The sequence below is a fragment of the Pseudomonas sp. IT-P218 genome (assembly GCF_949767605.1).
GTDB classification, from domain to species: Bacteria; Pseudomonadota; Gammaproteobacteria; order Pseudomonadales; family Pseudomonadaceae; genus Aquipseudomonas; species Aquipseudomonas putida_AE.
This window is the reverse complement of sequence record NZ_CATKQQ010000006.1, coordinates 56,197-113,003: the sequence shown is the minus strand read 5'-3', so window position 1 is coordinate 113,003 and position 56,807 is coordinate 56,197. Positions and strand designations below refer to the sequence as shown.

The following is a 56,807-nucleotide window of genomic DNA, read 5'->3' as shown; positions in this document are numbered from 1 at the left end:
ACCTCGAGAAAGAAACGCATATCGTCCCAATTCACGTGAGTTTGCGTTGTGCGATTTTGCATATTCATCAGGCTTTTCTGCCAATTCTTATTGGAAATTAGCCAACATATACTCGCATTCAGCCTGGTTTGACCAGCATCGTTTCTCCACCGGAAAGGCCCCGATTTCAATCAGGGCTAACGGCCTGAATGCAGGGTAAAAAACCTGTTTTCAAGGCGAAAAATGGCTGTTGCGCGGCAGCGCAATCACTGTCGCATTCGCCCCCGCCGAGGACACATCCGGCGGGCACCCTGTCGGCACCAAACCGGTGCCATGCGTTCCCCTCGCCTCCGGAAGATCGCCAGGGCAGCAACGACTCCAGCAGCATTCAGGTGATGTCCCGCCCAGGGATGTCGCCCGGGTACCCGTACGCCCCTCAAAAGGCCGACATACAACAACAATTAAAAGCGGAGCCTCACTATGACGACTGACCATCCGAACCACGTCCAGACCTGCGCCCGGGTCAGGGCCAATCCTGAATTCCAGCGCCTCAGCCGCCAGCGCTCAGTGCTGGCCTGGTCACTGAGCGGTGCGGTCCTGGCCGTCTACTACAGCTTCATCATGGTAGTGGCCTTCGCACCTGCCTGGCTGCACCTGCCGCTGTACGACGGTAGTCACCTGACCCTCGGCATGCCGGTTGGCGTGGCAATCATCTTGCTGTCCTGGTTGCTCACCGCCTGGTACGTGCACACCGCCAACACCCGTTTCGACGCGCTCAGCGCGCAGATCCTGCAGGAGACCCGCGCATGAAACGCCTACTCCCCCTTCTCGCCCTCAGCCCTTTGCTGGCCAACGCCGACACCATCACCGCGCAGAAGCAGCCGCTCAATGTGCATGCCATCGGCATGTTCTTCGTCTTCGTCCTTGCCACTTTGCTGATCACCTGGTGGGCGTCCCGGCGTACGCGCTCCGCTGCCGATTTCTACAGCGCGGGTGGCGGTATCACGGGTTTCCAGAATGGCCTGGCGATCGCCGGTGACTACATGTCGGCGGCCACTTTGCTGGGCCTCTCGAGCATGGTGTTCGCCCGGGGTTATGACGGCTTCATCTACATCATTGGCTTCTTCGTCGGCTGGCCCATCGTCACCTTCCTGATGGCCGAACGCCTGCGAAACCTGGGCCGCTACACCTTCGCCGACATCGTCTCCTTTCGCCTGGATCAGACGCGCGTACGCAGCTTCGCCGCCCTCGGCTCGCTGACAGTGGTGTGCTGCTACCTCGTGGTTCAGATGGTCGGCGCCGGCCAGTTGATCAAGCTGCTGTTCGGCCTCGACTATCGCACGGCGGTGGTTGTGGTCGGCGTGCTGATGCTGGTCTACGTGATCTTCGGCGGCATGCTCGCCACCACATGGGTGCAAATCACCAAGGCGGTCCTGCTGCTGGCGGGCGGAACGACCCTGATGCTGATGGCCCTGAGCCGCTTCGGCTTCAGCTTCGAGACGCTGTCGGCCCAAGCCGTAGCGGTGCACGCCAGCGGCGTGCAAATCATGGGGCCGGGCACCTTGCTGGCCGACCCGATCAACGCGGTGTCACTGTCCCTTGGCCTGGTCTTCGGCATTGCCGGCCTGCCGCACATCCTGATGCGTTTCTTCACCGTGCCCAATGCCAAGGAGGCGCGAAAATCGGTGCTGTTCGCCACGGTGTTCATCGGCTTTTTCTTCCTCGTGGTGTGCATCCTGGGCTACACCGCCATCGTCATCGTCGGCACAGACCCGCAGTACTACGTCGATGGCAAGCTGGGCGGCGCCATGATCGGTGGCGGCAACATGGTGGCCATGCACCTGGCCAAAGCGGTGGGCGGCAATCTGTTTCTCGGATTCCTCTCCGCCGTCGCCTTCGCCACCATCCTTGCGGTCGTGGCCGGCCTGGCCCTGGCTGGCGCCTCGGCGATTTCCCACGACCTGTATGCCTCGGTACTGAAAAAGGGCAAGGCCGACGAGAAGCAGGAGATGCGCGTGTCGCGTATCGCCACTGTCGGCCTGGGCATTGTCGCGATCTCCCTCGGCATTCTGTTCGAGGGCCAGAACATCGCCTTCCTGGTCGGCCTGACGTTCGGCATCGCCGCCTCTGCAAATTTCCCGGTACTGATCATGGCCATGTACTGGGGTGGCCTGACCACCCGTGGCGCCCTCTACGGCGGCCTGACCGGCCTGGTCAGCGCCCTGGCGCTGGTCATCGGGTCGCCGTCGGTGTGGGTCGGTGTATTGGGTCATGCCCAGGCGATCTTCCCCTACGACCAGCCGGCGCTGTTCTCCATGCCTTTGGCCTTCCTGGTCATCGTGGTGGCGTCCAAACTGGACCGCAGCGAGCGCGCCGACCGTGAGCGCGCGGCCTATGCCGATCAGTTCGTCCGCGCCCAGACCGGCCTGGGGGCTGCCATGGCCAGCAGTCACTAACGCTGCAGCATTGCGGGGCACCGGCCCCGAGCGCGAGTCCGCTCCTTTGCTTCGCGCTTTTTTACTCCCGCCCTGCGCCACCCGGCGCAGGGCACCTTCAACCAGCCTTCCCGCCACCGGCCCCGGCCAGTGCGGGAACGGCTGGCTCATGACAACACTGCTCATAACAACACTGCCCATAACAACAAGAGACAAGCAATGAAACCTACCCTCTTCACCCTGTTCCTGGCAGGCAGCAGCCTTGCCACCCACGTCCATGCGGATTTCCTGGCAGACAGCAAGGCCAGCCTGGAACTGCGCAACTTTTACTTCAACCGGGATTATCGCCAGACCAACGCCGCCCAATCCAAACAGGAGGAATGGGCCCAGGGGTTTCTGCTGCGCTATGAATCGGGATTCACTGACGGTTTGATCGGCGTGGGGTTCGATGCGATTGGCCTGCTCGGCGTCAAACTCGATTCGAGCCCCGATCGCGCCGGTTCCGGCCTGCTCAAACGCCACAGCGACACCAGCAAAGGTGCCCAGGACGAATACGGCGAACTGGGTCTGACCGCCAAACTGCGCGCCTCGAAAAGCACACTGAAACTCGGCACGCTGCTGCCGAAACTGCCGACGGTACTGGCCAACGATTCACGGCTGTTGCCACAAACCTTCAAGGGCGGTCAGTTGACCTCGCTCGAACTCGAAGGCCTGACCGTGGATGCCGGTCGCCTGACGCAGGTCAACCAGCGCGACTCCTCGGACTACGAGGACATGGGCATCACCCGCACCGGCGCCAAGGGCATCACGTCCCGCCATGTCACCAGCGACAGCTTCGATTTCGCCAGCCTGAACTACAAGTGGACCGGCAACCTCGCCACCGGCTACGCCTACGGCCATCTCGACAATTTCTACGACCAGCACATGGTCAACCTGACCTACGTGTTGCCAGTGACCACCGGCCAGTCATTGAAGACCGACCTGCGTTACGCCCGTTCTACCGACGATGGCGGCAGCAATGTCGACAACAACGCGATTGGTGCCATGTTCACCTACAGCCTCGGCGGGCATGCCTTCGGCCTGGGCTATCAAGGCATGAGCGGCGACACCGGTTTCGCCTACATCAACGGTGCCGACGCGTTCCTGGTGAACTTCGTGCAGATCGGCGACTTCGCCAGCAAGGACGAACAGTCCTGGCAGGCGCGCTACGACTACAACTTTGCGGCCATGGGCGTTCCGGGCCTGACCTTCATGACGCGCTACCTCACCGGCGACAACATCGATCTGGGCAGCAACCGCCCGCAAGGCAAGGAATGGGAACGCGATACCGACATTGGGTATGTCGTGCAGAGCGGGCCGCTGAAAAATGTCGGGGTGAAGTGGCGCAACGCGACGGTGCGCTCCAGCCACTTCGGCAGTGACCTGGATGAAAACCGCCTGATCCTCAGCTATACCCTGGCGCTCTGGTAACCCCCCGCCAGACGGGGCCGCTCGCATTCTCTGACAGTGCGAACGGCCTCCCATCCAACGCGCCACAGCTATGATTTTTTTGCACAACGTACCGGTGATTATGAGCATTTTTAATTGATTTTTGCATGCATATACTGAACCCAAGCGCCTGGTCTTGAACCGGGCCAGACCCAACAAAAACAAACAAGGGCATCCACCGTGAAGACATCCATGCTTGCCATCGTCTCCCCGCTCTCAGGTACCTGCACGCGTCCCGTACGCATTGCTGCCCGCAGCGAAGCCCCCCTCGCCGCTTGACCATCCCGTACCCGTTACCGCGCCGATCGCCCCCGCGATCGATGGAGACTTAAATGAACAGCAACTGCCAACCCTTCCTCGCCGCTCGCGATTTCCTGCTGGCCCACCGTACCGACTACGCCACTGCCGTGCGTGACTTCCGCTGGCCGCAACTGAACGAGTTCAACTGGGCCCTGGATTACTTCGATGCCATGGCCGAGGGCAACCAGGCCAACGCCCTGTGGATCGTCGAAGAAGACGGCAGCGAGCAGCGCTACAGCTTCCAGCAACTGGCCTCACGCTCCAATCAGGTGGCCAACCACTTGCGTGCCCTCGGTGTGCGCCGCGGCGAGCGCATCCTGCTGATGCTCGGCAACGACGTCGCCCTGTGGGAAACCATGCTGGCCGCCTTCAAGCTTGGCGCCGTGGTTATCCCCGCCACCGCCCTGCTGACCCCCGACGACCTGGGCGACCGCATCGAGCGCGGCCAGGTTCGTCATCTGGTGGTCGGCAGCGCCCATGTCGACAAGTTCGTCGGCCTGGGTGACGGCTGCAGTCGCATCTGCGTCGGCCCGGCCCCCGCTGGCTGGACCCCGCACAGCGCCGCCAGCGAGTATTCCGAGCAGTTCGACGTCGAAGGCCGCACCCTGGCCACCGACCCGATGCTGCTGTACTTCACCTCCGGTACCACCTCCAAGCCGAAGATGGTGCTGCACAGCCACCAGAGTTACCCGGTCGGCCACCTGTCGACCATGTACTGGATCGGCCTGCAACCGGGTGACCTGCACTTGAACATCTCGTCACCGGGCTGGGCCAAGCACGCCTGGAGCTGCCTCTTCGCCCCCTGGAACGCCGGCGCCTGCATCTTCATCCACAATGTCGCGCGCTTCAGTGCCCCGGCCCTGCTCGGCACCCTGGAGCGCTACGGCGTCACCAGCCTGTGCGCCCCGCCGACCGTGTGGCGCATGCTGATCCAGGAGGACCTGGCCAGTTACAAGGCGCGCCTGTGCCTGCGCGAACTGGTGGGCGCCGGTGAGCCACTCAACCCGGAGATCATCGAGCAGATCCTGCATGCCTGGGACTTGCCGCTGCGAGACGGCTTCGGCCAGTCGGAAACCACCGCCCTGGTCGGCAACACCCCCGGCCAGGTGCTCAAACCCGGCTCCATGGGCCGTCCGCTGCCGGGCTACCGGGTGACCATGCTCGACCCCGACGGGGTACCCGGCAATGAGGGCGAAGTCGCCCTGCCGTTGGACGTGCGTCCACTTGGCCTGATGCTGTGCTATGAGGACAGCCCGGAAAAAACCGCCGAAGTGATGCGCGACGGCTACTACCGCACCGGCGACACCGCGCAGATCGACGCCGAGGGCTACATCACCTTTGTCGGCCGCGCCGACGACGTGTTCAAGGCCTCCGACTACCGCATCAGCCCCTTTGAGCTGGAAAGCGCGCTGATCGAGCACCCGGCGGTGATGGAAGTGGCCGTAGTCCCAAGCCCCGACCCGCTACGCCTGGCCGTGCCCAAGGCTTTCCTCATCCTGGCCCATGACGAACCCGGCAGCGCCGAGCTCGCCGGCAGTATCCTCGCCTTCGCCCGCGAGCATCTGGCGCCGTACAAGCGGGTGCGGCGCATCGAATTCGTCAGCGAACTGCCCAAGACCATCTCCGGGAAAATCCGCCGGGTGGAACTGCGCCAGATGGAAGTACAGCGCCGCCAGAGTGATGCACGCGGCGCTCAAGAGTACTTCGAAGAAGACTTCCCACAGCTCAAGGGCTGAACCCGGGCCGGTACGCCGGCCCTCCTGAATTCAATTCCGACCGCTCGGCCATCCAGGCCGAGTGGCTTAACTCGACCCAAAGAAAGTAGGCAGAACTGAAAATGACCTCTTCCAGCATTCCAAGCGTCAAGCTTCTCATCAACGGCGAGTTCGTCGAATCACGCAGCACTCAGTGGCGCGACGTGGTCAACCCGGCGACTCAGGAAGTCCTGGCTCGCGTGCCCTTCGCCACCGCCGAGGAAATGGACGCTGCCGTGGCCAGCGCCAAGGAAGCGTTCAAGACCTGGCGCAAGACGCCGATCGGCGCCCGCTCCCGGATCTTCTTCAAATACCAGCAGCTGATCCGCGAGAACATCAAGGAACTGGCCGCCCTGCTCACCGCCGAACAGGGCAAGACCCTGCCGGATGCCGAAGGTGATGTGTTCCGCGGTCTGGAGGTGGTCGAGCACGCCACCGCCATCGGTAACCTGCAGATGGGTGAGTTGGCCAATAACGTTGCCAACGGTGTCGACACCTATACCTTGATGCAGCCGCTGGGCGTGTGCGCCGGCATCACCCCGTTCAACTTCCCGGCGATGATCCCGTTGTGGATGTTCCCGATGGCCATCGCTACCGGCAACACCTTTATCCTCAAGCCGTCCGAGCAAGACCCACTGGTGACCATGCGCCTGGTTGAACTGGCGCTGGAGGCCGGTGTACCCAAGGGAGTGCTCAACGTCATCCATGGTGGCGTCGATGCGGTGAACCTGATCTGTGACCACCCGGACATCAAGGCCGTGTCCTTCGTGGGTTCGACCAAGGTCGGCACCCATGTCTACAACCGCGCCACCCAGAACGGCAAGCGCGCACAGTGCATGATGGGCGCGAAGAACCATGCCATCGTCCTGCCCGATGCCAACAAGCAGCAGACGTTGAACAACCTGCTGGGCGCCTCCTTCGGCGCCGCCGGCCAGCGCTGCATGGCCCTGCCAGTGGTGATCCTGGTGGGTGAAGCGCAGAGCTGGTTGCCGGACCTGATCGAGCGGACCAAAACCCTCAAGATCAATGCCGGCACCGAACCTGGCACCGACATCGGCCCGGTGATCTCCTGCGCGGCACTGGATCGCGTCAACAGCCTGATCGCCAGCGGCATCGAAGAAGGCGCCAGGCTCGAACTCGATGGACGCAACCCGAGCGTGCCCGGCTACCAGGACGGCAATTTCGTCGGCCCGACCATCTTCTCCAGCGTCACTGCGCAAATGTCCGTGTACCGCGAGGAAATCTTCGGCCCGGTGCTGTGCGTCATGCAGGCCGCCAGCCTGAGCGAGGCGATCGAGATCATCAACGCCAACCCGAATGGCAACGGTACCGCCCTGTTCACCCGCTCCGGCGCCGCTGCCCGTCACTTCCAGGAAGAAATCGACGTCGGCCAGGTGGGCATCAACGTGCCGATTCCAGTACCGGTCCCGCTGTTTTCCTTCTCCGGTTCGCGCGCGTCCAAGCTCGGCGACCTGGGCCCTTACGGCAAGCAAGTGGTGACCTTCTACACCCAGACCAAGACGGTCACCCAGCGCTGGTTCGACGAAGATGACACCGGCGGTACGGTGAACACCACCATCACCCTGAAATGATCCCAGCCGGCCGGCGCACAACGTCGGCCGGCCAGGAGCTGAACGGTGCAATGCCAGACATTACTGGTCGATGCGCAACAGCGCGTCGCCACACGCAAAAGGTAGTCATCATGCATATCGGATTTCTCGGCCTCGGCAACATGGGTGGCCCAATGGCCCGCAACCTGCTCAAGGCTGGCCACAGCCTGACCGTCTTCGATCCCTTTGCGCAGGCAGTCGCCGCCCTGGTCGAGGCTGGCGCCAGCGCCGCGGACTCACCCGCCGGCGTGGCCAAGGCCGGGGTTGAAGTGATCATCACCATGCTGCCAACCGCAGACCATGTGAAGCAGGTCTATCGCGGCAAGGACGGCCTGTTGGCCAATATTGGCCAAGGCGTGCTGTTGATCGACAGTTCCACCATCGACCCGCTAAGTGCCCGAGAGGTGGCCAGATTCGCCCTTGCCCAAGGCAACCCGATGCTCGACGCGCCGGTCTCCGGCGGCACCGGCGGCGCGACGGCTGGCACCCTGACTTTCATGGTGGGCGGCCCGGTCAGCGTGTACGACCAGGCCCTGCCGATCCTCTCGGCCATGGGCAGGAACATCGTGCATTGCGGCGCAGCAGGTAACGGCCAGGTGGCCAAGATTGCCAACAACATGCTGCTCGGCATTTCCATGGTCGGCGTCGCCGAGGCCATGGCCCTGGGTGTGGCCCTGGGCATGGACGCCAAGGTGCTGGCCGGTGTAATCGGTACCTCCACCGGTCGCTGCTGGAGCTCTGAGATCAACAATCCGTTCCCGGGCGTGCTTGAAAATGCTCCGGCCTCGCGTGGTTACAGTGGTGGCTTTGGTACCGACCTGATGCTCAAGGACCTGGGCCTCGCCACCGAAGCCGCCAAACAGGCGCGTCAGCCGGTGGTGCTCGGTGCTGCAGCCCAGCAGCTGTACCAGACCTTCAGCCTGCAAGGAAACGGCGGTCTGGACTTCTCCGCCATCATCAAACTGTTCCGTGGGGAAGCCCAGGCATGAACGAGCAGCAAGCACCAGTGCTGGCCAGTGTGCGCAATCGAATCGGTCACCTGACGCTGAATCGACCAGGCGCGTTGAACACCCTGGACCTGCCCATGGTGACACTGCTATGCCGGCACCTGTGGGTCTGGGAACAGGACCCGGAGATTGTCGCCGTGACCATCCGTGGCGCCGGGGAAAAAGCCTTCTGCGCCGGCGGCGACATCCGCATGCTGTATGACAGTCACAAGGCCGGGGACAACCTGCACGAGCTGTTCCTCGAGGAAGAGTACGCCCTCGACGAGTACCTGCATGGCTACTCCAAACCGGTGCTGGCGCTGCTGGATGGTTTTGTCCTGGGCGGCGGCATGGGCCTGGCACAGGCTGCCTCGCTGAGGGTGATCACGGAGCGCACGCGGATGGGCATGCCGGAAGTCGGCATCGGCTTTTTCCCCGATGTCGGCGGCAGCTATTTCCTGCCGCGCCTTCCGGGTGAGCTGGGTATCTATCTGGGGGTTACAGGCTGCCAGGTACGTGCCGCCGATGCGCTCTATGCCAACCTGGCCGACTACTGTCTGCCCAGCGAGCGGCTGGTCGAACTGGATGCCGCCCTGGATCATCTGAACTGGACCCGTGCGCCCGACGAAGACCTGCAAGACCTGCTCGCCAGCCTGGCCACCGAGCGCATTGCGGGATCGGAACTCAAGGCCTATCGCCAGGTGATCGATGAATACTTCGCCCTGCCTGATGTGTCGGCGATTCGCAACGCCCTGCAGCGCGAGCAGCGCCCCGAGCTACGCGACTGGGCCGAACAGACGGTCGAGCTGCTCGACAGCCGCTCGCCGCTGGCAATGGCGACGACGCTGGAGCTGTTGCGTCGCGGTCGGTACCTGAGCCTGGCCGACTGTTTTTCCCTGGAACTGCACCTGGACTATCAGTGGTTCGACAAGGGCGACCTGATGGAGGGGGTGCGCGCCCTGATCATCGACAAGGACAAGACCCCACGCTGGAACCCGCCAACCCTGGCGGAGCTGGTACCTGCGCGGGTGCAGGCCTTCTTCAGCGGCTTTCGCCCGGCCGCTGGCAAACCCCTTCGTACCGCCTGATCGGCAGGAGACTCGCAATGCACGATATCGAATTGACCGAAGAACAACGCATGATCCGCGACATGGCACGCGACTTCGCCCGCAGCGAAGTCGGCCCGTTTGCCCAAGGCTGGGAAAAGGCCGGCTGGATCGATGACGCCGTGGTAGCGCAGATGGGTGAACTGGGCCTGCTGGGCATGGTGGTGCCGGACACCTGGGGTGGCAGCTACACCGACTATGTGGCCTACGCCCTGGCCGTAGAGGAAATTTCGGCCGGCGACGGTGCCCTCGGGGCATTGATGAGCATCCACAATTCGGTCGGCTGTGGTCCTCTGCTGAAATATGGCAGCCCATCCCAGCAAGACGACTGGCTGCCGCTTTTGGCCAGCGGCCAGGCCATTGGCTGCTTCTGCCTGACCGAGCCACAGGCCGGCACCGAAGCCCACAACCTGCGCACTCGCGCCGAATTGCGCGACGGCCACTGGGTCATCAACGGCGCCAAGCAGTTCGTCAGCAACGGCAAGCGCGCCAGGCTGGCCATTGTCTTTGCCGTCACTGATCCGGAACTGGGCAAGAAGGGCCTGTCGGCTTTCCTGGTGCCGACTGACAATCCCGGATTCGTGGTTGACCGCAGCGAACACAAGATGGGTATCAAGGCCTCCGATACCTGCGCGGTGACCCTGAACAACTGCTCTATCCCCGAGGCCAATCTGCTGGGCGAACGCGGCAAGGGCCTGGCCATCGCCCTGTCGAACCTGGAAGGCGGTCGCATCGGTATCGCCGCCCAGGCCTTGGGCATTGCCCGCGCCGCCTTCGAGGCCGCATTGGGGTACGCCCGCGAACGCATCCAGTTCGGCAAGCCGATCATCGAACACCAGAGCGTGTCCAACCTGCTCGCCGATATGCACACCCGGCTCAATGCTACCCGCCTGCTGGTGCTGCATGCCGCTCGCCTGAAAAGTGCCGGGCAACCGTGCTTGTCAGAAGCTTCACAGGCCAAGCTGTTCGCCTCGGAAATGGCGGAGCGCGTGTGCTCCAGCGCCCTGCAGATCCATGGCGGTTATGGCTACCTGGAGGATTACCCGGTGGAGCGCTACTACCGCGATGCACGCATTACCCAGATCTACGAAGGCACCAGCGAGGTCCAGCGCCTGCTGATCGCTCGCGAACTGGCCCACTACGCGCTCTGAGCCGTTGGCCGGACGCTCCCCGCGTGCGGCCGCCCCCTTTTCTGCCCGCCTTCCGGAGTTGCCCATGCTCGGCCTGCGTAATATTCCCATCAGCCGCCGCCTGTGGTTGATCCTGCTGACGTCCATCCTGATGCTGCTGATTCTCGCAGGCCTGATGCTCAAGCAGAACCATGACGACCTCCATGCGGCCAAGGCGCTGAAAACCCGTAATGTGGTCGAGACCGCCAGCGGCATCCTGCGCCATTTCCAGAACCTGGAAGGCCACGGCCTCACTCGTGAGCAGGCGCAACAACAGGCCAGCGCGGTCATACGCGACCTGCGCTACGACCGCGAGGACTACTTCTGGATCGAAGACCTCGACACACGCCTGGTCATGCATCCCAATGGCAAGCTTGAGGGCAAGCGCATGGCTGGCACTCGCGACCCTGATGGCAAGGCACTGTTCGACGAGATGGTTGCCGTGGCCGTACGCGACGGCTCCGGCCTGGTGCGCTACCGTTGGCCAAAACCGGGCTCCGACGCGCCGGTGGAGAAGGTTTCCTACGTCGAACTGTTCAAGCCTTGGGGCTGGATCGTGGGCTCGGGCATCTACATCGACGACGTGCAAGTCGAGTTCCGCCGCCAGTTGATACAGGCCTTCATCATTCTGCTGACGATCACCCTGGTGCTCAGCGCGCTGATCCTGCTGATTGCCCGCAGCATTGCCTCGCCATTGGCACAGGTGGTCAACGCAATGGAGAACATCGCCAGCAGCGAAGCCGACCTGACCCACAACCTGGACAGTCGCTGGCGCGATGAAGTGACCGCGCTGAGCGGCCACTTCAACGCGTTCACCAGCAAGCTGCGCACTGTGATCGGTCAGTCCATGCAGACCGCTGGCGGCCTGGACCAGGCCTCGCAATCGCTCGCAGAGATTGCCGGCAATAACCAGCGCCAATGCCAACAGCAATCACAGCAAATGGAACTGGTGGCCACCGCCATTCACGAGGTTTCCCATGCTGTGCAGGAAGTGGCGAGGAACGCCGAGCACGCCGCCAACGAAGTACGCCGGGCCGATGAGCAGGCCTGCAAGGGCCAGCACAATATCGACAGCAGCCTGCGCCAGATCGACCAGTTGTCCGAGACCATCGGCCAGGCTGTGGAAGTGATTCAGAGCCTGGCCCAGGAAAGCACCCAGATCGGCAGCGTGCTGGAAGTGATCCGCGCCATCGCCGAGCAGACCAACCTGCTGGCGCTGAATGCCGCCATTGAGGCGGCGCGCGCCGGCGAACAGGGTCGTGGCTTCGCCGTGGTAGCAGACGAAGTGCGCCTGCTGGCCCAGCGCACCCAGCAGTCCACCGCACAGATTCAGGTCATGATCGAACGCCTGCAGGGCAACTCGGAAGCGGCGGTGAACGTCATCAATGCCAGCAGCCAGGCCGCTCAGCAAACCGTGGAACAGGCCCGCGAGACCGGCGAAAGCCTGCACCAGGTCATTAGCGCACTGCGCAATCTCACTGAACTGAATGCCTCAATTGCCAGTGCCACCCTGGAGCAGTCCCACGTGGTCGAGGACATCAACCAGAATGTCACCCACGCCACCTCGCTGGCCCTCGAGAATGCCCAGGCAGCAGACCAGTCCAACGAGGCCAGCCAGAAATTGGGCCAAATGGCGGACCAGCTCAATCGATTATTGGGTCAGTTTCGCATATGAAATCGATGAGCCACGATGGAGGTATCGATTCCATGACTGCGTCCCGGCTGTTTACGGCCCGCCGTGCCGGCCCGTCGACTCTTTTGGCAGGGCCCATCGAACAAACTCATCCCTCGCGCTACCTGCAAACCCGGGAAAAAGCCCTCGAGCTATTTGCCAGATGTGGCTTCAGTCGAGTCAGCATGCGCGACCTGGCCGCTTGCCTGGGAATAAAGGTCGGCTCCGTTTACAACCACATCGATAGCAAGGAGGCCCTGCTGTTCGAATTGATCGAGGAACTCTACGAACAGTTGCTGCATGGCGCAGGCCTGGTGAACCGTCGCAAATCCGCACCTGCTGTACGACTGCACGCTCTGCTTGAGTCGCACCTGCTGTTGCATGATCGTATGGGGGCGCATTTCCGCTTGGCGGAGTATGACCTCCATTGTCTGAGCAACGAACAGCGTGCCTCGATCCTGGCCTTGCGTCGGCGCTACGAGGAACACCTGGTGGGTACGATAGAGCAGCTCACCGGTGTACCGGTGAGCGTCAGCCGGCGCGCCACCTTGAGCGGCATCGTTTCCCTGCTCAACCAACTGCCGGGCTGGGTTGGAGAGTCTCAGCCAAGCAAGGCAGCACGCCGCAAGCTGCTGCATGACATGGTCATGGGTGCCCTCCAGGGTGCGTTGCAGGCTGGCGATTGATGAAGCCATTTACCGGTGCTGCAGGAGTTTTCCGCTCCGAGCACCTCTGGCATTTACGCGCTCAGGGCGGCTGGCGATCATGTTCCGGCCCGAATCCGGGTGTTCATCGACGTTCTTTCACAGCGCCTGCTCTTTCAAGACCTGCAATGAGTCAAGACGATCTGCACTGAACGCAATACGTTCAGACGCCACGAGTGTGCACGCAAAGGCAACACTGGCTCCACTCCCAACGCACACCGCGCCGGGTTGCTGATTAGCGTTCCTCACCACACTCCTGGAAGCCTTGATCATGAAAACCTTAAGCATCGACAACAACAGAACCCACAACGCCCAAATCCCTTCAACGCTCGGGATCAAAACCATGGCGGTGGGTACCTACGGTGCCTACTTTGCCCTCGCCGTCATTTACTTCTGGTTCGGCGGGATGAAGTTCACCCACTACGAAGCCGTCGGGCTGGTTCCGCTGGTGAGCAACAGCCCTTTCCTGGGTTGGGTCTATGACATCTTCAGCGTCGATACCTTCGCAAGCCTGCTCGGCGTTCTGGAGGTCTCGATCGGTGTCCTGATTGCAGGTCGCTTGCTGTCACCCAAGCTGTCGTTGATCGGCGGTGCGCTGTCTGCCGGGCTGTTCTTCACCACCTTGAGCTTCATGTTCTCGACCCCCGGCGTGATCGAACCCGGCCTCGGTTTTCCCGCCATCACGGTTGCGCCGGGCCAGTTTCTTCTCAAGGACATTGGCTTGCTGGCCGCTTCGATATTCGTCGCCGGCCATTCCCTGACCAAGTTGCAAAGCCGTTAAACCCGATGATCGACCTCCCGCAATGGCCTGAAGCAGTTCGACGCTTTCAGGCCATTGCCCCATCATCTTCTCCCGTCAGATCTTTCATCCAGTCCCGCGGGCTGTAACCCGTCTTGCGTCGAAACGCGCGGGCCAGTGCCGAAGGGCTTTCATAGCCGACTTCGGCGGCGATCAGCGTTATCGACCGCCCTTCCCGCAGACGTTTCTGCGCCAGGCTGATGCGCCAACTCAACAGATACTCGGCAGGCGTCTGCCCGATCACCTCCCGGAAATGCACGGCGTAGGCCGCGCGGGACATGTTCGACTCGCTCGCCAATTGCGCAATCGACCAGGCACGCTCAGGCGCGTTGTGAATCTGCACCAGAGAGCGCGCCAGCCGCGAATCGGCCAGGCCCGCCATCATTCCGGTCCGCAACTGGCGGTGATCCAGCAGATGCCGGAATAACAGGATGATCAACAGTTCGAACAAACGCTCCAACGCGGCCTCCCTGCCACAATGCACATCCGCCGCCTCGCCGAACATCCATTTCAATATGTCGGCCAGCATGGGCAGCTCATCCAGGGACAGCACCAGACAATCGGGTAAAGATGCCGACAACGGGTTATCGACCCCGCCCTCGAACGCCATGGACGCACACAACAGTTGAGCGCCCTCGGACTCACCGGCAAACAGTTGATGCCGGCTGGGCCGCGGCAGGAAAATCAGGCTGGGCCGGGTCAGCGGCACGTCCTTGCGATCGGGGCCCAGCAAGGTGACGTTACCCGCCTGCAGCAGGTGGATATAACCCCGCCCTTCAGCGCCGTCGTAGGACGAAAGGCCGCACAGCTTGCCGTTGAAAAACAGGTTTGCACGCACGCCGAACTGGGACAACAAGGTAGACAAGCGGTCCATGGGCGATCACTTGGCGAGATATGGATGCCCAGATCATAGCACCGACGGTTTGCGCGCCGACGTGGCGCAAATGGCGCCGCTGACCAACAAGGCCGCCACCGCGGGCAAGCCGTGCTCCCCTGTAGGAGCAAGCTTGCTTGCGATGGACGTCAACGATAACGCGGGCTGTCTGGATGATCGCGTTGCCTGGACGTCCTTCGCGAGCAAGCTCGCTCCTACGCTGGCAGCCGGTGACCAATTTACCGGAAGGTGATATTCGCTTTGAAATGTCGCCCATTGAACACTATCGGGTTTGGGCCACCCGCCACGACATGGCGCATCGCATACCGGGTTCAAAACCGTGGGCATACTCTTGTGCCAGGATGTCTGCCAAACGCTCATCCAAAGTAGCCCCGGCGTTATCCAGGAACCCAAGACGCTGGTAAAAGGGGGCATTCCACGGCACGTGGGTAAAGGTCGTCAGCGTCACGCAACGCAGCTGGTTCGATCGCGCATGGTCCATCGCCGTTTCAACCAGTTTTCGCCCCCAACCCTGGCCCTGCATGGACTGACAGACCGACAATTCCTCGATATGAAGATCGCTGCCATGGCGTTCTGCGCTGAGGAAACCTTGAGGCTGCCCTTGCGCATCCACGGCCACCCAACACGTCGATAACGCGATCAACTGCCGATGGCGTTCGACACTCAGGGTGGCGGCATCCGCAAGCCAACCCAGTCCATCGATCGAGCGGAATGCCTGGGCAGCGGAACGTTCAATGCGGGGCAACAACGGCGCATCAGCGGGTACAGCCAGACGAATGTGTGCAGGCATGAGATTTCTTAACAGTGGCTCGGTGGAAAAAAGATGTGCACTATCCTGAAGCCTTAAGTTCTGTCCGGCAATGACGACCTTACAACCCGAAGGAGTGTGAGCCATGAACTTCAAGTCCCTGCCTGTTGCTGTCAGTATTTTCCTGGCATTGAACGGTACATGTTGGGCGGCCACGCCTGCTGCCCCAGGTTCGATCCGCTTCGAGGGCGGCATCGTTGAACGGGGCTGCAGTCCGGGCGTGGGTAAAGATTCCACTCTCCATCTGAAAACCTGCCCCGCTACAGGTCGCACCCCGGTCGTCAATGTTCGTAACATCGACCCGACCAGTGCTCCCGCCGACATCACGGTTAAACTGCTCGCGGACAGGGATCAGGGTCGCTATTACGATCAGCAATACCAATTAGTGGACGGCGCAGGTGCGCCGGTATGGTCCGGGGATTACCTGATTACGGTGAGCCTGCCCTGACGATTTATCTACCGATAAGGAATCGTTCGCCAGGGAAAAAATACGACTAGATTGATCTATCCCCTTTTCCAGGCGAATTAGTTGGAGGAGTTGCAATGACAACAATCGATGTGAAATCCCGATTCGAAGCAAAGCTTCTCCGTCCGGCAAAGCCTGAAAATGATGCGTCTTGGGCGTTCCTGGTACTGCCCAGAGACGCAAGTGAACAGCTTCCGAGGCGAGGAAGGACGACCGTTGAAGGCACAATCAATGGTCACCCATTCCAGGCAACCCTTGAGCCGGATGGTCAGCTGAGCCATTGGCTGCAGGTCAGTAGAGAATTACTCGAAGCCGCAGGCGCGGCCGTTGGGGATGTCGTTACACTGGAGCTGACCCCTGTGAAGAAGGAACCCGAGCCTGACATCCCGGCAGATTTTCAGGAGGCACTGGCAGCCAATCCCGAGGCTAGTAAAGTCTGGAAGAATACGACGACCATCGCACGAGTCGACTGGATACACTGGATTACCTCAGCCAAGCAACCCAAGACGCGCGCAAAACGAATGGGTGATGCCTGCGAGATGCTTGCATCCGGCAAGAAGCACGTTTGCTGTTTCGACCAGTCCGGCTACTACAGCAAGGCCTTCCGTGCGCCCGAGGCAGAAAATTCTTGAATGGAACATTCCTTCTGCTTACACAGAATTAGATACAATTCGTAAGAAACGACTCAAAGCGTTCAGTGTATTTATGGGCTATGTAACACTGTACGACCATAGCCAGTATCATGGGTGCAAGGATCAGCAACGCAATCAATCCAGGGGCAACTTCATTCACTCTGATACCTCACCATACAAAAAGTCACCCAGCATCTCGCCTGCCTTGCTCCCGAAATCACCGAAGAGCTTACCCTGAGCCGCACGCGGCAACGTTCCCGCTGGCTGCACGAGCCCCCATTGAAGCATTGGATAGACCTCCTGGTAAGCGGGCGAGTGAAATTGAGGCGAATACCGCATCGGTGATATTTGACCTTCATCAGATGATCGCCACCTTCCATTTCCCCAATCTGCGAATTACCAACTAAGGTTTATAGCTGTAATTGCCATGCCATAACCCGTTGGCTGGCAGGCATCGGTGAGAGTTGAACAGGGAGGTTTCAATGAAAAGCGCTCGCGACCATTTCCGTGTCGGGTTTGCCCCGCATTTCAAACGTAGCGCCTTGCTGGTCGCCATGGCCAATGTCCTGACGCTGGCGGATGCCCAGGCCGCCTGTGGGCCGCTTGCCGTCGGAACCTACAACGTTTCGCAAACCTGTACGCCTGCCGCCAGCGTCGATGCCTCGATCAGTACTCAAGCGGGTACGGCCATCACCACCACTGCCGGCTCCTCGGTGCTTGGTCGAGGCAACAACGCCAACTCAACCGTTGCCCTCAGCGGCACCACGATCAATAGCACGCCACCGACGGCTGCAAACGCGGTGTTCTCTAACGTAATCGGATCTACCGGCAATGCGTCCCTGAGCGCCAATGGCGGCACCAACACGGTCAACGTGGGTGGCAGCGGACTCGATGCGCTGGCCATCACCAATGCCAGCAGTGGGCTGTCGACGTTTTCCGTCACTTCGGGCACCACCCTGAACATCCTCAACACCGTGGTCGGCAACGAACACGACGGGATCGATGTGAATGGTAGTGGCGGCGGCGGGATCAACGTGACCCACGATGGCAGTGGTCAGATAACCCTGCTCGGCGGCAACGGCATCTGGACCAAAGCCACCGGCAGCGGCGACACCAGCGTCAGTGTCGGTGCCGGGGTCAGCATCCTGGTGAACAACGACGATGCGCTGTCCGCCGGTGATCCCATTACCGACGATACCTTGCCTACCGCTGGCATTGGCAACCACGCCGGTGTCCACACCCGTGCGATCAATGGCAACACCACCCTGGTGAACGCAGCGACTGTCCAGGCCATCGGCATGAACGCCTTCGGCCTCTTCACCGAAGGCGGCGCCGGCAATACCCGGTTGAGCAACAGCGGGACACTCAGCGCCAATGGCGTCAATGGTTTCGGCATTCGCTCCTTCTCTACCGTTGGCAGCATCGACATCACCAACACCGGTGCGATCACCACCACCGGGGGCGGCGGACATGGTATCTATGCCAACGATAACGCTGGCGCTACCGGCTCGATCAGCATTGCAAACAACGCCGCTATCAACGTCGGCAACACGGCCAATACTGCCGGCTCGCGAGCGATCTACGTGATCAAGCGCGGTACCGGTGATGCGACCATCACCGGCAGCGGCAATCTCACCGTGCTCGGCGGGCTGAACACCACGCGTGCCTACGGCATCATCGTCAGCGCCGAAAACAACAATGTCCTTATCGACTATTCCGGCAACATCTTCGCCAGTGGCTTTGGCGCGGGTGGCATCCGGGTCGACTCGACGGGCGGCAATGTCCGGGTCGACTACTCCGGCAACCGTATCGAAACGATCAACAGCAACGCCAACGGGATTTATGCGTCGACCCAATCACCTACAGGAACCGTGGACGTCAATTCCGGTGGCACGATCATCACGCACTCCGATGCCGGGTCGGGCGATGGCAGTGGCATTGGCTCCTTTGGCATACAGGCACTGACCCTGGGCGGAAATACCAGTGTCACGTTCACCGGGCCGCTGATTGACGTCAATGGCCAGGGCGCGGCGATTCTGGCGGGCAACGCATTCAACTCGGGCACCGGCGTGGGCACCCTGAATGTGAGTAACAGTGGGGAACTGATCGCTCGCGGCAATCAGCAGCGTGGCATCCGAACGTTGTCCGTCAGTGGCCAGCAAACCGTCGTCAACACCGGGCCGATTCAGACTCTGGGTGCCAGCGACAGCCAGGGGATTCTCGCGCAAGCATCCGGCGCGGCCACGCTCTCGGTCAGCAACACCGGGGCGATTACCACCAAGGGCACGGGGTCGTCGGCGATTGATGCATTGACCGAGGGCGGCGCGGTCAGCGTCAGCAACAGCGCGACCCTTCAAGGTGGATGGGCAGACAGCAGCGGCGTCACGCTGGGCGGTGCAACCCAGACGTTGACGAACACCGGTGTGATCGGTGCGCTCAGCGATTCAGCGGTGCGTGCCGATGCAACCACGCCCGGGACGAATTTCACGCTCAACAATACCGGTCAGATGACCGGGTCGGTCAATGCCGTCAGTGCCGCCAGTACGGTGACCAACAGCGGCACCTGGATCTTGCGCAATTTCGCCGACAGCGCCGGCAGCGGCACGCGTGATACCTGGGGTATTGCGACCAGCAACCTGGGTTCTTCCGGCAACAACAGTATCGACAACAGCGGCGTCATTCGCCTGGCAGCGCAACCCGCTACAGGCATCGTCAATTTCAATGCCAGCGGTGCCTATCTGCCCTTGGGCCAAGCGGCTAATACACCGACGCCGGGTGGCGCTGTGCAAGGCCAATTACTCGGCGTGAACAGCTTCACCCACAGCGGCACGCTCGACCTTGCGGCCGGCACCAACACCGTGGGCAATGTGCTGTTGATCAGTGGCGCGACCACCGCCGGTACCGATGGCGGCGGGACCTTCGTGTCCAATGGCGGCAGACTGCTGCTCAACACCACCTTGAACGCTGGCGGCACCAACAGTCGCTCCGACATGCTGGTGGTGGACTCGACCAGCACCGGCAGCGGCGGTGCCACCGGGGTTACCGTGAGTAATGTCGGCGGACAGGGCGAATTGACCCAGGGCAACGGCATCGCTGTCGTCGAGTTGCTGAACAAAACCGACGGCGCCAGTGACCCCACCGCGTTTCGCCTGGCCAGCAGGGCCGTCGCAGGGCCGTATGAGTATCGCCTGCAACGAGGTGCCGAGGATGGCACCGCCAGGGACACCTGGTTCCTGCGTTCGGATGCTCCCACGCCCCCTGCTCCCCCTGCTCCCCCTGTTCCTCCAGACCCGAACCCCGATCCGACTCCGGATCCTGATCCTGATCCAACGCCTGATCCAACGCCTGATCCGACCCCGGATCCCGATCCAGCTCCCGCGCCCGTCCCGAATTTTCGGCCGGAGGTTTCGCTGTACGGCGCGGTTCCGGCGCTGGCGCTGGTCTACGGCAGGACAATGGTCGATACCTTGCACGAGCGGGTCGGCGAAGAACGCCTCAATGCCGGCGATCCATTGCCCAAGGATGATGAGTCCACTTTGGCCCCGTCCATGGGCTGGGGAAGGGTCATCTATCGCAGTGGCAAACAGGACGGCGATCGCAAGAACGCCTTGGGCAACACGCCCGAGTACAACTACGACCTGACCGCCTTCCAGGTCGGCACCGACCTCTACCGCAAGGTCAGGACCGATGGCAGTCATGAACAGGCCGGTATATCGCTATCGGCCGGCACCATCGACGCAGGCGTCAGCCACTATACCCGCCGTCCCGCCGGTGAAGACACCCTGCGCGCTTACGGCGTGGGCGCGTACTGGACGCACTTCGGCCCGTCCGGCTGGTATCTGGACGGTGTGTTGCAGGTCAACCGCTTCGACATCGAGGCCAAGCCCAACGACCTGGCCAAACTGAAAACCCGCGGTTGGGGCTACACCGCCTCGCTGGAAAACGGCTACCCCTACGAGGTTGACAAGGACTGGTACGTCGAACCGCAGTTGCAGGCCATCTACAGCTACGTCGACCTGGACAGCAGCGACGACGTCGGCGCCAACGTTCGGTTCAAGGATGTGGACTCACTGATCGGACGGCTCGGTGTGCGCATCGCCAAGGACTGGGAAACCGAAGGCGTCGACAAGAGCGAACGGCGTACCAACGCATGGGTTCGTCCCAGTGTCTGGCATGAGTTCAAAGGGCAACCGAAGACCGAGTTTTCCTCTGAGTCGGGTTACGTTCCGTTCGAGTCAGACATCCAGGGCACCTGGGGTGAAGTCAATCTGGGCGTCGACTACCAGGCCAATCGACGCACCACGTTTACCGCTTCGGCGGGTTATCGCCAGGGGTTCGACGGGGACAGTCATGGGTATGACGCGATGCTGGGCTTCAAAATCAACTTTTAGAGGCGGTGGACTCAACCGGTCGGCGGCAAACGATCAACCCGTAACGCATCGACTACCAGCGAAAACGCCTGGGAGGGTTGTCGGCGGCTGGGGTAATACAGATGAAAGCCGCCGAAGGGTTCACACCAGTCCTCCAGTACCCGGATAAGCCGCCCGTCGGTGAGTTCTTGGGCAAACTCGTCTTCGGGCAGATAAGCGATGCCCAGCCCACCCACCGCCGCATCGGCGATATGGGTGGTGGAGTTGAATACCAACTGGCCGTCTACACGTACTTTAACCTTCTTGCCCAGGCGTTCGAATTCCCATGCATCCACGCCGTCATAGGTGGGAAAGCGGATATCGATACAGCGGTGTGCCGCCAGATCGCGAGGGTGTTCGGGGGCGGGATTTTTCGCGAAATAGCCTGGCGCAGCAACGACGGCCATTCGTATAGGCGGGCCGATGGGCACGGCGATCATGTCCTGGGCCACCGTATCGCTGAAGCGCACGCCGGCATCGAAGCGGTCGGCGACGATATCGCGGAAGCCATAGTTGATATCGAATTCCAGCTTGATATCCGGGTACATCTGCAGCAACGGCGTCAACTTGGGCAACAGCGTTGTCTTGATGACATTGTCGCCGCAGGTAATGCGTACCGTCCCGGCCGGTTTATCGCGCAGCTCGGTCAACGCTTGCACTTCGGCCTCGATTTCATCGAAGCGACGGCCCACCGCATCCAGCAATCGCTCGCCCGCCGCGGTCAGCGATACGCTGCGCGTAGTGCGGGTCAGCAAGCGAATTTTCAAACGGGCTTCCAATGCGGAAACCACCTGACTCACTGCCGATTGCGTCACCCCAAGCTGTACCGCCGCGCGGGTAAAGCTGCCCACCCGCGCCACCGTCACGAAAGCCAGCAAATCATTGAAATTGGGTTTGGCCATCGCGGACACGCTCGATTGATTGATTAGATACGGTTATAGCCGCATTAAGCATTCATTAGCTAATCAAAATCTGGTTATTGCGTAACACTACCCCGCATCCCAGCTTCTCGCCATGAAGAGGGGCGAGCCTCGCGCTACGTCGCCTTCAGCTTTCTCTCAAGAAGGATGCCCCATGAAAAGACTTCTCGTAATGCTCGGGTTGCTAATCAGTTCATTCACCGCCTTAGGAGCCGATATGTCCAACGGTGCAGATAATTTCTTTAAAAGTGACAAGGTGACCGTGCAAAAGGTCAGCTTCAAAAATCAGTACCAGCTCAACGTCGTGGGCAATCTGTTCATGCCAAAAGGTCTGGACAGCGCCACCCGCAGCCCGGCCATTATCGTTGGCCACCCCATGGGCGCGGTCAAGGAGCAAAGCTCCAACCTCTATGCGCAAAAATTGGCGGAACAAGGCTTCGTTACCCTGGCGCTGGATTTGTCGTTCTGGGGCGAAAGCGAAGGACGACCACGTAACGCGGTACTGCCAGACATGTACGCCGAGGACTTCAGTGCCGCCGTGGATTACCTCGGCACGCGGCCGTTTATCGACCGCCAGCGCATTGGTGCGCTGGGGATTTGTGGCAGCGGCAGCTTTGTCATCAGTGCCGCCAAGATCGACCCGCGCATGAAAGCCATCGCCACTGTCAGCATGTATGACATGGGCGCTGCCAACCGCAACGGGCTCAAGCATTCGCAAACCCTTGAGGCGCGCAAGCTGCTCATCGCGACGGCGGCCGAGCAGCGTTATACGGAATTTATGGGTGGCAAGATCGAATACACCGGCGGCACGGTGCAGGAGCTCAATGCCGACACTCACCCTGTTCAACGCGAGTTCTTTGACTTCTACCGCACCCCGCGTGGCGAATTCACCCCGGCCGGTTCCACGCCGCAACAGACCACCCGCCCGACGCTGAGCAGTAATACCAAGTTCATGAATTTCTACCCATTCGTCGATATCGAGAGCATTTCGCCTCGCCCGATGTTGTTTATTGCAGGTGAAAACGCCCACTCCCGCGAGTTCAGCGAAGAGGCGTTTCGCCTGGCAGGCGAACCTAAAGAGCTGGTCATCGTGCCCAACGCAGGCCATGTCGATCTGTACGACCGCGTCGACCTGATTCCTTTCGCCAAGCTGACCCGGTTCTTTCAGGAACACCTGAAATGACCGCTGACGTCCAACTGCACGCCACCGCCTTGAGCGAGACAGGTACGCGTACCGGTCATTGGGGAGGTGTTTATGCGATGACGCTATGTGTATTCGCACTGATCGCCTCGGAGTTCATGCCCGTCAGCCTGCTGACACCCTTGGCAAACGACCTGCAGGTCAGCCAAGGCCTGGCGGGCCAGGGGCTTGCCATATCGGGCGCGTTTGCGGTGTTGGCCAGCCTGTCGATCAGCTGGATCGCCGGCACCCTGGACAGAAAGACCCTGCTGCTGGCCCTGACCGGTTTGATGGCCGTATCGGGCACCGTTGTGGCGCTTGCTCCAAACTACCTGATCTACATGGCTGGGCGAGCCCTGATCGGCGTAGTGATTGGCGGATTCTGGTCGATGTCGGCAGCCACTGCGATGCGCCTGGTACCTGCTTCACAGGTGCCCAGGGCGCTGGCTGTTTTCAACAGCGGCAACGCCCTGGCGACGGTGGTGGCAGCGCCACTGGGCAGTTATCTGGGCTCGGTGGTGGGTTGGCGTGGTGCGTTCCTGTGCCTGGTCCCAGTGGCGTTGATTGCGCTGGTTTGGCAGTGGCTAAGCTTGCCGAACATGCCAACACAGAAGCGTTCGCCGGGTGCCGGCAATGTTTTCAAACTGCTGAAAAATCGCACGGTGGCGCTAGGCATGGCCGCCGCTGGCTTGTTTTTCATGGGCCAATTTGCGCTGTTCACCTACCTGCGCCCGTTTCTGGAAACGGTCACCCAGGTCAAGGTGCCGACTCTTTCTCTGCTGCTATTGGTGATAGGCGTCGCTGGCTTTTGCGGCACAACGCTGATCGGTGTAGTCCTCAAGCGCAGTCTGTACGGCACCTTGAGTACCATCTCACTGCTGATGGCGGTTATTGCGCTGGCGCTGATTCCTGCTGGCACCGGGGTTATCGCTGTAGCGGTATTGCTCGGACTCTGGGGCTTTATTGCGACGGCAGCGCCAGTGGGTTGGTGGAGCTGGATTGCGCACGCCTTGCCGGATCACGCCGAAGCGGGCGGCGGCCTGATGGTGGCGATTGTTCAATTGGCTATCGCAGTGGGCTCCACCGTCGGCGGCGTACTGTTTGACGCGCTCGGCTACCAGAGCACATTTATCGCCAGCGCCGCGCTGCTGATGCTCGCCGCCCTGCTGACTTTTCTAACTTCACGTTCGCCGGTGTCGCACACCCGGTGAACCCACCTATCCAAGGAGCAAGGCCATGTTCAGCAATCATTCCCTTGCATGGAAGGGCCTCTGGCTGGCGGCCTGGATGCCATGTGCTCTATCGGCTGCGACAGATAGCGCCGGCCCGTCAACCTTCAACTCGTCTTACAGCTTCGCCAGTACCACACACAATTCGGAGACAAAGATGGTGACTGAACAAACCCTGACTGCAAAAGAACTGGCTGTCGCCTCTATCGGCGCCAGCATGGCGACCGGCGATATGCCCCGTTTGCGCGATGCGCTCAATCGCGGTCTCGATGCCGGCCTAACGATTAGTGAGTGCAAGGAAATCCTGGTTCAGCTCTATGCGTATGCCGGTTTCCCGCGCAGCCTCAATGCACTTTCGCAACTGATGAGCTTGTTGCAAGAGCGCGAAGCACGCGGCGTTCACGACGAACCGGGGCGCGAACCAGGCCCTGTGCCGTCGGGCCATGCCTTGCTCGAACTGGGCACCGACAATCAAACCCGTCTGGTGGGAGCGCCGGTCTCAGGGCCGCTGTTTGAGTTCGCCCCTGCCATTGACCAGTTTCTGAAGGTTCACCTGTTCGGGGATATCTTCGCCCGAGACAACCTCGATTGGGCTACTCGTGAACTGGCCACTGTTGGGGCACTTGCCGCGATGCCAGGGTTGGCGCCGCAGTTGGAGTCGCACCTGAAGATCAGCATGAATGTTGGCCTCACGGCGCAGCAGTTGAACCAAGTGGCTAGCGAACTCAAACACCGCGGTGACCAGGATGCGGCTGAGCGCATTGTTTCGGCCTTGGAAAAAATCAGAGGCTGACCAGGTCACCGATGGCGTCGGATTGCGAGGAGTAACCTGTCCGGGTTCTAAATCGACAGCCGAAAGCTCAATTGTCGAAGCGATGGAGCGACGTGTACGGATCAAAGGGAACATAGCGTGATTGCCGGTCGCGCATGACCTTGACCATGGCGACGTCCGGGTCCACGGAAAAGAACAGGCGCCCGCGCATCGCCACCAGATGATCGAGCAGGCGCTCCTTGTCCCCGGCCACGCATTCGGGATTGCGATCATAGGCGCTGTTGACGTTCAGGCTCAGCCAGTGAGTTCCCGGGATCAGGTCGCCGACAAACACCACAGGCCCGCCGGGCAGCAGGATTTCCGGTAACAGTTGCCCCGGTGTGTAGCCGTCGCTGAAATGAAAATGCCAGCCGTTTCCGAGGCGGTCGCAGCCATGGCCATCGATCAGGATCAGGCGCCCGCTGTTTTCCAGGCGATGCAAGAGCGGCGAGATGAACAGCTCCCGATCACGTGGATGGGGGTGGCGTGCTCGCACCCAGTGGCGTTCGCCCACCAGGTAATGCGCCTTGCGAAACAGCAGCCGTGGCATCTCCCCTTCCCTGACCCGTTCAAGCAGTTCCTCGGACAGCGGTGCATGCAGATGGGTCAGCACCACCGCATCGATATCGTCTTCGCCCAAGCCATGCTGCGCCAGGCTTTCCAGCAACCCCGAAACGGCTGGTTGGCAGCGACAGGCACGCGGTATCGGCGCCAGCAATGCATCGGCGCCGGCCAGCACGAGGATGTTTTTTCCATCCTGCTGCACCAGCAATGCCCGGGATGCAATGTCGACCCGGTTGTCCAGGTCCGGCGCCATCCATTGCGACCATTTCTGCCGCGGTGTATGGCCGAACAGAACGCCGCCGTCGAGTTTGCGGCGGGTTCCTGCCAGAGTGGAAATGGTACGACTCACGACGCTCAACCCCTTGCTCCTGACTGCCCCGCACACTGCGCACGAGGCTTCGAATCAGGTTTGCAGGTTAAGCCCTGGCCACCCGTCACCGACCCACCCGCGTGGGGTGGGCCGGATCATCCTGCGCATTAGGCCAATGCCAACACCCGTTGCTCGATCTGCCAACGCTGGAAGAAGGGGTGGCAGCCTTTTTCGAAAAGCGTGCGCCCAACTTTCCGGGGCGAACCTGATGGATGCCTGGCCTACCCGTTACAGGGGGTGTGATCGGCCGAGCTGATTGTCCATCATCAAGCCTGACTCTCGTTTTACAAGCTTCGTAGGAGCAGAAATGCTTCGATGTAGTGGGCGGTCACCCTCCTCTATCGAACATTTCTGTTCCTACTTTTTTTCTATACCGGGCATTCCTTTCTCATTGGATGACCATCATGAAAACCCGTATTACCGAACTGCTGGGCATCCAGTATCCGATCATTGAAGGCGGCATGCAGTGGGTCGGGCGCGCGCAACTGGCCGCCGCCGTATCGAACGCCGGCGCCCTGGGCATGGTGACGGCGCGCACACAGCCCACACCGGACGACCTGCGCCGTGAAATCGATCGCACCCGTGAACTGACCTGCAAACCCTTCGGCGTGAACCTCACGCTGTCACTGACCGCCAATGACGTGAACTATGACGGCTGGATCGACGCGATCATCCAGGGCGATGTGCGTATCGTCGAAACGGCCGGCAACAACCCCCAGCCGGTCATTGCCCGGTTGAAGGCGCACGGCATCAAGGTCATTCACAAGTGCACGTCGGTACGCCATGCCCTGTCGGCGGAGCGTTACGGCGCCGATGTCATTTCGATTGACGGCTTCGAAGCCGGTGGGCATTGTGGTGAGGACGATGTCCCTGCCCTGATCATGATCCCGGCGTTGGGCAAGGTCCTGAAGATTCCCTTTATCGCCTCCGGTGGCATCGCCAACGGGCGCAGCATGGCCGCCGCACTGGCCTTGGGTGCCGACGGCGTGAACATGGGCACGCGCTTCATGCTGACCCGGGAATCCGCCATCCACGACGATATCAAGGCGGCCTTGCTGGCAGCGACGGAGCGCGATACCACCTTGATCAAGAGAACCCTCAGGCGAACCGCGCGGTTCTTTACCAATGGCGTCTCGCAAGCAATTGTCGCCCTTGAGCAGCGCCCGGGTGGCGCCACCTATGACGACTTGAAGCACCTGTTGTCGGGCGAACGCGGCCTTGCAGGCCTGGAGTCGGGTGACATCACGGCAGGTCTCGTCTGTGCCAGCCAGGTCATCGGCCTGGTCGACGACATCCCGACCTGCGCAGAACTGGTGACACGCATGGTCGCTGAATGTCGCGAAGGGCTGGAGCAGGCCCTGAATCGATTCGACCGATGATAGTGCCGAGTCATGCGGTGCACACAAAAAACTGTGGGAGCGAGCCTGCTCGCGATGGACGTTAACGATAATACGAGCTGCCTGGATGATCGCGCTGCCTGGACGTTCTTCGCGAGCAGGCTCGCTCCCACAAGTCCGTGGGCAATCGTGCTTTCAATCTGATCCAGCACCCGGTTCGCCGTGATTTCCGCCAGCATGATGCTGTTGGAAATGCCAACGCATACAGGCTACAAGGTCGCAGATATGACGCAGGGCTTGAGGAAAAAGGGGACGGAGGAAAAAGGGGACGGATTTGTTTTTAGCAAGGTCATCGGCTTGGTCGACGACATCCCGACCTGCGCCGAACTGGTGACACGCATGGTCGCTGAATGTCGCGAAGGGCTGGAGCAGGCACTGAATCGATTCGACCGATGATAGTGCCGAGTCATGCGGTGCACACAAAAAACTGTGTGCGAGCCTGCTCCTGTAGGAGCAAGCTTGCTCGCGATGGTCGTCAACGATAACGCGGGCTGTCTGGGTGATCGCGCTGCCTGGACGCTCTTCGCGAGCAGGCTCGCTCCCACAAGTCCGTGGGCAATCGTGCTTTCAATCTGATCCAGCACCCGGTTCGCCGTGATTTCCGCCAGGGAAAAAGGGGACGGATTTGTATTTAGCGAGGTCATCGGCCTGGTCGACGACATCCCGACCTGCGCCGAACTGGTGACACGCATGGTCGCTGAATGTCGCGAAGGGCTGGAGCAGGCCCTGAATCGATTCGACCGATAACCGTGCCGAGTCATGCGGTGCACACAAAAAACTGTGGGAGCGAGCCTGCTCGCGATGGACGTTAACGATAATACGGGCTGTCTGGATGATCGCGTTGCCTGGACGTTCTTCGCGAGCAGGCTCGCTCCCACAAGTCCGTGGGCAATCGTGCTTTCAATCTGATCCAGCACCCGGTTCGCCGTGATTTCCGCCAGCATGATGCTGTTGGAAATGCCAACGCATACAGGCTACAAGGTCGCAGATATGACGCAGGGCTTGGGATGGGAGTTTTACCCCTATCCAATTGAGCTCGACCGCTTGCTCGCGGGCAACTCGTACCCAATGATCCTTGAAACCCATGAAATTACCCGGCTCAACCCCCCGCTGCCACCGCAGGCTAACGTGCTCATTAACAAGCCAGGCATGACGGACGGTTTCGGCGCTTACATGGCCTTTGTTCCAGCCAAGGGCATGGGTATCGTGACGCTGGCGAACAAGAACTATCCCCTCCCTGCGAAGGTGAAAGCCGCCCATGAAGTATTGACGGCCCTGGATACCCGGATTGGATCGAGTGCGCGTCAGTGAGCGCTAGAAACTCTACGCACCTTAGCGAGGTGGCCTGGATGAGAGTTCGTCTCCTCGGCCTACAGCGTCATGATCGGCCGCAGCAGCGCCTGACCTTCATACAATGCCGACAGATACCGTTCGCGCATCTGCTCGACGGTCATTCGCGACGCATGGGTAGTGAGCGTCAAGGCGGCCTGCAACTGCCCTTCCCGATCAATCAACGGCACGCTCAGCACCCGCATGCCCACCTCATATTCCTGATCCACCAGCACGTAGCCCCGCTGCGCCGCCAAGGTGATTTCGGCGCGGATCCGGGTTTCGTCGGTGAGGGTGTAAGGCGTAATCGCTTGTGGCGGGTTGCGTTCGAAATAGCCGTCGAGCGCCTGCCCTGACAGGCTCGCCAGCCAGAGCCGGCCACTGCCGGTGCAATACATCGGCACCCGTGAGCCAGGCCGAATCGACATCGAGGTGATGTGGCTGTAGCGGCTGCGCACAACGTGCACGATGTCATCCCCGTCGCGAATGCCCACCGACACATGTTCCTGGGTGGTTCGCGCCACCTGTTCGACGATCGGCCGCAGCATGCGCGGCAACACGGCCGAATCGACATAGGCCTGGCCGATGCGCAGGGTCTTGGCGGTCAGCCAGTAGAAGCGCCCATCGGTCTGCGCGAAATCGTCATGCACCAGCGTCAGCAAAAAACGCCGGGCGGCGCTCTGGGTCATGTCGGCCATGCGCGCCACCTCGGGCACACTCAGGCGCGGATGCTCCTGGGAAAACAATTGCAACAGCGCCAGCCCCTTTTGCAGGCCGACGATCAAATCCCGTTGATGGATGGTGGGTTGCTTCATCGATTCGGCTCTTAATCAGGCAAACAATGCGATTATCGCACTGATGATGCGATTATCAACTTAAACACCTTGTACCTTGATTGTTCACCTCCCTCCTCGCTTGCACTATCGGCCCCACAACACAGCCAAGAAGCGGGAGCATCAAATGATCCAGGGTTCGACTGAACTGGTCGCCATCGTCGGCTCACCGGTGACACAGGTGAAATCGCCGGAAAACTTCAACCGCTGGTTTGGCGAGCACCAGCAAAACGTTGCCATGCTGGCCATCGACCTAGCGCCGACCGCCCTGCAGAACTTCATCGAAACCTTGCGTGGTTGGCAAAACCTGCGCGGTTGCGTGGTCACCGTCCCCTACAAACAGCTGCTGGCCGGCCGCCTGGACAGTGTCAGTGAGCGCTCGGCGGCGCTCGGCTCGGTCAACGTGATTCGACGCGAGACCGACGGCCGGCTGGTGGGCGATATCGTCGACGGCGAAGGTTTTCTCGGTGCTGCGCGCCAGCAGGGTTTCAATCCGCAGGACAAGCAGGCGTTGGTGATCGGCACCGGCGGAGTCGGCAGTGCGATTGCTTACTCACTGTGTCAGGCCGGGATCAGTCATCTGGTCATCAGCGACTTGAGCGCAGAGCGCGTCGAGATGCTCGGCGAACTGTTGCGCGATGCTTTCCCCGAGATCGTGATCAGCGCCAACCCTGCCTCGCTCGAGCACTTCGATCTGGTGGTGAACGCCTCGCCGGTCGGCATGGGCGCCACCAGCGATGAAGGCCCGCTGCCGTTGCCGCACAACCTGATGCAAACCTTGCAAACGTCGACGCTGGTGGCCGATGTCGTGACTTCGCCGGCCGTGACGCCGTTTCTCGCCTTCGCCCAAAGGCGTGGTTGCCCGATCCAGACCGGCCCGGAAATGGCCTTGGCGCAACTGGGCAACCTCGGCCACTTCATGGGCGTCACACCGCTGCAGATCTGATCTGCGGCCGTGTCCTCGACAGGCGATAGACAATGAACATGACTACCCACTTCCCTGCCGGTGCCGACCTGGCCTACGACGTGATCGTCCTGGGCAGCGGTGCCGCCGGTTTCGCGGCGGCAGTGACCGCCTCTTGCCGCGGCCTCAAAGTCCTGCTGGTGGAAAAGACCGAAGCCTTTGGCGGCACCTCGGCGATCTCCGGTGGCGCGATCTGGCTGCACGATACCGATCAGGCCCGGGCCGCCGGGCATCACCTGAGCGCCGAACAGATGCGCTGCTATCTCAAGCAAGTGATCGGTGCTGGCTACAACCCTGAGTTGATCGATTCCTTCATCGACAATGGCCGCGAAGCCTTACGTTTCCTGGAGACCCACAGCGAGCTCAAATACAGCCTGCGGCCACTGTCGCCCGACTATTACCCGGATCTGCCCGGCGGCACGCAAACCGGTCGCGCCCTGGAAATCGACGAGTACGACGGGCGCAAGCTGGGTGAGCACTTCAAGGACCTCAAGCGGCCCCCGGACGGCATGCTGCTGTTCGGCGGCATGATGGTCAATCGCGTCGACATCCAGCACTTCCTCAGCTTCAAGCGCTCGCCGCGATCGCTCTGGCACTGCCTGAAACTGATGGGCCGATATGCCCTGGATCGCCTCAACCATCCACGGGGCACACGTCTGACCGTGGGCAATGCCTTGATCGCACGGCTGGCAACCACCGCCTTCGCCAATGGCGTCGACTTGTGGTTGCAGGCGACCCCCGAAGCGCTGCTTGTCGAACAGGGCACCGCAAAGGGTGTGCAGATCACCTGGCGCGGGCAAACCCGCAAGGTATTTGCCAAGGGCGGCGTGATATTGGCCATGGGCGGATTTGCGGCCGGTGCCCAAGCCGCCCAACAGCGGCCAGTGACTGACTCGGAACACTGGAGCATGTCGCCAACGGCCAACGTGGGTGACGGACAACGACTGGCCGCTTCGGTCAACGCGGCCATTGGCGACAACCTTGCGGCGAATTTCTTCTGGGCACCGGTGTCGGTGCTGCGCAAGGCCGACGGCAGCCAAGAGCGCTTTCCGCACCTGGTGACCGATCGGGCCAAACCCGGCGTGATCGCAGTCAACCGCGCCGGTCGACGCTTCGTCAATGAGTCGGACTCCTACCACTGCTTCGTCGAAGGCATGTTCGCCAACGGCGGCGCCAATGCGCCCTGCTGGCTGATCTGTGACAGCGAAGCCTTGAACCGATACGGCATGGGCCTGGCCCGTCCGCGACCGGTCGATAACAGCGCGTTGATAGACGCCGGTTATCTGCTGCGCGCAGACAACCTCGCCGAACTGGCCCTCATCGCTGGCATCGATGCCACGGCACTGGAGCAGACCCTGGCGCAGTTCAACGCCGATGCAGCCCTTGGCGTCGATCGTCAGTTCGGTAAAGGCAGCAGCGCCTATAACCGCTACATGGGCGACCCGCTTCACAAACCCAACCCGTGCCTGAAACCGCTGCACAAGGCGCCGTATTACGCGATTCGCCTGTTCACCGGTGACCTCGGCTCGGCCCGCGGACTGATCACCAACGGCCAGGCCAACGTGCTCGACCGCAGCGGTGCACCGATCCCCGGCCTGTACGCCGCCGGCAACGAAATGAATTCGATCATGGACGGCACCTACCCCGGTCCCGGCATCACCCTTGGGCCCGGTATCACCTTCGGTTACCTCGCCGCGAGTGATATCGCGGCCCGTCTGGACCGCAGCACAACCCAACAACCCCACACTGGAGAACAGCATGTACTACGAACTGCGCACCTACACGATTAAACCGACCCGCCTGGGTGACTGGCTGGTCCTGTACAAGAACGCAGCATTGGCCGTGCAGCAGGAGCACCTGGGCAACCTGGTCGGTTTCTTCACCACCGAAATCGGTGAGGTCAACCAGGTGGTACACATCTGGGCCTATGCCAGCCTCGACGATCGCATGGCCCGGCGCAACGCCATGGCAGCCGACCCGCGCTGGCAGGACTTTGCCCGACAGAACAAGGAACTCGACGCTGTGGTGACGCTGGAGTCGCGCCTGCTGCGCCCGACCGACTTTTCACCTTTGCAGTAACCGTCGTCCTGCCGGGTCGCTTCCACTGGGGAGCGGCCAGCTCCTGCGATAAAAACAACAATGGAGGTCGCCATGGGCGTCTTGCCGTCGACTGACGTCGACAATCTTGTCTGTGATGTCCTGGTCATCGGTTCCGGCGCCTCGGGCCTGGCCAGTGCCGTCACCTGTGCCGAGCTTGGTCTCGACGTCATCGTGGTGGAAAAAGAACCGGTGCTCGGTGGCACCAGTGCCTGGTCGGGCGGCTGGCTGTGGATCCCCCGCAACCCGTTGGCAGTCGCCGAAGGGACAGTGGAAGAGTTCGAACAAGTGCGGACTTACCTGCGCAATGAACTGCACAGCGAGGTGCTCGACCAACGCATGGAGATGTTCCTTGAACAAGGCCCGAAGATGGTCGATTTTTTCCAGCGCCATACCGAAGTGCAATTTTTCTCCGGCAGCAAGATGCCTGACTTTCATGCCAGCGAAGGTCATGCCAGGGGCGGTCGCTCGCTCTGCGCCCTGCCGTACGATGGTCGTCGGCTGGGTCCCTGGATCAACAAGCTTCGGCGTCCGCTGGACCTCATCAGCCTTGCCGGGATGGGTATTGCCGGTGGCGCTGATCTCAACCACTTTCTCAACGCGAGCCGATCTGCACGCTCAATGCTGTATGCCGGCAAACGCCTGTTGCGCCATGCCCGTGACCTGCTGTGCCACGGCCGCAGCATGCACCTGGTGAACGGCAATGCATTGGTCGCCCGGCTATTGAAAAGCGCACTGGACCGTAACGTTCGACTGCTGACCGATACGCTGGTACAGCAACTGCTGCAGGAGGACCAGCGTGTGGTCGGTGCACGTATCGAGCGCAGCGCACGCCCGTTCGACATCCGCGCACGACGTGGTGTGGTGATGGCCTGCGGCGGATTTCCGCACGACCGACAGCGGATTGCCCGGCAGTTCGCCCATGCCCCGGATGGCACCGGACACCTGAGCGCTGCCCCCAAGGGCAATACCGGCGACGGTTTGCGCCTGGGTGAAAGCGTCGGCGCTCGCGTGGCATCCGACTTGCCCCATGCCGCTGCCTGGGCACCAGTCTCTCGCGTGCCGCGCGAGGACGGGGGTTTCAGTGGCTTTCCCCATTTGATGGAGCGGGCGAAACCGGGCTTTCTCGCGGTGCGTCAGGATGGTCGACGCTTCGTAAACGAGGCAGACTCCTACCATGACTATATGTGTGCACTGTTCGATGCCTGCGGACCGGAAGATCCCCCGGTGTCCTGGCTGATCTGCGACCACCGTGCCCAGAGGCGCTATGGCCTGGGCTGGTCGAAACCCTTTCCATTCCCGACAGCGTCCCATGTTCGCATGGGCTACTTGATCAAGGACCCGACCCTGGCGGGACTGGCACGCCAATGCGGGATTGATGCGCAGCAACTGGAAGCCACGGTCAACTCGTTCAACCAGTTTGCCGAGAAAGGCTGCGATCTGCAGTTTCAGCGCGGTGAGTCGCTGTACAACCAGAACCAGGGGGAAATCCTCCATGGTCCCAACCCCTCCCTTGGCAGCCTGCGCCAGGGACCGTTCTATGCGGTGAAGCTGGTGCCAGGCAGCCTCGGCACCTTCGCCGGGCTGCACACGGATGCCTGTGCCCGGGTATTGGATAAAAATGACGCGCCGATTCCAGGGTTATTCGCCGTGGGCAATGACATGAACAGCATCATGAACGGTTTTTACCCCAGCGGTGGCATCACCCTCGGGCCGGGCATGACGTTTGGTTACATCGCAGGCAGGACACTTGCAGGGCTGTCAGATCGGGAAGACAGAGACGAAGGCTAAAAGAACTGATCCACCGTCTTGCAGAGAGTCAAATTGGGTCGGTTGCGACGGGCAGTCATCGGCTGTGGATCAACCGGTCGATGCAACACAACTGAACTCTGTGTAAGCAGAAGGAGACATTCGTTTGCGGCGGAATACCCCCAAGCCCGTACGTCAACGCAAGTTCCAAGGCCGGTCACAAGGGGTATAACTATCAGGACAACAGGCGGGTCACTCAGAACAGGTCCTCAAAACGCAGCGCCCGGGTCAGGCGCTCCGGACCTGATCGGCCCCTGCGGCGCGGAGCGATGTGATGAGTTCCAGAGCATGGCGATGGGCTCGCAAGAGCCTTCTTGGCTGCATCGAGCTGGCCTTGCTGGTCGCGCCACTGTGCGCCAGCGCCATGTTCAAGTGCCAAGCCAGGGACGGCGCCATCAGCTACACCACCCAAGCCATCGCCAGCGCCCGCTGCACTCGCCTGGATGACATGGCGGGCGTCGACGCGAAGGCAAAGGCCCTGCCACGGCTTGTGCGGGACGACAGCCCAGGCGCGGTGCGGATTCGGGTGTTCACCTTCGTTCACAAGGGTGTTCGTCAGTATGTTAGCAGGCGCCCCGTCGGGATCTCCGCACGGGTCGATGTCCTTGAGCTCTATTACATCAAGGGCTGCTATCTGTGCATGGCGCCGAAGGATTTCAAGGTCGCCTCACTGCGCCTCGACACTCATTCCTATCGGCGGGAGATCGAAGCCGCTTCGGGTCATTATGGTGTCGACAGGGCGCTGGTCCGCGCCGTGATACATGCCGAATCGGCGTTTCGCCCCAACGCCATTTCCGAAGCCGGCGCCCAGGGGCTGATGCAGTTGATGCCCGCCACCGCCGAGCGCTTCGCCGTGGACGATCCGTTCGACGCTCGACAGAACATTCGTGGCGGCGTGCGCTACCTGGCCTGGCTGCTCAAGCGCTTCAACGGCAATCAGAAGCTCGCGTTGGCCGGTTACAACGCTGGCGAAGCGTCCGTGGTCGAGTACAACGGGGTGCCTCCCTACGCCGAGACGCAATCCTACGTCAACCTCGTGCAGTCCTTGACCGAACGCTATCGCAACGATCGCTTTCCCTGAGACCTCTCTCAACCCATCAAAAAGTTTGAACCGCTATTGAACGCGCTCGCCTAATGATCAGCTTGTGGAAAATCCCATAGGCAACGTGCCAATACCGGCATACTCCGAGAGGTGGTGAACGTGGCTAAGGACGAGAAAAAAAGCAAATCTGAGTCTTCGAAAGCCAGTAAGGATTTGAAAGACAAAAAGTCATCGACGACAAAGAAATCAACGGCGGCGTCGGCTCTTTCAAAAGCTGCCGGAAAGAAAGACAAGAAAAAAGATATCGAACCGAAAAAAACTGCCAAAAAAGCTGATAGCAAGCCAGAAAAGGCCAAGAAATCAGATAAGGCAGAAAAGTCGGCGAAAAAGAAAAAGTGACATCTGCTATCTGCCAGGGCTTTACGCCCTGGCTTCCTCACGCTGTGTTGCCATGGATGTCGCCACCGGCAGCAATGGGTCGATTGGATTTCTTCGGGATAGACAGCAATCGGCCAGGAGCAGTCTTCCGTTTTAAGTCTTCCGTTTTAAATGGTCTTACGCGTTAGCCAGGCCCCCCAGAACAGACTACTGAAGAAACGAGTAGCATCTCCAAATCCAGAGTCATGCATTAATTGTTGAACCGCAGCCTCGGAATGTGGCGGGTCAGCTCCCTGAAGAATTTTTCCTAACTTGGCCTTCACTTCATCGGGGCTGGCGCCACCGCTGCCCCCAGGCGGCAAGCAATAACGGTTGGCTGGCATAAGCATATTGATTGCCCGCGACAATCAGCGGCGCACCCGGCTTTAGATGAGCCCGAATGGATCGTAAAATTTGTCGCTTCGCAACATCCCCATCGAGATGATGAAGCACACCGATCAAGGTGGCTGCGTCGTATGACTCGTCCGCTGCCAGGTTTTCAACATGCCCAAGATGCAAACTTGTTCTTTCGAGCAAATTGTTTGCCTCCAGCTGCTGCGCCGCAGCCTCCAGCATCGGCTCGGATGGATCAACGGCAGTGAAGCGCCATGTCGGCTCCAGCGTTGCCATCGCAATAATCTCCTGAGCCGTACCGCCAGCGCCAACGACCAGTATTTTCGAGGAGCGAACATTGCCGAGGCTTGCCGCCAGCATGCACGCAGCAAGATCCTGGCAGGCGTCATACCCAGCTAATGCGATACGGCTCTGCCGCCCGTACTCATTGGCCCGTGAAGTATCAAATTTTCCAGCTGCGTTTAGAGGGGATGATTTCAAGGCGGTTCTCCATGTCCTTGAAAAATAAACTACGCCACATACTGAAATAATAAAAATTCATTAATTTTATTAAGTGTATTCCTGCAAGGAATATTGAACACACCTTCGCGACAGACAGTTATGGGTTGATATCTACCGGTTGGCGACTTAATGGCAGCGTGCTGAAAGTAGTTCGCCATCTATCACTAGACTTTCACATTAATCGGCATACGGTGGATACAGCTCCTTTTGTGATTCCCAGCCCGCCCTCCCCATCGCGGGCTTTTTTTTCGCCCGCAAAAAAGTGCTGACCGCTAGGCATCACGGTTGGGACGTTACGGATAAAAGCCTAGCCGGGCTCGGCGGCCCGAATTGGCGACTAGAGCAAACCGAAACGCCTCCTAGCCAAAACGTTTTGAATTGTCTCATCTCAATTGACAGTCAAACGCATTTCACCTGCTTTTTCCCCACCCTCCAGATCCTTAATCTGAGCCCATGTTGAACGACAACATTCACTCACTTCAAAAGGACTTCATCATGAGCAACGCTACCTACAACCGCTTGAACAAAGACGACGCAGTAGTGCTGCTGGTCGACCACCAGACCGGCCTGATTTCTCTGGTTCAGGATTTTTCACCCAACGAGTTCAAGAACAACGTACTGGCCCTGGCAGACGTCGCCAGGTTTTTCGAACTGCCGACCATTCTCACCACCAGTTTTGAACAAGGCCCGAATGGCCCATTGGTGCCAGAGTTGAAGGAGATGTTTCCTGACGCGCCTTACATCGCCCGTCCAGGCCAAATCAACGCGTGGGATAACGAAGATTTCGTCAAGGCAATCAAGGCCACCGGTCGCAAGCAATTGATCATCGCCGGTGTGGTCACTGACGTCTGTGTAGCGTTTCCGACCTTGTCGGCACTGGCAGAGGGTTTTGACGTGTTCGTAGTAATCGACTCTTCCGGTACGTTCAACACTACGGTGCAACAGGCAGCCTGGAACCGTATGACACAGGCGGGTGCGCAAATGATGAACTGGTTCTCGGTGGCCTGTGAGCTACAGCGCGACTGGCGCAACGACATCGAAGGCCTGGGTAATCTCTTGTCCCAGCGCATTCCGAACTATCGCAACTTGATGAACAGCTACTCGGCATTGACGGCACGCCAATCGTAAGTCTGGTTTGCAACCCAAGGCCCGCTTTTGCGGGCTTTAGGCATGGTCTAGACGTGGTATTTCTCACTCATCACTCATCACTCTTTTCGAATGGGGCTGTCGCGCCTTCGTAATCAAATCACAATCACTTCGTCAGCCAGGGCTCACCGATGGAGGAGCCGAGCCCGGACTTTACTCCGCTGACCGCTTCCACGGAGGAATCACAATGTCGAACGCAGACCTGCTCCCTTCCCTACTCTTCAAGATCAACCAAAATCAATTGGCACTCGAAGCCGCGATCATGGAGCTGACGCTCTGGGTCGAGCAGCGGATCAGGCGGAGGTCGCCGGCAACGTACGCGGAGCGCTGGCAACGATCACCAAGAACGAAGAGTTCATAAGCATGACGTTAGCGGTGCTCATGACGCCTGAGTGAATAGGCCTCGAGTTTGTAGGCTAGCCGGGCCCATTGGCCCGAAGGATCGAACTCCCTGTTGACGCCACTTCATACCGCAGCTTAGCTATCGGCAGGCGATGACTCGACCCCAGAATGATTTGAACACAACCTCTCCTCTCACTGCCCGCGGTCTGCCAGGTGCTGACGGACGTCGTGCTTGGCAAACGCTCATGATGCGAAGATCCATCCCATCCTGGAGTGAGATCTAACACAGCCTCATGTCCGTTGAGATTGATGGATGGCGGCTCACACTATTCAATGACTGTGACACCCTGGACTACTGCGAGTACTGCAGGTCGCCTGATGGTAGAGTCGGGACATTTGAACTCTGGCAGCGCGACGGAGCCGATTCTGTCGAACTACTGAATGCCTGGGAGCGTAACAGCTCGAGCGGTTGCTCGCCGCGCTCTGATCGCTTCCAACCGGTATTTCGTCTTCACGCGCCCAAGGAAAGCATTGCGCACACTCAGTGCAATCTGAGGTCAAACTGATATGGTCTTTTTTTGTGAATCTGAGCCTTTTTAGGCTTTCATCTTTCTTATAAAGTATGCGCCCCCCGCATTCATAGAACATTGATCGGCCGCCCATTGTCTTTAGGTCTATGAAGACTAATGACCTTGGCAGTGTTCAGGCACCCCGTGTAAAGTTTTCTCTATGAACCTTCACAGCAAAACATTCCTCGAGTCTCGATTTGACGTTTTGCTTTCACCACGAACAACCATCTTCAAACGCGACACACAGTCCACCAATGCCGTCTACCGAAACCCTGCGCACTGACGCCGAGGGCAAACGCTTGCTGAGCACCGCAACGCCCCGTTTGTCTATGGCCCTACGATTTCACGCTAGACATATTACTTCGGGAAAATACAGGGCCCACACCCGCGATAGGTCTCAATCCTTCACCCGGATTGGCAAGCGCAATATCATGCCTTCAACATGAACGATCTGTCCTTACGATGGCTCCAAGAGCTACTACGCTCTGGTCACTGAAAAATTTATCCCGCGGTCGATAAAAGTGACCGAGACCAAATCTCAGATTTATCACTTGGAGTGTTATGTCGAAACCTGACGCTTTTATCACTGCCCGCGAAGCCCCGTTGAATTCAAGCGTTGCGCTCACCAGAGCCTCATTATTCAAGTTTGCTGGGTTACTGGGCACAGTGTTCATCCTCGCTACGGGCATGCTGGTTTTCGTGGCGAAAAATCTAGATGGCACCGAAGAAACCAGGAGCGCTTTTTACGCCGAAAAAGCTGTTCAGACGCTTGAAAAAAATCTTCGATCCACCATCAAGGATTACGCCTTTTGGGGCGATGCATATAAACATCTGCACAAAACCGTGGATGCGGACTGGGCGTTTACCCGACAGAACCTTGGCCCGACGCTTTATTCCGATTTTGGTTTCCCAGGTCTGTTCGTGATAAACGCAGCAGACCGGAGTGTCTACTCGGTCGTAAATGGTGAGCTGACGACCATTGAAGCTGCGGACTGGTTGGGACAACCTTTAGGGCCAGTGCTCGACCAAGCTCGTCGGGGCGCAGATAGTGAAACAGCGGTAACTACCTTCCTCAATGTTCGCGGCGTTCCTACTCTCGTTGCAGCAGCGGCGATAACCCCGGGAGCGGATCCCACTGTCCAATCTGAAAATGGGCCATCGTCGGTACTGCTTTTCGTGGAAACACTGGACAACGTCACGCTGCAGGGAATGGGAAGTGATTATGGAATCGAAAGATTGCACGTCGCTACACCTGACGAGATTCACAAGAAATCCATCCTGCTGCTAGGCGACAACGGATCGGCCGGTGGATTGCATTGGGAACCGGCAAAGCCCGGCATCCGATTGTTGGGATTTATACTTCCATTGATTGCCACAGCTGCTCTTCTGCTAGGCCTCATGATATGGGCCATTCTTCGACGTACGACAGCTGCCGCCAAAGCACTCGATTGCAGCTATGAGCATTTGCAATCAAGCCAGGTAGCCCTCGCTGAGAGTGAAGCCCGTTTTCGAGATATCGCGGAAGCAAGCTCCGATTGGATCTGGGAAATAAATCAAGACTGGCGCTTCACCTACCTCTCTGAAAGATTTGAAAGTATTACAGGGCTATCTCGAGAGGCCTGGATCGGTGCAAAAATTGATGACCTGCTTCACATGGAATTCGGCGCCGTATCACAGTGGCTAAGCATCCCTCATCGCCGTCACAACATCAGCGTTCAATGTTCTTACGTCGATACGAAAGGCACTGCGCGCATTACCCGATTATCGGCACGAGGACTCGTCGATCATGGATTTCGTGGTACGGCAAGCGATATAACAGATGAGGTGGAAGCGCGTCGGCGTATTGAATATCTTTCGCAGCATGATGCGCTGACAGGGCTCCCAAACAGGACGAGGTTACAGGAGTTTCTAGACGGCAAACTTAAAGCTGCGCCTACCCCCGAGCATCCCCTAGTGATGCTTATTTTAGACCTTGATCGATTTAAACCGGTAAACGACCTTCTCGGGCATGCGGCTGGTGATGAGGTGCTCAATGAAGTGTCCCGCCGGCTAGGTGAGTGTGTGCGCAGCGGAGATCTCGTGGCGCGGATTGGCGGCGATGAGTTCGTGTTAATTCTTAACGATGTGAGCTCAGCTGAGGAAGTAGAAACGGCATGCCGGCGTTTGATTGATTCGATTGAAAAACCAGTCAAGATCGAGGATCAAGAGGTTTTTGTCAGTGCCAGCATCGGAATTTCGATGGCACCTAACGATTCAACGCAAGCAGCAGAATTACTCCGCTATGCGGATATCGCCTTGTACGAAGCGAAATCCGCAGGTCGAAATACCTGGCGATTCTATGCCAACGAAATGAACACCAAGATTATCGAACGCCGCCAGCTCGAAAACGATCTTCGCCATGGGATTAAACACGGTGAGCTGCGTCTCCATTTCCAGCCTCGCTATCGCATTGCAGACGGCAAAATGGTCGGAGCTGAAGCACTTGTACGCTGGCAGCATCCTAAACGAGGCCTTGTATCCCCTGATACTTTTATTCCTATTGCAGAAGAGACGGGGCTCATCCTTCCGCTGAGTAACTGGGTACTCACAACCGCTTGCGGCCATGCGGCCCGCTGGCCAAAAAAACTATTTGTTTCAGTCAATCTTTCCCCGACCGAGTTTCAACGCGGTAATTTGGTTGAGCGGATAGAGAAAGCAATCACAACGACGGGGCTAGAAGCACAACGTCTGGAATTGGAAGTGACCGAGAGTGTCATGCTTGAAGACGCATTGGGTGCTCTAGAGGTTATGCGAGCGCTGAAGCGGGTAGGTGTACGTCTTGCAATGGACGACTTCGGTACTGGTTATTCTTCGCTCAGTTATCTGCGCTCGTTCCCGTTTGACGGACTTAAAATAGACCGCAGTTTTGTCAACCGTCTGGGGGAAAGCGAGGAGGATAGATCGATCATTCAAGCCATCGTAGGTTTGGGTCGCGCTTTATCTTTGACCGTAACGGCCGAGGGTATTGAAACCGGGCTACACCTAGATTTGCTCAAAGAGGCCTGCTGCGAAGAGGGCCAAGGATACTTCCTGAGTCGACCGTTAAATAGTGATGATTTTGAGTCTTTGCTGATGGCTGGACAGGAGCTGAGTAAGTAGCCTTACACGTTAGTTCGCATCATTTGTCTCCTGGTCACGCAGCTGGTGAATGGGCCTGATCTTTTGACCAGGCGCATCCACTCATCCGGCTCAAGCCGCAGGTTTGAGTACAACTTTTGTCCACCCATTGTCACGCGCATCGAAATGCTTATAGGCGTCAGGCCCCTCGGCGAGTTTCAGTCGATGGGAGATGATCTGCGCGGGGTTGGCCCGACCATGGTGAATGAGTTCGGCCAGCCGGCGGTTGTAGGCTTTGACGTTGGCTTGTCCTGTTCGAATCTGCTGCCCCTTGAACCAGAAGGCGCCGAAGTCGAAGGCCATCTTGCCCTGCTTCGCGAGCGGATCTTTAGCTCCAGGGTCTTCGGGTACAAATACACCGACGACACCTATCCCGCCGGTTGCCTTGGTTGAAGCCACAAGATTATTCATGGTTAGGTAGTTCGCTTCATGACCATGCCGGTCACAGCATTGATAAACCCACGCATTCACACCCGCGATCCGTGCCCTTGCCATGGGTCAGATTAAGAATCTGATCCACCGCCTCCTTCTCCAGGGAATTGATCGGTGTGGCGCCAAGTTGCGATGCAAGCTTCAAACGGTCGGGATGATTGTCCACCACGAAGACCTGCGACGCGCCCTTGATCATGGCAGAATGAGCTGCCATTAAGCCGACCGGGCCAGCGCCGTAAATTGCAATACTTTCACCGGGCAGCAACCCGGCCAATTGTGGCGTGCCAGCCGGTCGGAAAGATGTCAGAGAGCATGACGTAGTCGTCTTCACGCTCCTGCGCGTCCTCGGGTAGCACCAGGCAGTTGAAATCTGCATATGGCACACGCAGCAGTTCAGCTTGCCCACCTTGATAGGGGCCCATGTCGGCAAAACCATACGCGGCACCTGCAGTACCCGGGTTCGCAGTCAGGCAAAAACCCGTCAGGCCCTTCTCGCAGTTTTCGCAGAAGCCGCAACCGATGTTGAACGGCAGGCAAACGCGGTCGCCTACCTTGACCCGATCAACGCCGGCTCCCACCTCGATAACCTCACCGAGGTTCTCATGCCCAAATACACGGCCTGTCTCCATTGAGGTGCGGCCTTCGTATGCGTCCGGCCAAGTCATCTACCCAGCCCCGCAAAGCCAAGACATGGTGTGCACTTAAATTTAAGTGGGCACCAGTTCTAGCCTTTTAAGCGGGTATTTCATGCAGCCAACACGCCGTTCCTATTCCAAGTCCTTCAAGGCCCAGGTCATTCAAGAGTGTGCCCAGCCCGGCGCTTCGATTGCCAGCATCGCTCTCAGCCATAGCCTCAATGCAAACCTCGTCCACAAATGGATTCGCCTGCAAACGCAGAACAGCACGGCGCTGCAACCTGCATTTATTCCACTCCCCATGCCGCTGGCCGGAGCAAATGCGCAAGCTGCATCGCCCAATATTTGTGTTGAAATCCAGTACCCGCGTGGCACCGTCAAAGTTAATTGGCCAACTGAAAATGCTGCCGCTTGCTCGACCTTTCTTCGAGACCTTCTGCGATGATTCGCATCGACTCCATCTGGCTCGCCACAGAGCCGATGGATATGCGCGCAGGCACCGAAACGGCGCTAGCCAGGGTGATTGCGGTGTTCGGTGCGGCGCAGCCGCACTGTGCTTATCTGTTCGCCAATCGCCGCGCCAATCGCATGAAAGCGCTGGTGCATGACGGCTTCGGAATATGGCTGGCGGCGCGCCGGTTGAACCAAGGCAAGTTCCACTGGCCTGGCGTTCGCCATGGCTCAGAAATGGAACTGGATACCGAGCAACTTCAGGCATTGGTGCTCGGGCTGCCATGGCAACGCGCAAGTTCTGGAGGCTCGATCACACTGCTTTAGCGGCAGCCATTAGTCCATCGACTTATCGCCGCAAATTGCCTGCTCTGGCTAAATCAGCCCCATGACTTCGCTCCCCAATCTCGACCACCTGTCCCCTGAACAACTGCGCGCCTTGGCGGCGCAGTTGATGCAGCACGTCGAGAGCCTCGACAACCAGGTTGACACGCTGGGCAAGACGGTCGAAACGATGGGTAAAACCGTTGAGACTATGGGCAAGAAGATCAACCGCGACCAAACGTTGATCGAAAAGCTGACTCATGAAATCGCACAACTCAAGCGCTTGAAATTTGCCAAACGCAGCGAGCAGATGAATCCTGAACAGGCCAGTTTGCTCGATGATCTGATCGATACCGATATCGCGGCGATTGAAGCAGAGCTTCAAGCCTTGCAAACAGTGCTGGCTCCGACCGAGCAAAAGCAAAAGCCCAAACGCACTGCTTTGCCGGCAGAGTTTCCACGCACACTGATCCATCACGAACCGGACAATACTTACTGCCCATGCGGCTGCGCCCTCAAGCGCATCGGCGAGGACGTCAGCGAGAAACTGGACTACACGCCCGGCGTGTTTACCGTCGAACGCCATGTGCGTGGCAAATGGGTCTGCGATGACTGCGAAACGCTGATCCAAGCACCCGTTCCGGCGCAGGTTATTGATAAGGGCATTCCGACTGCGGGCCTACTTGCCCACGTCATGATCGCCAAGTTTGCCGACCACCTGCCTCTTTACCGTCAGGAATCGATCTTCGGTCGAGCGGGCCTGGCGATTCCACGCTCAACCTTGGCTCAATGGGTTGGCATAACGGGCGTGCAGTTGCAGCCTCTGGTCGATGCGTTGCGCGACGTGGTACTCGGGCAGCAGGTTATTCATGCCGATGAAACACCTGTGCAAATGCTGATGCCCGGAACAAAGAAAACTCACCGCTCCTATGTCTGGGCCTACGCCACCAGCCAGTTCTGCGAAACAGCAGCTGTTGTTTATGACTTCAGCCCGAGCCGCGCCGGTGAGCATGCTCGCAACTTCCTGCAAGACTGGAGGGGCAAGCTGGTCTGCGACGATTTTGGCGGCTACAAGGCCAGCTTTGAACTCGGCGTGACCGAGATTGGGTGCATGGCCCATGCACGGCGCAAGTTCTTCGAACTGCACGCTACGAATAAAAGCACGCTCGCCGAGCAAGCCCTGCGCTATATCCAGTTGCTGTACGAAATCGAAAGAGAAGTCCGCGACCTGGAGCCGGATTTACGGCGCCGAATACGGCAAGAAAAAGCCGCGCCGATAATGGAGATGCTGCATGCCTGGATGATCGCCCAGCGCGATCTTGTGCCCGAAGGCTCAGCCATTAGCAAAGCACTTGATTACAGCCTGAAGCGCTGGGCAGCGCTGTCGCGCTACCTTGATGACGGGGCTGTACCCATAGACAACAATTGGGCCGAGAACCAGATCCGACCATGGGCTCTTGGACGTAAGAACTGGCTCTTCGCAGGCTCGCTACGCAGCGGAAAACGGGCGGCTGCGATCATGAGTCTGATCCAGTCGGCGCGACTTAATGGACATGACCCGTACGCCTATTTGAAGGATGTTCTCACGCGCCTGCCGACGCAGCGGGCGAGTGAAATCGGACAGTTACTGCCACATAAGTGGATGCCAACTTGATCTGCGCGATGTGAGCCATGCGTAGACTGACTGCTTATGGTCAGTCTCGACGTTTAACTCTTTGGGAACACCCTATAGCCGCGAAGACGCAGCCTGGTATCCAAAAGCCAGGATTGCCGGTGCCTAAGCCTACGGCAAGTAGCGAGATGCCTACTGCGAGCATGATGCGTTCTCCATAACCGAAAAATCCATTCACAACTGATCTGAACTTAGCATAGGCCCATCGCAATAGCGGAAAAGAAATCGTCATTTTTGCAGGAACCATGGGATTCATCAGATCGCTAAGATGAGTAAAAAACGTAGATATCTCCATGCAAGGTGAGATGCCCGCACGGTTACCGGCCTTCGTACATATGCAGGTCTGAACCACAGATGTTAGTCGTGGTAATCCGAACCAGGACGTCTGTGGGTTTTTCAATTTTGGCATCGGTGACATTTATCACAGGACTCCAAGACGATCCCTGTGGGTCGTCTACAGCCGTTCGCGATGGGTAGAACACGGCCAGAAGCAGCCATCATCCAAGGCATCTGCTGGTTCGCCATCTATCGCAAAATTTTTCAACAGCTGGAGCACGACGTCGGCCACGTTGTGTATCGAGCAGGCTGATCACGTACTTAATATGGCGACCACACCCCTACCAAGCGCCAGATATAGGTCTAGGCAACATGCCTTTCAGTAGGTTTGAGACCAAGCGCGAGTCGCCTTGCACATCCCACACCCCACGCTAAAGCCCGAGTCATTGATTCACCTGGCCTGGAATCAAGCGCCTCTTCGTGCAAAGCCATGCCGCTCGCTGCATACACTCCAATGAACATCTGCGTGTTTCCCGTAGGCGACAGCCTCACTTGGACATCAATGAAGGTTCCGTCGTCTAACGTTTCGTCGTGTGTTCGATGGTGAAGCGCCGGATCAGCCCATTGCCAAAAAACATCCCCGCGAATTCGCATGCCCCGCCCTCCTACGACTTTAGTCTCATATGTCGGAAAAATAACCATAGCGCAGAGAGGCGCGGAGGCCACGGATTGCTTCACGATTGACTACTAAATCGGATAACTGGCCCCAATTCCTATACATGGTCAGGAATCCTGTCCAAATGAGCCTCCCAGCTTCTTACATCAACGCGTACTCGCACGACTGGAGAAACTTTATACCGTTCATCGTTCGTGCAGATGAGCCGCCGTTCTGCGTCTATCGTGCAAGGCAGTAGTGGCAAAATGCCTTGATTGCGTATCTTTGCACGAGAGATTGCCAATGTCCGAGAACGTCGATGTTTTACAGCCCCACCAGGTATTGAGCACCCCTTTGGAAATCGCGTCGACGCTACAGTTATTAGTGCAGACACGTGCACCTCTGACCTTGACCTTTCCCCAACAAGGGAAAAGTTTCAGGACATATCTGGTTCAGGTTGACAGCGATCGCGACACGCTCGTGCTAGATGAAATAATTTCTCATGAGGCTGCAGTTTTCCTGGAAGACGGGGCGCCTTATCGCATCGAAAGCTCGCACGGCGGCGTGCTGATCGCGTGGGAGTGCAGCAGCTATGTACGCTCATGCACGAAGGGCGGCCTGCATTGCTACCAAATGAGTATGCCCAACGTAGTGATGTATTTTCAGCGCCGCAACGCCTTCCGAGCGACGCTCAGATCGGCACAACGGATCGATATTTTGCTGGACGGCGACAAGCTCCGGCGCAGCGGCGCTCTGCGCGGGCGACTACTCGAAATTTCCGCCACAGGTTGCAGGGTAAGCTTCGGCGGTAATCTTGAAGATCAGCTTCGAATCGGATGTATCTACGAACGAATGTCTGCCAGCGCTCCGCTGGACGTGAATCTAACGATGCTTGAGATACGCCACCTTCGCTATGAAGCGCGTATCGACAGAACCTTCGCAGGTGTGCGCTTCCATAACCTCAGCGGCCTGATGCAACGCAAAGTTCAGAGTTTCGTGAACCAGCTTCAACGTGAAGCGCGGCGAGCGGAAAAGGATGAGGACTGACGGGATACCGGCAGCGCGATTGTTCTGACAATTGCTTACCGTAATGCAAGTCCTGAATTTGCCAGGCCAGTGCGGCAGCACCAGCCGCTCTTGCAACCATCAGCCTACGTACATTGGATGGATGTTGCAGGAAATCCGGCACCACCGGCTACATGCTTACCCGCCTATCAGTCCGGCTAGCCGCCCCGACCCTCAGAGCGGTAATTTCCTCCCGAGGTCTCGACGACCGTGCCAGTCACTTACCCGCGTCGGCATATGTTGCATCAATGGGTTTCGACCAGCCGCATTGACAACCCATAGGCATCTCTCGGTTAGGCCGTCACCTCGGACTAATCATCTGCAAGGCTCGATCGGGCCGCCAATTGGTGTATGGAACCCGATCTCTGCAAATATGCCTAACGAGTAAATACAAGTAAGCGGGTAATCTCATGCATATGTCAGAGGCGTACCAAGTCACGGAAGCTCTATCTACCAATGATGCGAATCTTAAAATTCACGAGGGGTGGACGCTCCTCAGCGTCGTGGTGACTACTCACCCCAATGGGCAGCTTCATCCGTGCTACATACTCGGCAAGTCAAAAACTGTGCAGGACGAACCATCATCAGACTGATTTTCGATAGGCAAGGCTATTTTTTGAATCCTTAAACCTCGCCTCAAGCGAGCTTTTTTGCGAATCAAAATCTACTCCTCTCTTCCTGACGACTTTGTTTGGTGAGTGGGACTCATGGCAGTGGCATGGATCGGAATTTATTCCGGCTGAAAACGCGCACGAGCAGCGGAATCGCACGAGGTAAAACGTATCGGCAGCGGAGTGAAGAATTCCGTAGCCATTAGTCATCAACGCGGCTGGCTTCGCCTTTTGCCGGCCACTCACCATCCGTAGCTTGACGTGAAGCTTCTGCCTCAAGCTGTTCTTGCGCAAGTCGCCAATACAGCGCTTCAGATCCTGCCGGACGGCCATCTTTTTCCCACAACTCATAAGCTCTTTCTCGGACTTTCGAATCGTCGATCATTGTCATTCTTCTCTAAGTCGCTACTTGATTCCGGTTCTTAAACTAGCTGATCCCCAAGGTGTGTGCTCATAGCTCATCCTCAGCCTTGGCTAGCAGAGCGTCATCGGCGAGAGGTTCAAGCAGCGCCTCGGCAATCTCGCCAAGCTTGCCCAACGGGTGATCACAACTGCCCAGCAATTCGGCTGTAGCAGTCTTGTCAGCATGTCCTCGCTCAGCGGTGATGATCAGCCAGCCCAGCGCCGAGGTATGTACCTCGCTATCGGCAAGACGGCTGTTCACGTATTCATCCACTGCCAGGGCGAATTCCTCAGCGGTCACGCCTTGCTGAGGATGCATGCGACGCTGGAATGACACGCTGTTGCCGCGCAGAAGTTCTTCAGCTGCGTTGTAGAGCCAATCCGCTCGAGCGTTTTCCTGCGGGCTTTTGCTCACAAAAGGAGGATGATGACGATCATGTTTTAACGGTAAAAAATGTGTTGTGTTCATCATCGTCTCCCGAGCAAGCACGAAGGATATGGCGCATGGCTTTACCGCCAAAGAATCAGACTCCGTTATCCATCTTGACCGCAGTCGTTGCGGCAGAGTCCATCGGCGATGCGCCCATACGTCAGTAGAATCGGCTTCCATATCACCATGAATGCAGACTATCCAAGCACCCATTACTGATTGTCCTCTCCTTCGAACTTCATGGATTCCATGAGGATCTACCGAAGCACACACCTAATGGTCTTTTGTGATGAACGACACTCGCAAAACCCAAGCACTGGCAACATGGGAAAAACTGTTTAGCCAGCCCGAGATTCGGATGGACGCAGAGGAGCAGTACGAGGCACTGCTGCATCTCGCGGATGATTTTGAAGATCAGGGTGTTATCAGTCCCCAAGAACGAGGAAGGCTCATCGAGAAGGCAACGGCCCTCTACGCACGATCTATTGAGGGTGTAGGCGAAGGCAACTAGCGCTCGCCAAAAATGAGCTCCCCTGAACCGACAAAAAGCTCGGAATTGAAAGCCGCTAGCCATAGAGTGCACACGAAGATCCTCGACCAGCCAAAACGGTTTCACACCGAATCAAGGCGGATGCATGAAACAATTCAACATTCATCAGATCACGCACCTGCCGCCACAGATTCAAGTCTTGGAAAAAGAGGCAGTTGGAGAGGGTTTCAGGTTTCTCACTCGGCTGATTGCCGACTGGCACTGCGGAGCGAATCGCTTCGATGCACCCGGAGAATGCCTTATGGCGGCGTATTTCAACCAGCAACTGATAGGCATCGGAGGCCTCTCAGTTGATCCATATGGCGAGACTAATACGGCAAGGCTGCGACGGGTTTACGTCGCAGCTTCTTCAAGGGGGCAACACGTGGGTCAAACGCTAGTAAAAGCGCTGGTTGCACATGCCACTCTTCGCTTTCAGAACGTGCGTCTTTCCACCGATACGTCCGAAGGAGACGCGTTTTATCTGCACTGCGGTTTCATGCGAACAGAGGATGTCCATGCTACTCATATCATGCTGCTAGGCGACACCTGATTCAGTCTATCGGCCAGCAGCAGCCTGTCTGGAACGTCTGCTATGGATCGTTTTCAGCCGGTCACGACGGGCACCAATCTGCAAAAAGCACCCGGTGGTCGTTGCATTTCGCTTGTCGCCGGCGTGTGGCTAAGCTTAATGAATCGGGGTGAATTGACACTTGGGTGAGCGCACCCATCAGCGGATCTGGATAGCCATCAAGACGGTGCTCCCCGAAGGAGACGACCATGTATGCGGTTATAAGAACCTACCTGGGTGCTGGAGCAAAGCAGCTTTTCGAGCGATTGGAAGAGCGCCAAGACGACGTCGAAGCTGCCCTGCGGACAGTGCCTGGCCTGGTCAGCTACACATTGCTCAATACCGGTGATGGCGGTACGGCGGTGACTGTTTGCACGGAAAAGGCCGGCAGCGATGCAAGCTTGAAAGTCGCGCGAGCATGGATTCAGAAAAATGCACCGGATATTCACGCGCAGCCGCCGATCGTGACGGAAGGTCCGGTCATTGTGCAGATCACATAACGCTTGACCAGCTGTTACCCAGGCACGCTCGGCACCCCCATCCCGACCTTCACCCGATCCAGGGCCACAATGGTCTTGAACCAGGTCACGTTGGGATTTTCGGCAAACAATCGCCGCGCCAGGGCCTGGTACTCCTGCATGCTGGTTACGGTCAGCACCAGGACGAAATCCACTTCGCCGGTGACGTAGTAGCACTGCTGGACTTCGGGCACCGCAAAGTGTGCCTTCATCGCCTCCAGCGCCTCGATGCTGGTGCGCTCGGTCATCACTTCCACGATGATGGTGATCGGCCGCCCTACCGCGGTGGGGTCGACAATAGCGACGTTGCCCGTAATCACGCCCCTCTCCTCCATCCGCTTGATACGGCGCTGAACAGCGGCCGTGGAAAGATTGACCTGTTCGGCCATCAGGCGCAGCGGTGTGGTGTTGTCACGCTGGACCAGGTCGAGGATGGCACGGTCGAATTTGTCCAGGGATTCAGATGCAACGTCGAGTTTTGCCATGGTCAGTCCGCGAGAAAATTTCTCGAAAACTAGCAGAAAACAGCGCCCCTTTATCTAGCAGCGAGAAATATTATCTTGCTGGCAGGCCGCATAGGCAGCCTGGTTGGAGACTCACACAAGGATCGTCTGGCATGCTCGCACTGTTTCATCTTTCCCCTGTGCTGTTGGTGACCGCCATGCTCGTGGTGCTGCGCCGGCCGCCCGTTCACGCCGCCATGGCAGGCACCCTGCTGGTGATGGTGCTCTGGCTGGCCGGTGCTGCCGACGCGTGGCGCCCGGACAGCGTGCTGGCTGCCGCTCGAGACACCGCCGTGCTGTTTGCCAGTACCGCGTTCGTGATCGTGCCGGGTCTGGCCTTCGTGATTTTCATCGAGCGCCTGGGGGTCAACCTGGCGCTGAGCCAATGGGTGCGTTCACTGGGGCTGGGACGCGGCGACCAGGTCGTGTTCATCGTGCTCGGGCTGGCGCCGTTGCTTGAAGCGATGACCGGTTTTGGCGTGTCATTGATCGCCACGGTCCCCCTGCTACTCAGCCTTTTTGAGCGCCGGGTCGCGCTGCGAATAGCGCTGACCGGCATGGCGATCATGCCGTGGGGAACCCTGGGCCTGGCCTCGGTCATTGGCGCGTCCCTGGCACATTTGGACGCATCCGCGCTGGCTGCGACCTCGGCCTTGATCAGCGCGCCGGTGTTTTTCGGCCTCAGTGCGCTGGCCCTGTATCTGGCAGGCGTTCGCGAGCCGCGTGAATGGCGGACACTGGGCGTTTTCTGGCTGCTGTTCGTGGCGGTGCTCTACAGTGCCAGCCGCTGGTTCGGGCCGGAGGTGGCGGGCGTTGCCGCGGGGCTGGTGACGGCAGTTGCCGTACTCACTTGCGGGCTGTGGCGCCTGCGCCGCAGCGATGGCGAACGTGGCTCGGTGCAATGGCCGCGTCAGGCCTGGCCGTACCTGCTGTTGATTGCCTACATCGTCGGCTTGAAACTGCTCTGGAGCCTAACCGCCTGGCAGGATAGCTGGATCGTCCAGGGCAGCCAGGTCACCTGGAAACCCCTCGCCTCACCGGGTGTGGCACTGATTCTGGTGCTGATCGGGCTGGGATTTCACACGCGCAGTGCACAACGCCAGACGGGGCTGCCTGCTGCGTTGGTCGCGCGGGTGAAGCGGCCATTGCTGACCATCTTCTTCTTTCTGGCGATGTCGCAGATGATGGTGAAGGCCGGTTTCCTGGCGGGGCTGATGCAACTGTTGGCGGGCCTGTCGCCCACCGCCGCGACCTCTTTGGTTGCCATGCTCGGGGCGCTGTCGGGCTACATGACCGGCTCGAATGTCGGCGGCAACGCGATCTTCATGCCGGCCATTGCGATGCTGCCCGAGTCTTCCCGCCTGTTGCTGGCCGCGGTACAGAACAGCGCGGCCGGGCATGCGGCGCTGGGCTCGCTGTCAATCGTCATGCTGATTCTGGGACTGGCTAAAACCCAGGCCCGGGAAGAAGGCGAACTGGTAAGGTTTGGTTTTGCGCTGGTCTGTCTTAATACCGCGTTGGTGGCATTGGGCGCAGGGTTGCTGAGTGCATGGTTTTAGAAGCATAACGAATCAAGCCCCGAAGATCCGGGGCTTGATGGTCAGACGGTATCAGGACTTACGTCCCCCGCCTCCACTCATATCATCATCCTTGCGTCCCATTCCAGTGGACTTGTCACGGTCATCGGCAGTATTGCTGCCGCGTCCGCTGCCTTGCCCGCCGGTGGACGATTGATCAGCCTTGTTGGCTTGTTGTCCGCCTGAAGCCTGGCCACCTTTTTGGCCTGGTTTGTTCATGTTTTCCTTGTCGTCGGCCCATTCGCCTCCGCGGTTGGTTCCCTGCCCGCCTCCGGCCATGCGATCGCTGTCACGCGATGGTTGTCCGCCGGAAGCCTGACCGCCTTTTTTGCCGGCATCAGCCGCCTTGTCCCGATCAGTGGAAAGATTGCCGGGATTTTTATTTCCTGTATTGGCCATTTCTATTCACCTCTGCATCGTTAGTACGAGCGTGGGCTCGTATACGTCGGAGGATGAGTAAAACAGAAAGTTTGAACCGAATTACGTTGCTCGCGACGAGTGGATTCGGGCGTTTGGTTCCATTAAAAATGCACGCAGACGATGGACGGCGGGAACCTGATGGGGAGGCGATTTGCGAAGGTTTCCGGATCACTCGCTCGATGTTTACTAGACTTGGGGTGTCCTTCATGCCTCACACCCAGGTAGTCAATCGATGACTGAACACATCGTGCATTTTCACTGCCAGATCGATCAGGGAACCACCGAGCGCTTCCGCGACTGTTGCCTGGAAGCCATCGACCAGGGTGCCACCTCGCTTCTGCTCAATCTGTCCACGAGCGGGGGCAGCACCAACTTTGGCTTCACCCTTTACACCTTCCTCAAGTCATTGCCGGTACCGCTCTGCGCGATCAACGCGGGCAACATCGAGTCCATGGGCATCATCATGTTCCTGGCGGCCGGGCGCCGCATCACCTCGCCCCACTCACGCTTCCTGATCCACCCGATGAACTGGTACTTCAGCCAGAAATCGGTGGACCACCAGCGCCTGCGTGAATACCTGTCGAGCCTGGACAACGACCTGGCGCGCTACGTGCAGATCTACAACATCGAAACGGCTGACGCCGAGACCAAGCTGGATATTTTCCATTGCCTTTCAGCGGAAGAAAAAGTCATCGCCGCGCACGAATCCCTGGCCTATGGCATTGCCCATGAGATGAAGCAGATGATGTTCGCCGATGACGTCAAACACTGGAAAGTCAGTGGTGGATGACCCGGGCGATGATGGCTTCATCGCCCGTGCCCCTGCCCCCTCTTATTCAGTCACCGCTGCCAGGTGCTCCGCAGCCGGCTCGGCACTGCCGATCGGCGCGTTGAGCAGCAGGAAGTACGCCAGGGCCGAACACAGCGCCACTACCGCACTGATCATGAACGCCGTGTTGAACGATCCCGAGTACTGGATGCTGAAGCCGGTGACGATCGGCGCGACGGAACCGGCGATGTAGCCGCCGAAGTTCTGGATCGAACCGAAAGAAGCTACACGGCGGCTGTCGACGATGGTGTTGACGATCATCCAGGCCGTGGCGCTGGCCATATTGATGCTGAACAGCGCCAGGCACAGCAGGATGATGCAACCGGTGAGGCCGGTGACATACGACAGGGGCAAGGTGAACAGCGCGGCGAGCACCAGGCCGGTGATCACACCGAACTTGCGGCTGGCGAGGATGCTCATGCCTCGGCGCACCAGCATGTCGCAGAAACGCCCGGCCACGATGGTGCCGACCGCGCCAAAACCATAGGCCAGCGACACCAGCCACGCGGTCTTGTAGAGGTTCATGCCGTGCTCGCGCTCGAAGTAACCGGGCAGCCAGGTCAGGTGCAGCCACAGCATGTAGATCACGCCCATGAAGCCCAGGACTGCGCCCCAGGTGCTGCGGTGCTTGAACAGGTCGAGCCAGCCGGCGAAGTAGGACACCTTCGGCGCCTGGGCATCGGCGGCCTGCACACGCGGCTGTTTCTCGGTAGGCAACGGCTTGCCTTCAGCCGCCAGCTCGGCCAGGTACTGCGCCTTGCTCTTGTAGAAGGTCAACCAGCACAGGGCCAGAACGATACCGATCGCACCGGTGATGATGAACATGCCGCGCCAGCCGAAGTTGACCATGAACAGCGTCAGCAACGGCGGCGCCAGGCATGGGCCCAGGCAGGTCGACGACCAGACGATGCCGGTCGGGGTCCCGCGCTCATTGGCATCGAACCATTCGGACAGGGCCTTGGCCGCCGAGGGGAACATCGGTGCCTCGCCAATCCCCAGCAACACCCGCAGGCCCATGAAGCCGGCAAAGCTGTTGACCATGCCGAAGGTCGACTGCGCCACCGACCAGGCCAGCAAGGACGCGCCCAAGGCGATCTTGCTGCCCAGCCGGTCGATGATCAGGCCCATCGGCAACTGCGCAAACGCGTAGGCGATGGAGAAGGCCGACAACAGGATGCCCATTTGCGAGGGGCTGATCATCATGTCCTTCTGGATCGAGGTGTTGGCGATCGACAGCGCACTACGGTCCAGGTAGTTGACGATGCCGATCAATAGCAGGAAGACAACGGTGATGCTTTGGTACTTCTTCAGTGGGGTCATCTGATGGCCTTTATTATTGTTATTGAAGCGGTTGCAATGCCGGGGCGATCCATTCACCGGTGATGCGCTCTTGTGTTTTTTTGTAGGAGCGAGCTTGCTCGCGATGGTCGTTAACGATGACGCGTGTTTTCTGAATAAACGCGTCGTTCTCAAGTTCTTCGCGAGCAAGCTCGCTCCTACAAGGGAATCAGGTAAGGGCTGGCAGTTGCAACTGCGCGGCCGTCTGGTTGAGGTCGTCGAACACCTTCTGCGACAGGCCCACGCCTTCGTCCAAGGCCTGTTCACGCAACTTCAGGCCGGCCTGGCCCGGCAGGCGCACCGGGCGCTGGGGGTCGACCGCACGACTGCCCAGTATCAGCTTGCTGAGGAACGAGGTTTCGTCGGTGAAGGCTTCCAGCCCGCCGAAGAAGCGCGGGTCGATCACCACGGTCGTGGCCGAGGCGCCCCACTGCTGCGGGCCGTCCTTGCGCCCGTGACCGGCGAGGCCCGAGGTCAGGGCCTCGACCAGGATCGCCAGGGCAAAACCCTTGTGCCCGAAGGCCTGGCCGCCCAGGGGCAGGATGCTGCCCGGCGGGGTGCTGAAAAAATCGACCGGGGCGTCGCTCACCTGGCCTTCGTTGCTCATCAGCACCGGGTGCGGCAGGTTGCTGCCGGCGTCGCGGCATTGACCGACCAGGGCCAGGGTCACGGTGGACATGCTGACATCCAGCAGGATCGGTGCGCCCCGGGTCGGGATGCCGGCGGCGATCGGGTTCGGGGTGTAGATCGGGTCGATGCCGCCATGGGCGCACACCACCCCGACCGACGGGTCCGAGGAGTAGACCATGGCGATAAGGCCACGGTCGGTGAAGGGTTTCAAGTAAGCGGCCAGGCAACCGATGTGCGCGGCACGGCGCACCACGGCGATACCGATGCCCTGCGCTGTGGCGCCCTTGGCCGCGCTGTCCAGGGCACGGCTGACACAATAAGGACCGAGCACGTAGTGGCCATCGAACAGGCTGGAAATACCGCTGTCGGACACCTGTTCGAGGTTCTCGGCCCTGGCCTTGACCTGGCCGCTGAGCATGCCGCCGATGTAGCGGCTGACCAGGTTGAGGCCGTGGGTACGATGGCCCATCAGTTCACCTTCGAGCAACACCCGCGTCACCACCTGGGCGACCTCGGTATCGGCTCCGGCTTTTTCAAACAGTTGCTCGACAAACGCGGTCAGCGTTGGCGCGGTGTAGCGTTTGGTTTGAGTCATGCGTGCGGCTCCCTGATCAATTCAACGCCGCGGTGGTGTGCTTGCCATCGACCAGGCGCTGCAGGCCCAGCGGGTTGGCGTTCTTCAAGGCATCGGGCAGCAA

At 59.2% G+C, this 56,807-nt stretch carries 50 protein-coding genes and 4 pseudogenes (2 of these 54 only partly in view); 38 read left to right on the top strand and 16 right to left on the bottom strand.

Annotated elements, in window-relative coordinates; genetic code table 11:
• A protein-coding gene (locus ACM6I6_RS05010; protein WP_274078138.1) for a LysR family transcriptional regulator crosses the window boundary here: on the bottom strand, nt 1-68 show its 5' end (the start). Its footprint begins 889 nt before the window's first position; the window shows 68 of its 957 coding nt (coding positions 1-68); the start codon lies at nt 66-68; its stop codon lies beyond the left edge, outside the window.
• A 391-nt stretch (nt 69-459) separates the two neighbouring features.
• On the opposite strand from ACM6I6_RS05010, the gene ACM6I6_RS05005 reads away from it, so the two are divergent.
• From ACM6I6_RS05005 to ACM6I6_RS04955, 11 genes are all read left to right on the top strand, one after another.
• Nucleotides 460-789, top strand: a complete 330-nt coding sequence (locus ACM6I6_RS05005; RefSeq protein ID WP_274078139.1) for a DUF485 domain-containing protein — start codon at nt 460-462, stop codon at nt 787-789.
• Nucleotides 786-2,435 (top strand): cation acetate symporter, encoded by a 1,650-nt coding sequence (locus ACM6I6_RS05000; RefSeq protein ID WP_274078140.1) that lies wholly within the window; start codon nt 786-788, stop codon nt 2,433-2,435. Before ACM6I6_RS05005 ends, ACM6I6_RS05000 begins: the two co-directional genes overlap by 4 nt.
• A gap of 198 nt (nt 2,436-2,633) precedes the next feature.
• Entirely contained in the window at nt 2,634-3,884 is a 1,251-nt protein-coding gene (locus ACM6I6_RS04995; protein ID WP_414919523.1) for an OprD family porin, read from the top strand.
• Nucleotides 3,885-4,234: 350 nt separating this feature from the next.
• Entirely contained in the window at nt 4,235-5,938 is a 1,704-nt protein-coding gene (locus tag ACM6I6_RS04990) for an AMP-binding protein (RefSeq protein WP_406591602.1), read from the top strand.
• Nucleotides 5,939-6,039: 101 nt separating this feature from the next.
• Nucleotides 6,040-7,548 (top strand): CoA-acylating methylmalonate-semialdehyde dehydrogenase, encoded by a 1,509-nt coding sequence (locus ACM6I6_RS04985; RefSeq protein ID WP_323609342.1) that lies wholly within the window; start codon nt 6,040-6,042, stop codon nt 7,546-7,548.
• Between the two features lie 110 nt (nt 7,549-7,658).
• Complete coding sequence (gene mmsB / locus ACM6I6_RS04980; RefSeq protein WP_274076772.1) at nt 7,659-8,555, top strand: 3-hydroxyisobutyrate dehydrogenase; 897 nt, start codon at nt 7,659-7,661, stop codon at nt 8,553-8,555.
• A complete protein-coding gene (locus tag ACM6I6_RS04975; protein WP_323609341.1) occupies nt 8,552-9,640 on the top strand; it encodes an enoyl-CoA hydratase/isomerase family protein in 1,089 nt (362 codons plus the stop codon). The genes mmsB and ACM6I6_RS04975 overlap by 4 nt, the downstream gene beginning before the upstream one ends.
• A 17-nt stretch (nt 9,641-9,657) precedes the next feature.
• A complete protein-coding gene (locus ACM6I6_RS04970; protein ID WP_414919522.1) occupies nt 9,658-10,809 on the top strand; it encodes an acyl-CoA dehydrogenase family protein in 1,152 nt (383 codons plus the stop codon).
• A 64-nt stretch (nt 10,810-10,873) separates the two neighbouring features.
• Entirely contained in the window at nt 10,874-12,502 is a 1,629-nt protein-coding gene (locus tag ACM6I6_RS04965; RefSeq protein WP_414919521.1) for a methyl-accepting chemotaxis protein, read from the top strand.
• 32 nt (nt 12,503-12,534) lie between these two features.
• Nucleotides 12,535-13,185, top strand: a complete 651-nt coding sequence (locus ACM6I6_RS04960) for a TetR/AcrR family transcriptional regulator (RefSeq protein ID WP_323609338.1) — start codon at nt 12,535-12,537, stop codon at nt 13,183-13,185.
• Between the two features lie 289 nt (nt 13,186-13,474).
• Nucleotides 13,475-13,984, top strand: coding sequence for a YkgB family protein (locus ACM6I6_RS04955; protein WP_323609337.1), 510 nt, complete (start codon nt 13,475-13,477; stop codon nt 13,982-13,984).
• A gap of 46 nt (nt 13,985-14,030) precedes the next feature.
• Here the strand turns inward: ACM6I6_RS04955 and ACM6I6_RS04950 are convergent, their stop codons facing one another.
• Complete coding sequence (locus tag ACM6I6_RS04950; RefSeq protein ID WP_414919520.1) at nt 14,031-14,876, bottom strand: AraC family transcriptional regulator; 846 nt, start codon at nt 14,874-14,876, stop codon at nt 14,031-14,033.
• 283 nt (nt 14,877-15,159) lie between these two features.
• On the bottom strand, nt 15,160-15,687 hold the full coding sequence (locus tag ACM6I6_RS04945; RefSeq protein ID WP_414919524.1) for a GNAT family N-acetyltransferase: 528 nt from the start codon (nt 15,685-15,687) through the stop codon (nt 15,160-15,162).
• Nucleotides 15,688-15,790: 103 nt separating this feature from the next.
• Here ACM6I6_RS04945 and ACM6I6_RS04940 point away from each other — a divergent pair, with 103 nt between their 5' ends.
• The 3 genes from ACM6I6_RS04940 to ACM6I6_RS04930 all read left to right on the top strand — a co-directional run bounded on the left by ACM6I6_RS04940 (nt 15,791) and on the right by ACM6I6_RS04930 (nt 21,194).
• The gene (locus ACM6I6_RS04940; RefSeq protein WP_323628953.1) at nt 15,791-16,153 is read left to right on the top strand and encodes a type 1 fimbrial protein; all 363 of its coding nucleotides are present in this window, start codon (nt 15,791-15,793) and stop codon (nt 16,151-16,153) included.
• 95 nt (nt 16,154-16,248) lie between these two features.
• Complete coding sequence (locus ACM6I6_RS04935) at nt 16,249-16,803, top strand: YdeI/OmpD-associated family protein (RefSeq protein ID WP_414919519.1); 555 nt, start codon at nt 16,249-16,251, stop codon at nt 16,801-16,803.
• A gap of 482 nt (nt 16,804-17,285) precedes the next feature.
• On the top strand, nt 17,286-21,194 hold the full coding sequence (locus ACM6I6_RS04930; RefSeq protein ID WP_414919518.1) for an autotransporter outer membrane beta-barrel domain-containing protein: 3,909 nt from the start codon (nt 17,286-17,288) through the stop codon (nt 21,192-21,194).
• A gap of 11 nt (nt 21,195-21,205) precedes the next feature.
• On the opposite strand, the gene ACM6I6_RS04925 is transcribed toward ACM6I6_RS04930, so the two are convergent.
• Nucleotides 21,206-22,114 carry a LysR family transcriptional regulator gene (locus ACM6I6_RS04925; protein WP_414919517.1) on the bottom strand — a complete coding sequence of 303 codons (909 nt, stop codon included), beginning with the start codon at nt 22,112-22,114 and terminating at the stop codon, nt 21,206-21,208.
• 172 nt (nt 22,115-22,286) lie between these two features.
• On the opposite strand from ACM6I6_RS04925, the gene ACM6I6_RS04920 reads away from it, so the two are divergent.
• From ACM6I6_RS04920 to ACM6I6_RS04910, 3 genes are read left to right on the top strand one after another with little or no spacing between them, the layout of a single operon-like run.
• Nucleotides 22,287-23,315 (top strand): alpha/beta hydrolase, encoded by a 1,029-nt coding sequence (locus ACM6I6_RS04920; RefSeq protein WP_414919516.1) that lies wholly within the window; start codon nt 22,287-22,289, stop codon nt 23,313-23,315.
• The gene (locus ACM6I6_RS04915; protein ID WP_414919515.1) at nt 23,312-24,523 is read left to right on the top strand and encodes an MFS transporter; all 1,212 of its coding nucleotides are present in this window, start codon (nt 23,312-23,314) and stop codon (nt 24,521-24,523) included. Before ACM6I6_RS04920 ends, ACM6I6_RS04915 begins: the two co-directional genes overlap by 4 nt.
• A gap of 25 nt (nt 24,524-24,548) precedes the next feature.
• Nucleotides 24,549-25,334 (top strand): carboxymuconolactone decarboxylase family protein, encoded by a 786-nt coding sequence (locus tag ACM6I6_RS04910; protein WP_406591591.1) that lies wholly within the window; start codon nt 24,549-24,551, stop codon nt 25,332-25,334.
• A gap of 67 nt (nt 25,335-25,401) precedes the next feature.
• On the opposite strand, the gene ACM6I6_RS04905 is transcribed toward ACM6I6_RS04910, so the two are convergent.
• Complete coding sequence (locus ACM6I6_RS04905) at nt 25,402-26,265, bottom strand: MBL fold metallo-hydrolase (RefSeq protein ID WP_414919514.1); 864 nt, start codon at nt 26,263-26,265, stop codon at nt 25,402-25,404.
• A gap of 416 nt (nt 26,266-26,681) precedes the next feature.
• On the opposite strand from ACM6I6_RS04905, the gene ACM6I6_RS04900 reads away from it, so the two are divergent.
• The 3 genes and pseudogenes from ACM6I6_RS04900 to ACM6I6_RS04890 form a co-directional block, all read left to right on the top strand.
• A complete protein-coding gene (locus ACM6I6_RS04900) occupies nt 26,682-27,665 on the top strand; it encodes a nitronate monooxygenase family protein (protein WP_323609326.1) in 984 nt (327 codons plus the stop codon).
• 195 nt (nt 27,666-27,860) lie between these two features.
• Nucleotides 27,861-28,079 (top strand): hypothetical protein, encoded by a 219-nt coding sequence (locus ACM6I6_RS04895; RefSeq protein WP_414919513.1) that lies wholly within the window; start codon nt 27,861-27,863, stop codon nt 28,077-28,079.
• 567 nt (nt 28,080-28,646) lie between these two features.
• Nucleotides 28,647-28,994 (top strand): annotated as a pseudogene (locus ACM6I6_RS04890) (serine hydrolase); the annotation flags it as partial.
• Between the two features lie 59 nt (nt 28,995-29,053).
• On the opposite strand, the gene ACM6I6_RS04885 reads toward ACM6I6_RS04890, so the two are convergent.
• Entirely contained in the window at nt 29,054-29,827 is a 774-nt protein-coding gene (locus ACM6I6_RS04885) for an IclR family transcriptional regulator domain-containing protein (RefSeq protein ID WP_274076755.1), read from the bottom strand.
• Between the two features lie 145 nt (nt 29,828-29,972).
• On the opposite strand from ACM6I6_RS04885, the gene ACM6I6_RS04880 reads away from it, so the two are divergent.
• The 6 genes from ACM6I6_RS04880 (at nt 29,973) to ACM6I6_RS04855 (ending at nt 36,156) form a co-directional block, all read left to right on the top strand.
• The gene (locus ACM6I6_RS04880; RefSeq protein WP_414919512.1) at nt 29,973-30,791 is read left to right on the top strand and encodes a shikimate dehydrogenase family protein; all 819 of its coding nucleotides are present in this window, start codon (nt 29,973-29,975) and stop codon (nt 30,789-30,791) included.
• A gap of 32 nt (nt 30,792-30,823) precedes the next feature.
• The gene (locus ACM6I6_RS04875) at nt 30,824-32,599 is read left to right on the top strand and encodes an FAD-dependent oxidoreductase (RefSeq protein ID WP_414919511.1); all 1,776 of its coding nucleotides are present in this window, start codon (nt 30,824-30,826) and stop codon (nt 32,597-32,599) included.
• Nucleotides 32,568-32,888 (top strand): NIPSNAP family protein, encoded by a 321-nt coding sequence (locus tag ACM6I6_RS04870; RefSeq protein ID WP_414919510.1) that lies wholly within the window; start codon nt 32,568-32,570, stop codon nt 32,886-32,888. Before ACM6I6_RS04875 ends, ACM6I6_RS04870 begins: the two co-directional genes overlap by 32 nt.
• Before the next feature lie 72 nt (nt 32,889-32,960).
• The gene (locus tag ACM6I6_RS04865) at nt 32,961-34,697 is read left to right on the top strand and encodes an FAD-dependent oxidoreductase (protein WP_414919509.1); all 1,737 of its coding nucleotides are present in this window, start codon (nt 32,961-32,963) and stop codon (nt 34,695-34,697) included.
• A gap of 292 nt (nt 34,698-34,989) precedes the next feature.
• Nucleotides 34,990-35,796, top strand: coding sequence for a lytic transglycosylase domain-containing protein (locus ACM6I6_RS04860; protein WP_274076750.1), 807 nt, complete (start codon nt 34,990-34,992; stop codon nt 35,794-35,796).
• Nucleotides 35,797-35,907: 111 nt separating this feature from the next.
• A complete protein-coding gene (locus ACM6I6_RS04855; RefSeq protein WP_414919508.1) occupies nt 35,908-36,156 on the top strand; it encodes a hypothetical protein in 249 nt (82 codons plus the stop codon).
• A gap of 146 nt (nt 36,157-36,302) precedes the next feature.
• Here the strand turns inward: ACM6I6_RS04855 and ACM6I6_RS04850 are convergent.
• A pseudogene (locus ACM6I6_RS04850) lies at nt 36,303-37,008 on the bottom strand (class I SAM-dependent methyltransferase).
• Nucleotides 37,009-37,524: 516 nt separating this feature from the next.
• Between ACM6I6_RS04850 and ycaC the strand changes: the two are divergent.
• The 3 genes and pseudogenes from ycaC (at nt 37,525) to ACM6I6_RS04835 (ending at nt 42,224) form a co-directional block, all read left to right on the top strand.
• Nucleotides 37,525-38,157 (top strand): isochorismate family cysteine hydrolase YcaC, encoded by a 633-nt coding sequence (ycaC, locus tag ACM6I6_RS04845; RefSeq protein WP_414919507.1) that lies wholly within the window; start codon nt 37,525-37,527, stop codon nt 38,155-38,157.
• Between the two features lie 205 nt (nt 38,158-38,362).
• Nucleotides 38,363-38,571 (top strand): annotated as a pseudogene (locus tag ACM6I6_RS04840) (hypothetical protein).
• Nucleotides 38,572-39,647: 1,076 nt separating this feature from the next.
• Entirely contained in the window at nt 39,648-42,224 is a 2,577-nt protein-coding gene (locus tag ACM6I6_RS04835) for an EAL domain-containing protein (RefSeq protein ID WP_323608298.1), read from the top strand.
• A gap of 90 nt (nt 42,225-42,314) precedes the next feature.
• Here the strand turns inward: ACM6I6_RS04835 and ACM6I6_RS04830 are convergent.
• Nucleotides 42,315-43,321 (bottom strand): annotated as a pseudogene (locus ACM6I6_RS04830) (glutathione-independent formaldehyde dehydrogenase); the annotation flags it as partial.
• A 100-nt stretch (nt 43,322-43,421) separates the two neighbouring features.
• Between ACM6I6_RS04830 and tnpA the strand changes: the two are divergent.
• The 3 genes from tnpA (at nt 43,422) to tnpC (ending at nt 45,737) form a co-directional block, all read left to right on the top strand.
• Nucleotides 43,422-43,754: an IS66-like element accessory protein TnpA gene (gene tnpA, locus ACM6I6_RS04825; RefSeq protein ID WP_323608296.1), complete on the top strand. Its 333-nt coding sequence runs from the start codon at nt 43,422-43,424 to the stop codon at nt 43,752-43,754.
• Nucleotides 43,751-44,086: an IS66 family insertion sequence element accessory protein TnpB gene (tnpB, locus tag ACM6I6_RS04820; RefSeq protein WP_323608295.1), complete on the top strand. Its 336-nt coding sequence runs from the start codon at nt 43,751-43,753 to the stop codon at nt 44,084-44,086. The genes tnpA and tnpB overlap by 4 nt, the downstream gene beginning before the upstream one ends.
• A gap of 61 nt (nt 44,087-44,147) precedes the next feature.
• Nucleotides 44,148-45,737, top strand: coding sequence for an IS66 family transposase (gene tnpC / locus ACM6I6_RS04815; RefSeq protein WP_414919506.1), 1,590 nt, complete (start codon nt 44,148-44,150; stop codon nt 45,735-45,737).
• Between the two features lie 657 nt (nt 45,738-46,394).
• Here the strand turns inward: tnpC and ACM6I6_RS04810 are convergent.
• Nucleotides 46,395-46,685, bottom strand: a complete 291-nt coding sequence (locus ACM6I6_RS04810; RefSeq protein ID WP_323608293.1) for a hypothetical protein — start codon at nt 46,683-46,685, stop codon at nt 46,395-46,397.
• Between the two features lie 304 nt (nt 46,686-46,989).
• On the opposite strand from ACM6I6_RS04810, the gene ACM6I6_RS04805 reads away from it, so the two are divergent.
• Complete coding sequence (locus ACM6I6_RS04805; protein WP_323608292.1) at nt 46,990-47,733, top strand: flagellar brake protein; 744 nt, start codon at nt 46,990-46,992, stop codon at nt 47,731-47,733.
• Nucleotides 47,734-48,564: 831 nt separating this feature from the next.
• Here the strand turns inward: ACM6I6_RS04805 and ACM6I6_RS04800 are convergent.
• Together ACM6I6_RS04800 and ACM6I6_RS04795 are read right to left on the bottom strand one after the other, a co-directional pair.
• The gene (locus ACM6I6_RS04800; RefSeq protein ID WP_323608291.1) at nt 48,565-48,747 is read right to left on the bottom strand and encodes a DUF2934 domain-containing protein; all 183 of its coding nucleotides are present in this window, start codon (nt 48,745-48,747) and stop codon (nt 48,565-48,567) included.
• Nucleotides 48,748-48,813: 66 nt separating this feature from the next.
• A complete protein-coding gene (locus ACM6I6_RS04795) occupies nt 48,814-49,233 on the bottom strand; it encodes a hypothetical protein (RefSeq protein ID WP_323629021.1) in 420 nt (139 codons plus the stop codon).
• Nucleotides 49,234-49,483: 250 nt separating this feature from the next.
• On the opposite strand from ACM6I6_RS04795, the gene ACM6I6_RS04790 reads away from it, so the two are divergent.
• From ACM6I6_RS04790 to ACM6I6_RS04780, 3 genes are all read left to right on the top strand, one after another.
• Nucleotides 49,484-49,705: a hypothetical protein gene (locus tag ACM6I6_RS04790; RefSeq protein WP_323608289.1), complete on the top strand. Its 222-nt coding sequence runs from the start codon at nt 49,484-49,486 to the stop codon at nt 49,703-49,705.
• A gap of 124 nt (nt 49,706-49,829) precedes the next feature.
• Nucleotides 49,830-50,276 carry a GNAT family N-acetyltransferase gene (locus ACM6I6_RS04785; RefSeq protein ID WP_414919505.1) on the top strand — a complete coding sequence of 149 codons (447 nt, stop codon included), beginning with the start codon at nt 49,830-49,832 and terminating at the stop codon, nt 50,274-50,276.
• A gap of 227 nt (nt 50,277-50,503) precedes the next feature.
• On the top strand, nt 50,504-50,794 hold the full coding sequence (locus ACM6I6_RS04780; protein WP_414919504.1) for a hypothetical protein: 291 nt from the start codon (nt 50,504-50,506) through the stop codon (nt 50,792-50,794).
• Nucleotides 50,795-50,808: 14 nt separating this feature from the next.
• Here ACM6I6_RS04780 and ACM6I6_RS04775 read toward each other — a convergent pair whose 3' ends face one another.
• Nucleotides 50,809-51,297, bottom strand: a complete 489-nt coding sequence (locus tag ACM6I6_RS04775) for an Lrp/AsnC family transcriptional regulator (RefSeq protein ID WP_414919503.1) — start codon at nt 51,295-51,297, stop codon at nt 50,809-50,811.
• A gap of 131 nt (nt 51,298-51,428) precedes the next feature.
• Between ACM6I6_RS04775 and ACM6I6_RS04770 the strand changes: the two genes are divergently transcribed.
• Nucleotides 51,429-52,874: an L-lactate permease gene (locus ACM6I6_RS04770; protein ID WP_414919502.1), complete on the top strand. Its 1,446-nt coding sequence runs from the start codon at nt 51,429-51,431 to the stop codon at nt 52,872-52,874.
• Nucleotides 52,875-52,925: 51 nt separating this feature from the next.
• On the opposite strand, the gene ACM6I6_RS04765 is transcribed toward ACM6I6_RS04770, so the two are convergent.
• The gene (locus ACM6I6_RS04765) at nt 52,926-53,291 is read right to left on the bottom strand and encodes a KGG domain-containing protein (protein ID WP_274076736.1); all 366 of its coding nucleotides are present in this window, start codon (nt 53,289-53,291) and stop codon (nt 52,926-52,928) included.
• Between the two features lie 253 nt (nt 53,292-53,544).
• Between ACM6I6_RS04765 and ACM6I6_RS04760 the strand changes: the two genes are divergently transcribed.
• Nucleotides 53,545-54,102 carry an ATP-dependent Clp protease proteolytic subunit gene (locus ACM6I6_RS04760; RefSeq protein ID WP_274076735.1) on the top strand — a complete coding sequence of 186 codons (558 nt, stop codon included), beginning with the start codon at nt 53,545-53,547 and terminating at the stop codon, nt 54,100-54,102.
• 42 nt (nt 54,103-54,144) lie between these two features.
• On the opposite strand, the gene ACM6I6_RS04755 is transcribed toward ACM6I6_RS04760, so the two are convergent.
• The 3 genes from ACM6I6_RS04755 to ACM6I6_RS04745 all read right to left on the bottom strand — a co-directional run.
• Nucleotides 54,145-55,461 (bottom strand): MFS transporter, encoded by a 1,317-nt coding sequence (locus tag ACM6I6_RS04755; protein WP_274076734.1) that lies wholly within the window; start codon nt 55,459-55,461, stop codon nt 54,145-54,147.
• A gap of 187 nt (nt 55,462-55,648) precedes the next feature.
• Nucleotides 55,649-56,704: an Ldh family oxidoreductase gene (locus ACM6I6_RS04750; RefSeq protein ID WP_414919501.1), complete on the bottom strand. Its 1,056-nt coding sequence runs from the start codon at nt 56,702-56,704 to the stop codon at nt 55,649-55,651.
• 16 nt (nt 56,705-56,720) lie between these two features.
• A protein-coding gene (locus ACM6I6_RS04745; RefSeq protein ID WP_414919500.1) for an aldehyde dehydrogenase (NADP(+)) crosses the window boundary here: on the bottom strand, nt 56,721-56,807 show its 3' end. The gene runs 1,494 nt beyond the window's last position; the window shows 87 of its 1,581 coding nt (coding positions 1,495-1,581); its start codon lies beyond the right edge, outside the window; the stop codon is at nt 56,721-56,723.

What these genes read in the sequence shown, in the direction of transcription:
- ACM6I6_RS05005 (WP_274078139.1), top strand. Translation starts at nt 460, where the DNA reads ATGACGACTGACCATCCGAACCACGTCCAGACCTGCGCCCGGGTCAGG.
- ACM6I6_RS05000 (WP_274078140.1), top strand. Translation starts at nt 786, where the DNA reads ATGAAACGCCTACTCCCCCTTCTCGCCCTCAGCCCTTTGCTGGCCAAC.
- ACM6I6_RS04995 (WP_414919523.1), top strand. Translation starts at nt 2,634, where the DNA reads ATGAAACCTACCCTCTTCACCCTGTTCCTGGCAGGCAGCAGCCTTGCC.
- ACM6I6_RS04990 (WP_406591602.1), top strand. Translation starts at nt 4,235, where the DNA reads ATGAACAGCAACTGCCAACCCTTCCTCGCCGCTCGCGATTTCCTGCTG.
- ACM6I6_RS04985 (WP_323609342.1), top strand. Translation starts at nt 6,040, where the DNA reads ATGACCTCTTCCAGCATTCCAAGCGTCAAGCTTCTCATCAACGGCGAG.
- mmsB (WP_274076772.1), top strand. Translation starts at nt 7,659, where the DNA reads ATGCATATCGGATTTCTCGGCCTCGGCAACATGGGTGGCCCAATGGCC.
- ACM6I6_RS04975 (WP_323609341.1), top strand. Translation starts at nt 8,552, where the DNA reads ATGAACGAGCAGCAAGCACCAGTGCTGGCCAGTGTGCGCAATCGAATC.
- ACM6I6_RS04970 (WP_414919522.1), top strand. Translation starts at nt 9,658, where the DNA reads ATGCACGATATCGAATTGACCGAAGAACAACGCATGATCCGCGACATG.
- ACM6I6_RS04965 (WP_414919521.1), top strand. Translation starts at nt 10,874, where the DNA reads ATGCTCGGCCTGCGTAATATTCCCATCAGCCGCCGCCTGTGGTTGATC.
- ACM6I6_RS04960 (WP_323609338.1), top strand. Translation starts at nt 12,535, where the DNA reads ATGACTGCGTCCCGGCTGTTTACGGCCCGCCGTGCCGGCCCGTCGACT.
- ACM6I6_RS04955 (WP_323609337.1), top strand. Translation starts at nt 13,475, where the DNA reads ATGAAAACCTTAAGCATCGACAACAACAGAACCCACAACGCCCAAATC.
- ACM6I6_RS04950 (WP_414919520.1), bottom strand. Translation starts at nt 14,876, where the DNA reads ATGGACCGCTTGTCTACCTTGTTGTCCCAGTTCGGCGTGCGTGCAAAC.
- ACM6I6_RS04945 (WP_414919524.1), bottom strand. Translation starts at nt 15,687, where the DNA reads ATGCCTGCACACATTCGTCTGGCTGTACCCGCTGATGCGCCGTTGTTG.
- ACM6I6_RS04940 (WP_323628953.1), top strand. Translation starts at nt 15,791, where the DNA reads ATGAACTTCAAGTCCCTGCCTGTTGCTGTCAGTATTTTCCTGGCATTG.
- ACM6I6_RS04935 (WP_414919519.1), top strand. Translation starts at nt 16,249, where the DNA reads ATGACAACAATCGATGTGAAATCCCGATTCGAAGCAAAGCTTCTCCGT.
- ACM6I6_RS04930 (WP_414919518.1), top strand. Translation starts at nt 17,286, where the DNA reads ATGAAAAGCGCTCGCGACCATTTCCGTGTCGGGTTTGCCCCGCATTTC.
- ACM6I6_RS04925 (WP_414919517.1), bottom strand. Translation starts at nt 22,114, where the DNA reads ATGGCCAAACCCAATTTCAATGATTTGCTGGCTTTCGTGACGGTGGCG.
- ACM6I6_RS04920 (WP_414919516.1), top strand. Translation starts at nt 22,287, where the DNA reads ATGAAAAGACTTCTCGTAATGCTCGGGTTGCTAATCAGTTCATTCACC.
- ACM6I6_RS04915 (WP_414919515.1), top strand. Translation starts at nt 23,312, where the DNA reads ATGACCGCTGACGTCCAACTGCACGCCACCGCCTTGAGCGAGACAGGT.
- ACM6I6_RS04910 (WP_406591591.1), top strand. Translation starts at nt 24,549, where the DNA reads ATGTTCAGCAATCATTCCCTTGCATGGAAGGGCCTCTGGCTGGCGGCC.
- ACM6I6_RS04900 (WP_323609326.1), top strand. Translation starts at nt 26,682, where the DNA reads ATGACCATCATGAAAACCCGTATTACCGAACTGCTGGGCATCCAGTAT.
- ACM6I6_RS04895 (WP_414919513.1), top strand. Translation starts at nt 27,861, where the DNA reads ATGATGCTGTTGGAAATGCCAACGCATACAGGCTACAAGGTCGCAGAT.
- ACM6I6_RS04885 (WP_274076755.1), bottom strand. Translation starts at nt 29,827, where the DNA reads ATGAAGCAACCCACCATCCATCAACGGGATTTGATCGTCGGCCTGCAA.
- ACM6I6_RS04880 (WP_414919512.1), top strand. Translation starts at nt 29,973, where the DNA reads ATGATCCAGGGTTCGACTGAACTGGTCGCCATCGTCGGCTCACCGGTG.
- ACM6I6_RS04875 (WP_414919511.1), top strand. Translation starts at nt 30,824, where the DNA reads ATGAACATGACTACCCACTTCCCTGCCGGTGCCGACCTGGCCTACGAC.
- ACM6I6_RS04870 (WP_414919510.1), top strand. Translation starts at nt 32,568, where the DNA reads ATGTACTACGAACTGCGCACCTACACGATTAAACCGACCCGCCTGGGT.
- ACM6I6_RS04865 (WP_414919509.1), top strand. Translation starts at nt 32,961, where the DNA reads ATGGGCGTCTTGCCGTCGACTGACGTCGACAATCTTGTCTGTGATGTC.
- ACM6I6_RS04860 (WP_274076750.1), top strand. Translation starts at nt 34,990, where the DNA reads ATGAGTTCCAGAGCATGGCGATGGGCTCGCAAGAGCCTTCTTGGCTGC.
- ycaC (WP_414919507.1), top strand. Translation starts at nt 37,525, where the DNA reads ATGAGCAACGCTACCTACAACCGCTTGAACAAAGACGACGCAGTAGTG.
- ACM6I6_RS04835 (WP_323608298.1), top strand. Translation starts at nt 39,648, where the DNA reads ATGTCGAAACCTGACGCTTTTATCACTGCCCGCGAAGCCCCGTTGAAT.
- tnpA (WP_323608296.1), top strand. Translation starts at nt 43,422, where the DNA reads ATGCAGCCAACACGCCGTTCCTATTCCAAGTCCTTCAAGGCCCAGGTC.
- tnpB (WP_323608295.1), top strand. Translation starts at nt 43,751, where the DNA reads ATGATTCGCATCGACTCCATCTGGCTCGCCACAGAGCCGATGGATATG.
- tnpC (WP_414919506.1), top strand. Translation starts at nt 44,148, where the DNA reads ATGACTTCGCTCCCCAATCTCGACCACCTGTCCCCTGAACAACTGCGC.
- ACM6I6_RS04810 (WP_323608293.1), bottom strand. Translation starts at nt 46,685, where the DNA reads ATGCGAATTCGCGGGGATGTTTTTTGGCAATGGGCTGATCCGGCGCTT.
- ACM6I6_RS04805 (WP_323608292.1), top strand. Translation starts at nt 46,990, where the DNA reads ATGTCCGAGAACGTCGATGTTTTACAGCCCCACCAGGTATTGAGCACC.
- ACM6I6_RS04800 (WP_323608291.1), bottom strand. Translation starts at nt 48,747, where the DNA reads ATGATCGACGATTCGAAAGTCCGAGAAAGAGCTTATGAGTTGTGGGAA.
- ACM6I6_RS04795 (WP_323629021.1), bottom strand. Translation starts at nt 49,233, where the DNA reads ATGAACACAACACATTTTTTACCGTTAAAACATGATCGTCATCATCCT.
- ACM6I6_RS04790 (WP_323608289.1), top strand. Translation starts at nt 49,484, where the DNA reads ATGAACGACACTCGCAAAACCCAAGCACTGGCAACATGGGAAAAACTG.
- ACM6I6_RS04785 (WP_414919505.1), top strand. Translation starts at nt 49,830, where the DNA reads ATGAAACAATTCAACATTCATCAGATCACGCACCTGCCGCCACAGATT.
- ACM6I6_RS04780 (WP_414919504.1), top strand. Translation starts at nt 50,504, where the DNA reads ATGTATGCGGTTATAAGAACCTACCTGGGTGCTGGAGCAAAGCAGCTT.
- ACM6I6_RS04775 (WP_414919503.1), bottom strand. Translation starts at nt 51,297, where the DNA reads ATGGCAAAACTCGACGTTGCATCTGAATCCCTGGACAAATTCGACCGT.
- ACM6I6_RS04770 (WP_414919502.1), top strand. Translation starts at nt 51,429, where the DNA reads ATGCTCGCACTGTTTCATCTTTCCCCTGTGCTGTTGGTGACCGCCATG.
- ACM6I6_RS04765 (WP_274076736.1), bottom strand. Translation starts at nt 53,291, where the DNA reads ATGGCCAATACAGGAAATAAAAATCCCGGCAATCTTTCCACTGATCGG.
- ACM6I6_RS04760 (WP_274076735.1), top strand. Translation starts at nt 53,545, where the DNA reads ATGACTGAACACATCGTGCATTTTCACTGCCAGATCGATCAGGGAACC.
- ACM6I6_RS04755 (WP_274076734.1), bottom strand. Translation starts at nt 55,461, where the DNA reads ATGACCCCACTGAAGAAGTACCAAAGCATCACCGTTGTCTTCCTGCTA.
- ACM6I6_RS04750 (WP_414919501.1), bottom strand. Translation starts at nt 56,704, where the DNA reads ATGACTCAAACCAAACGCTACACCGCGCCAACGCTGACCGCGTTTGTC.